The 57671-nt window shown below is 72.4% G+C and carries 46 protein-coding genes and 1 other RNA gene (2 of these 47 cut by a window edge); 39 read left to right on the top strand and 8 right to left on the bottom strand.

Annotated elements, in window-relative coordinates; translation table 11 throughout:
- On the bottom strand, positions 1-1698 hold the beginning of the coding sequence (locus ABZ386_RS29250; protein ID WP_358966620.1) for an FHA domain-containing protein. The gene continues 2940 nt to the left of window position 1, outside the view; 1698 of the gene's 4638 nt are visible here — the first part of the coding sequence; it begins with the start codon at positions 1696-1698; the stop codon falls past the left edge of the window.
- Positions 1699-2070: 372 nt separating this feature from the next.
- On the opposite strand from ABZ386_RS29250, the gene ABZ386_RS29245 reads away from it, so the two are divergent.
- The 4 genes from ABZ386_RS29245 to ABZ386_RS29230 all read left to right on the top strand — a co-directional run bounded on the left by ABZ386_RS29245 (position 2071) and on the right by ABZ386_RS29230 (position 7271).
- Entirely contained in the window at positions 2071-3774 is a 1704-nt protein-coding gene (locus ABZ386_RS29245) for a serine/threonine-protein kinase (RefSeq protein WP_351342092.1), read from the top strand.
- 122 nt (positions 3775-3896) lie between these two features.
- Positions 3897-5144 carry a serine/threonine-protein kinase gene (locus tag ABZ386_RS29240; RefSeq protein ID WP_114253182.1) on the top strand — a complete coding sequence of 416 codons (1248 nt, stop codon included), beginning with the start codon at positions 3897-3899 and terminating at the stop codon, positions 5142-5144.
- A 70-nt stretch (positions 5145-5214) separates the two neighbouring features.
- Entirely contained in the window at positions 5215-6321 is a 1107-nt protein-coding gene (prfB, locus tag ABZ386_RS29235; RefSeq protein WP_351342089.1) for a peptide chain release factor 2, read from the top strand.
- A gap of 302 nt (positions 6322-6623) precedes the next feature.
- On the top strand, positions 6624-7271 hold the full coding sequence (locus ABZ386_RS29230; protein WP_358966534.1) for an LPXTG cell wall anchor domain-containing protein: 648 nt from the start codon (positions 6624-6626) through the stop codon (positions 7269-7271).
- 121 nt (positions 7272-7392) lie between these two features.
- Here the strand turns inward: ABZ386_RS29230 and ABZ386_RS29225 are convergent, their stop codons facing one another.
- Positions 7393-7584 carry a hypothetical protein gene (locus ABZ386_RS29225; protein ID WP_031113103.1) on the bottom strand — a complete coding sequence of 64 codons (192 nt, stop codon included), beginning with the start codon at positions 7582-7584 and terminating at the stop codon, positions 7393-7395.
- 237 nt (positions 7585-7821) lie between these two features.
- Here ABZ386_RS29225 and ftsE point away from each other — a divergent pair, with 237 nt between their 5' ends.
- The 5 genes from ftsE to ssrA all read left to right on the top strand — a co-directional run bounded on the left by ftsE (position 7822) and on the right by ssrA (position 11766).
- Positions 7822-8511: a cell division ATP-binding protein FtsE gene (ftsE, locus tag ABZ386_RS29220; RefSeq protein ID WP_003990615.1), complete on the top strand. Its 690-nt coding sequence runs from the start codon at positions 7822-7824 to the stop codon at positions 8509-8511.
- A 41-nt stretch (positions 8512-8552) separates the two neighbouring features.
- A complete protein-coding gene (gene ftsX / locus ABZ386_RS29215; RefSeq protein ID WP_358966530.1) occupies positions 8553-9470 on the top strand; it encodes a permease-like cell division protein FtsX in 918 nt (305 codons plus the stop codon).
- A gap of 68 nt (positions 9471-9538) precedes the next feature.
- The gene (locus ABZ386_RS29210; protein WP_351342083.1) at positions 9539-10705 is read left to right on the top strand and encodes a S41 family peptidase; all 1167 of its coding nucleotides are present in this window, start codon (positions 9539-9541) and stop codon (positions 10703-10705) included.
- Between the two features lie 46 nt (positions 10706-10751).
- Positions 10752-11231 (top strand): SsrA-binding protein SmpB, encoded by a 480-nt coding sequence (smpB, locus tag ABZ386_RS29205; protein WP_114253174.1) that lies wholly within the window; start codon positions 10752-10754, stop codon positions 11229-11231.
- A gap of 130 nt (positions 11232-11361) precedes the next feature.
- Positions 11362-11766, top strand: a transfer-messenger RNA (tmRNA) gene (gene ssrA, locus ABZ386_RS29200).
- Between the two features lie 48 nt (positions 11767-11814).
- On the opposite strand, the gene ABZ386_RS29195 is transcribed toward ssrA, so the two are convergent.
- The 3 genes from ABZ386_RS29195 to ABZ386_RS29185 all read right to left on the bottom strand — a co-directional run bounded on the left by ABZ386_RS29195 (position 11815) and on the right by ABZ386_RS29185 (position 16321).
- Positions 11815-12786, bottom strand: coding sequence for a LacI family DNA-binding transcriptional regulator (locus ABZ386_RS29195; RefSeq protein WP_351342080.1), 972 nt, complete (start codon positions 12784-12786; stop codon positions 11815-11817).
- Positions 12786-15035: an alpha-xylosidase gene (gene yicI / locus ABZ386_RS29190; protein WP_351342078.1), complete on the bottom strand. Its 2250-nt coding sequence runs from the start codon at positions 15033-15035 to the stop codon at positions 12786-12788. The genes ABZ386_RS29195 and yicI overlap by 1 nt, the downstream gene beginning before the upstream one ends.
- Positions 15036-15112: 77 nt before the next feature.
- On the bottom strand, positions 15113-16321 hold the full coding sequence (locus tag ABZ386_RS29185; RefSeq protein WP_355716666.1) for an MFS transporter: 1209 nt from the start codon (positions 16319-16321) through the stop codon (positions 15113-15115).
- 269 nt (positions 16322-16590) lie between these two features.
- Between ABZ386_RS29185 and ABZ386_RS29180 the strand changes: the two genes are divergently transcribed.
- From ABZ386_RS29180 to ABZ386_RS29110, 15 genes are all read left to right on the top strand, one after another.
- Positions 16591-16836 carry a hypothetical protein gene (locus ABZ386_RS29180; RefSeq protein ID WP_114253166.1) on the top strand — a complete coding sequence of 82 codons (246 nt, stop codon included), beginning with the start codon at positions 16591-16593 and terminating at the stop codon, positions 16834-16836.
- A 13-nt stretch (positions 16837-16849) separates the two neighbouring features.
- Positions 16850-17671 carry a hypothetical protein gene (locus ABZ386_RS29175; RefSeq protein ID WP_356616398.1) on the top strand — a complete coding sequence of 274 codons (822 nt, stop codon included), beginning with the start codon at positions 16850-16852 and terminating at the stop codon, positions 17669-17671.
- Between the two features lie 97 nt (positions 17672-17768).
- Positions 17769-18791, top strand: a complete 1023-nt coding sequence (locus ABZ386_RS29170) for a LysR family transcriptional regulator (RefSeq protein WP_358966527.1) — start codon at positions 17769-17771, stop codon at positions 18789-18791.
- 110 nt (positions 18792-18901) lie between these two features.
- Positions 18902-19930, top strand: coding sequence for a hypothetical protein (locus ABZ386_RS29165; RefSeq protein ID WP_358966524.1), 1029 nt, complete (start codon positions 18902-18904; stop codon positions 19928-19930).
- 304 nt (positions 19931-20234) lie between these two features.
- Positions 20235-22427 carry a glycosyltransferase gene (locus ABZ386_RS29160; RefSeq protein ID WP_351342067.1) on the top strand — a complete coding sequence of 731 codons (2193 nt, stop codon included), beginning with the start codon at positions 20235-20237 and terminating at the stop codon, positions 22425-22427.
- Positions 22424-23629 (top strand): acyltransferase family protein, encoded by a 1206-nt coding sequence (locus tag ABZ386_RS29155; protein WP_351342065.1) that lies wholly within the window; start codon positions 22424-22426, stop codon positions 23627-23629. Before ABZ386_RS29160 ends, ABZ386_RS29155 begins: the two co-directional genes overlap by 4 nt.
- A 96-nt stretch (positions 23630-23725) precedes the next feature.
- Complete coding sequence (locus ABZ386_RS29150; RefSeq protein ID WP_358966522.1) at positions 23726-24736, top strand: hypothetical protein; 1011 nt, start codon at positions 23726-23728, stop codon at positions 24734-24736.
- Positions 24737-24891: 155 nt separating this feature from the next.
- Entirely contained in the window at positions 24892-26277 is a 1386-nt protein-coding gene (locus ABZ386_RS29145; protein WP_351342061.1) for a nitrate/nitrite transporter, read from the top strand.
- 117 nt (positions 26278-26394) lie between these two features.
- Positions 26395-27546: a uroporphyrinogen-III synthase gene (locus tag ABZ386_RS29140; protein ID WP_358966520.1), complete on the top strand. Its 1152-nt coding sequence runs from the start codon at positions 26395-26397 to the stop codon at positions 27544-27546.
- A 561-nt stretch (positions 27547-28107) separates the two neighbouring features.
- Positions 28108-28701, top strand: a complete 594-nt coding sequence (locus ABZ386_RS29135) for an ABATE domain-containing protein (RefSeq protein WP_351342057.1) — start codon at positions 28108-28110, stop codon at positions 28699-28701.
- Between the two features lie 352 nt (positions 28702-29053).
- Entirely contained in the window at positions 29054-29575 is a 522-nt protein-coding gene (locus tag ABZ386_RS29130) for a sigma-70 family RNA polymerase sigma factor (protein WP_010039908.1), read from the top strand.
- 47 nt (positions 29576-29622) lie between these two features.
- Entirely contained in the window at positions 29623-30405 is a 783-nt protein-coding gene (locus ABZ386_RS29125) for a zf-HC2 domain-containing protein (protein ID WP_269803203.1), read from the top strand.
- 60 nt (positions 30406-30465) lie between these two features.
- Positions 30466-32751: a UvrD-helicase domain-containing protein gene (locus ABZ386_RS29120; protein ID WP_356671786.1), complete on the top strand. Its 2286-nt coding sequence runs from the start codon at positions 30466-30468 to the stop codon at positions 32749-32751.
- 331 nt (positions 32752-33082) lie between these two features.
- Complete coding sequence (locus ABZ386_RS29115; protein ID WP_114253149.1) at positions 33083-34516, top strand: NAD-dependent malic enzyme; 1434 nt, start codon at positions 33083-33085, stop codon at positions 34514-34516.
- Positions 34517-34847: 331 nt separating this feature from the next.
- Entirely contained in the window at positions 34848-35129 is a 282-nt protein-coding gene (locus ABZ386_RS29110; protein ID WP_003990598.1) for an HU family DNA-binding protein, read from the top strand.
- Positions 35130-35409: 280 nt separating this feature from the next.
- Here the strand turns inward: ABZ386_RS29110 and murA are convergent, their stop codons facing one another.
- Complete coding sequence (gene murA / locus ABZ386_RS29105) at positions 35410-36750, bottom strand: UDP-N-acetylglucosamine 1-carboxyvinyltransferase (protein WP_094052211.1); 1341 nt, start codon at positions 36748-36750, stop codon at positions 35410-35412.
- A 253-nt stretch (positions 36751-37003) separates the two neighbouring features.
- Here murA and ABZ386_RS29100 point away from each other — a divergent pair, with 253 nt between their 5' ends.
- From ABZ386_RS29100 to ABZ386_RS29050, 11 genes are all read left to right on the top strand, one after another.
- On the top strand, positions 37004-37576 hold the full coding sequence (locus ABZ386_RS29100) for a YqgE/AlgH family protein (RefSeq protein ID WP_351342051.1): 573 nt from the start codon (positions 37004-37006) through the stop codon (positions 37574-37576).
- Between the two features lie 29 nt (positions 37577-37605).
- A complete protein-coding gene (locus tag ABZ386_RS29095) occupies positions 37606-37887 on the top strand; it encodes a DUF3039 domain-containing protein (RefSeq protein WP_031113140.1) in 282 nt (93 codons plus the stop codon).
- 210 nt (positions 37888-38097) lie between these two features.
- On the top strand, positions 38098-39396 hold the full coding sequence (locus ABZ386_RS29090; protein ID WP_358966516.1) for an extracellular solute-binding protein: 1299 nt from the start codon (positions 38098-38100) through the stop codon (positions 39394-39396).
- Positions 39397-39809: 413 nt separating this feature from the next.
- On the top strand, positions 39810-40685 hold the full coding sequence (locus ABZ386_RS29085; protein WP_358966617.1) for a sugar ABC transporter permease: 876 nt from the start codon (positions 39810-39812) through the stop codon (positions 40683-40685).
- A complete protein-coding gene (locus ABZ386_RS29080; protein ID WP_358966513.1) occupies positions 40682-41527 on the top strand; it encodes a carbohydrate ABC transporter permease in 846 nt (281 codons plus the stop codon). The genes ABZ386_RS29085 and ABZ386_RS29080 overlap by 4 nt, the downstream gene beginning before the upstream one ends.
- A gap of 31 nt (positions 41528-41558) precedes the next feature.
- Positions 41559-43193: a beta-N-acetylhexosaminidase gene (locus tag ABZ386_RS29075; protein ID WP_356616390.1), complete on the top strand. Its 1635-nt coding sequence runs from the start codon at positions 41559-41561 to the stop codon at positions 43191-43193.
- 260 nt (positions 43194-43453) lie between these two features.
- Positions 43454-44347, top strand: a complete 894-nt coding sequence (locus ABZ386_RS29070) for an FAD binding domain-containing protein (protein ID WP_351342043.1) — start codon at positions 43454-43456, stop codon at positions 44345-44347.
- Positions 44344-46710, top strand: coding sequence for a 2Fe-2S iron-sulfur cluster-binding protein (locus ABZ386_RS29065; protein ID WP_358966511.1), 2367 nt, complete (start codon positions 44344-44346; stop codon positions 46708-46710). Before ABZ386_RS29070 ends, ABZ386_RS29065 begins: the two co-directional genes overlap by 4 nt.
- Positions 46707-49025 carry a molybdopterin cofactor-binding domain-containing protein gene (locus tag ABZ386_RS29060; RefSeq protein ID WP_351342039.1) on the top strand — a complete coding sequence of 773 codons (2319 nt, stop codon included), beginning with the start codon at positions 46707-46709 and terminating at the stop codon, positions 49023-49025. Before ABZ386_RS29065 ends, ABZ386_RS29060 begins: the two co-directional genes overlap by 4 nt.
- Positions 49025-49573 (top strand): AAA family ATPase, encoded by a 549-nt coding sequence (locus tag ABZ386_RS29055; RefSeq protein ID WP_351342037.1) that lies wholly within the window; start codon positions 49025-49027, stop codon positions 49571-49573. Before ABZ386_RS29060 ends, ABZ386_RS29055 begins: the two co-directional genes overlap by 1 nt.
- Positions 49574-49734: 161 nt before the next feature.
- Positions 49735-50901 (top strand): SUKH-4 family immunity protein, encoded by a 1167-nt coding sequence (locus ABZ386_RS29050; protein ID WP_351342035.1) that lies wholly within the window; start codon positions 49735-49737, stop codon positions 50899-50901.
- 25 nt (positions 50902-50926) lie between these two features.
- Here ABZ386_RS29050 and ABZ386_RS29045 read toward each other — a convergent pair whose 3' ends face one another.
- Together ABZ386_RS29045 and ABZ386_RS29040 are read right to left on the bottom strand one after the other, a co-directional pair.
- The gene (locus ABZ386_RS29045; protein WP_351342033.1) at positions 50927-51700 is read right to left on the bottom strand and encodes a MerR family transcriptional regulator; all 774 of its coding nucleotides are present in this window, start codon (positions 51698-51700) and stop codon (positions 50927-50929) included.
- 23 nt (positions 51701-51723) lie between these two features.
- On the bottom strand, positions 51724-52530 hold the full coding sequence (locus ABZ386_RS29040; RefSeq protein ID WP_358966508.1) for an alpha/beta hydrolase: 807 nt from the start codon (positions 52528-52530) through the stop codon (positions 51724-51726).
- 123 nt (positions 52531-52653) lie between these two features.
- Between ABZ386_RS29040 and ABZ386_RS29035 the strand changes: the two genes are divergently transcribed.
- The 4 genes from ABZ386_RS29035 to ABZ386_RS29020 form a co-directional block, all read left to right on the top strand.
- Positions 52654-53142: a DUF6083 domain-containing protein gene (locus ABZ386_RS29035; protein WP_351342029.1), complete on the top strand. Its 489-nt coding sequence runs from the start codon at positions 52654-52656 to the stop codon at positions 53140-53142.
- A gap of 225 nt (positions 53143-53367) precedes the next feature.
- Positions 53368-54834 (top strand): MFS transporter, encoded by a 1467-nt coding sequence (locus tag ABZ386_RS29030; RefSeq protein ID WP_351342027.1) that lies wholly within the window; start codon positions 53368-53370, stop codon positions 54832-54834.
- A gap of 157 nt (positions 54835-54991) precedes the next feature.
- On the top strand, positions 54992-56791 hold the full coding sequence (locus tag ABZ386_RS29025) for a DEAD/DEAH box helicase (RefSeq protein ID WP_351342025.1): 1800 nt from the start codon (positions 54992-54994) through the stop codon (positions 56789-56791).
- 293 nt (positions 56792-57084) lie between these two features.
- Positions 57085-57671 carry the 5' portion of a helix-turn-helix domain-containing protein gene (locus ABZ386_RS29020; RefSeq protein ID WP_351342023.1) on the top strand. The gene runs 55 nt beyond the window's last position, so only the first 587 of its 642 coding nucleotides appear in the window; the start codon lies at positions 57085-57087; the stop codon falls past the right edge of the window.

Below are 57671 nucleotides of genomic sequence, written 5' to 3'. Positions count from 1 at the left end.
CGGGGACGTATGGCCGGACGCCCCGGCCCCGGAACGTCCCACGTGCGTGTCACCATCACCGCTGCCCGGCCGCGCCGCACCTCGCTGCTGGGGGGCCCGGAGCCAGCGCTCCGGCGAACCCGGGCGCGCTCCCTGCGGCCCGGGCGAGGGGTGCGCAGCGCCGGCCGTCCCCGCCGGCGGCCCATCCCCGGCATCCCTGGCATCCCCGGACGTCCGCGAACGCGCCTCACCGCCGACGCCCTGAGGGGGCACCACGCCCCGGCCGCGCCCTGCGGAGGCTTCGCCTCCGATGCCCTGGGAGGGCACCCCGCCCGGGCCGCCTCCCGCAGGGACATCGCCCCCTGCGCCCCGGCGCGGCACCGCGCTCCAGTCGCTCCCCGGGGTGACACCGCTGCCGCTGCCGCCCGGGCGGCCCGCGCTGTCGTTGCCCTGCGAACGGCCCCGGCTGCCGCTGCCCCCTGGGTGGACACCGCTGCCGCCGCCCCCCGAGCGCACCTCATCGCCGCTACTCCCCGGGTGGGCCCCGCCGCCCATCGAGTGGACCCCGCCATTGCCCGCAGGACGGGCCCCGCTGCCCTGGCTGGGCGCCTGCGGCCCTGCGGAACCAGCGCTCGCCGGACCGCCCTCGATCCGCGGCGCACCGCCCTGCCCCGGCACGACGGCCTGCCCCGACGCCCCGCCCCGCCCCGGCACCGCGGCCTCACCGGAACCCCGGCCCGTGGCACCCGGCGTACCCCAGGCCGCCGAGCCATGGGCGTGATGCGTGGGGCCGGACGGCCCGGGGCCCGCGACACCGGACGGCCCGGGGCCTGCGACACCGGACGGCCCGGAGCCCGCCACACCGGACGTCCCAGCCGACGCAGGGCCCGGGACGCCGGATGTCCCGGCCGAAGCAGGGCCCGCCACACCAGACGGCCCGGCCGACGCAGAGCCCGCCACACCGGACGTCCCAGCCGACGCACGACCCGTCACACCAGACGTCCCAGCCGCCGCAGAGCCCGCCCCGCGCGCGTACGAGGGCGGCGCGCTGTCCGCAGGCCCCGGCACGCGCACGTGCCCCTCCCCGTCCGGAGTCGTCTCCACCCGGCCGCCCCACGGCCCCCCGGCGGGAGCCAGCCGCAGGGCCGACTCGCCGATCCGCAGCAGCGCCCCCGGCGCGAACCGCACCGCACGGCTGCCCACGCGCGTGCCGTCCAGCGTCGTGCCGTTCGTCGAGTCCAGGTCGGCTACCGAGACGCGGCCGTCCGCGCCGACCGTCACCGCGCAGTGCAGCCGGGACACGTCCGGGTCGTCGAGGGGCACGTCCGCGTCGGCGGAGCGGCCGATGCGGATCTCGCCGCCGTGCAGGAGGTGGACGCCGCCCGCGTCGGGCCCGGCGACCACCTGGAGCTGGGCCGGGGCGTCGTCCCACTCGGGATGCGGCTCCGGCTCCCCGGGCGCGCCCACGGACAGCACGGCACCGTCGGTCAGCGGGGGCTCGCCGAGCGTGCAGCGCTGCGCGTCGAGCCGCTGCTCCCCGGCGTACAGCACGGGCGTGCCCGAGCCGTCACCGCCGGACACCACCTGGGCGAGCGCCGAGGCCACCGCCGCGAGCGCCGTACCGGCCGGCGCCGTGACCAGGACGTCGCTGCGCGGGGCGCGGTCCCGCCCCGGCGCCGACGGGCCCAGTGGGTCTACGACGGTCAGCCGGATCTGCATCGCCGTCAGCGGTCCCTTCTGCCCGGGCGCGGAGTCCCCCACCCCGCCCCAGCACGTCGGCCAGTACTGCACGCATCCTCGCACCTGCCACTGACACCGCGCCCCTCGCTCCGGAACAAGTGATCTTGATTGGTCGGCTCTGCCCGCAAAAGTGCCTGAGAGATGACCCACAGGCGACCGGTTGAGATCAGTCACGTTCGTTACCGGCAACCACAAGACCGAGGTGAGCGTCTTTCCTTCGAACGGGTGTGGGAACCGATACGTAAGACCACAGGAGACCCACAGAAAGACGACACTCCGGTCCCCGGCCGCCCGGCACTACAGTGGATCGGACAGGCCAGCAGGCAAGGCAAGCACCAGGGAGCGCATGACGTGCGGCCGGTAGGCAGCAAGTACCTGCTCGAGGAGCCGCTCGGACGCGGCGCCACGGGCACCGTCTGGCGAGCCCGCCAGCGCGAGACCGCGGGCGCCGAGGCGGCCGTGCCGGGCCAGCCCGGCGAGACCGTCGCGATCAAGGTCCTCAAGGAGGAGCTGGCGAGCGACCCGGACATCGTCATGCGGTTCCTCCGGGAGCGCTCCGTCCTGCTCCGGCTGACCCACCCGAACATCGTCCGGGTCCGCGACCTGGTCGTGGAGGGCGAGCTGCTGGCGCTGGTCATGGACCTCGTCGAGGGCCCCGACCTGCACCGCTACCTGCGCGAGAACGGGCCCTTCACGCCCGTCGCCGCGGCGCTGCTCACCGCCCAGATCGCCGACGCCCTCGCCGCCAGCCACGCCGACGGCGTCGTCCACCGCGACCTCAAGCCGGCCAACGTGCTGCTCCAGCAGTACGACGGGCAGATGCACCCGCTGCTGACCGACTTCGGCATCGCCCGCCTCGCCGACTCCCCGGGCCTGACCCGCACCCAGGAGTTCGTCGGCACGCCCGCGTACGTCGCCCCGGAGTCCGCCGAGGGCCGCCCGCAGACCTCCGCGGTCGACATCTACGGCGCCGGCATCCTGCTGTACGAGCTGGTCACCGGCCGCCCGCCGTTCGCCGGCGGCTCCGCCCTGGAGGTGCTGCACCAGCACCTGAGCGCCGAGCCGCGCCGCCCCTCCACCGTTCCCGACCCGCTGTGGACGGTCATCGAGCGCTGCCTGCGCAAGAACCCGGACGAGCGGCCCAGCGCCGAGAACCTCGCCCGGGGCCTGCGCGTCGTCGCCGAGGGCATCGGCGTGCACGCGAACTCCGCGCAGATCGCCGCCGCCGAGGGCGTCGGCGCGCTCCTGGTGCCCGACCCGGCCCCCGCGCCGGTGCCGGACACGCCCGGCGCGGCCGACCCGACCCAGGTCCTGCCGCAGGGCGCGGGCTCCTACGACCCGAACGCCGCGACCAGCGTCATGCCGCACACCGGCGGCCCGGCCGGCGCCGCCGACCCCACCGCCGTGCTCCCCAACCGGGGCGCGGCCGACCCGACCGCCGTCATGCCGCCGGTCCCGCCGGGCACGCCCGGTCACCCCGGCCAGCAGGGCCAGGGCGGTCCCGATGACCCGCACCCCTGGCAGAACCAGCTGCGGGCCGCCCGCGACCGCAACGAGCAGACGCAGGTCCAGTACCTCGACCCGGGCCAGGACCCGCTGCGCCGCCGCCCCCAGCGCCAGGTCGCCCGGCCGCAGCAGCAGCCCCCGCGCCGCCAGGCGCCCCCGCCCGGCCCCGGCTACGGCCACCCGCAACCGCAGCAGCCCCAGCAGTACGCCCCCCAGCCGCCGCAGCCCCAGCGGCCCCAGCCGCCGCAGCGCTACGCCCCGCCGGCGCCCCCGGCCCAGCCCCAGCAGCCGCAGCGGCCCCAGCGCGAGCCCCGGCAGCCGAGGCAGCGCAGCGCCAACCCGATGCGCATCCCCGGCCTCGGGTGCCTGAAGGGCTGCCTGTTCACGATCGTCATCCTGTTCGTCGCCGGCTGGCTGATCTGGGAGCTGAGCCCGCTCCAGGAGTGGATCGGCACCACCAAGGGCTACTGGGACCAGCTCACCGACTGGTTCTCCACGGTGACCGGCTGGTTCGAGAAGCTCGGCGGGAGCGGTTCGGGCACGAACTGACCCGAACCGCCCTGCGGGGTTGGTGATTTGTCGACACCTGGCGGGTGATTTCCGCCCGGGCGGTGAAGGTTGGCTCCTCGGCCGCGTAGTTTTAGCGACAACACGCGTCGGTAGGAGCAGCCTTGGCACGGAAGATCGGCAGCCGGTACACCGCCCACCAGGTCCTGGGGCGGGGCAGCGCCGGCACGGTGTGGCTGGGTGAGGGCCCCGAAGGCCCCGTCGCCATCAAGCTGCTGCGCGAGGACCTCGCGTCCGACCAGGAACTCGTCGGGCGCTTCGTCCAGGAGCGCACGGCCCTGCTCGGTCTGGAGCATCCGCACGTGGTGTCCGTGCGCGACCTGGTCGTCGACGGCAACGACCTGGCCCTCGTCATGGACCTCGTCCGCGGCACGGACCTGCGCACCCGCCTGGACCGGGACCGGCGCCTCGCCCCCGAGGCGGCCGTGGCGATCGCGGCCGACATCGCCGACGGGCTGGCGGCCGCGCACGCCGCCGGTGTCGTGCACCGGGACGTCAAGCCTGAGAACGTCCTGCTGGACATGCAGGGCCCGCTCGGCCCCGGCGGCTCCCACCGCGCGCTGCTCACCGACTTCGGCGTCGCGAAGCTCATCGACACCCCGCGCCGCACCAAGGCCACGAAGATCATCGGCACGCCGGACTACCTCGCCCCGGAGATCGTCGAGGGCCTGCCCCCGCGCGCCTCCGTCGACATCTACGCGCTCGCCACGGTCCTCTACGAGCTGCTCGCGGGCTTCACGCCGTTCGGCGGCGGCCACCCGGGCGCGGTCCTGCGCCGGCACGTCACGGAGACGGTCGTCCCGCTGCCCGGCATCCCCGACGAGCTGTGGCAACTGCTCGTGCAGTGCCTCGCCAAGGCCCCGGCCTCCCGGCTGCGGGCCTCCGAGCTAGGGGCGCGCCTGCGGGAGCTGCTGCCGATGCTGGCGGGCATGCCGCCGCTGGAGGTCGACGAGCCGGACACCGAGCAGGCCGAGGAGGCCGACCGGGAGGAGCAGCCGGCCGGACCGGCACCGGCCGGCAAGCAGGTCCGGCGGCGGGGCGCGGTCCCCCTGGTGCCGGGCGCGAAGCCGGCCGACTCCAACCGGGACACCCACACCTCGATGCGCGTCCCGGCCCCCGACGAGCTGGCCGGCGGCGCCCACGGCACGGCCCGGGCCCCTCGCGCGGCGGGCGCCCCCCGCCCCGGCTCGGCCCGCAACCGCGCCGCGACCCGGCGCCGCCGGGTGGCCCTGGGCGCCGGCGCGGTCGCCCTGGCCGCGGCGGTCGGCGTCGGGGCCTGGCTCTCCTCGTCGGACGACGGCGGGGGGACGCCTCCCCAGGACACGAAGAACTCGGCGCCCCAGTCCCCCTGACCCCGGGCGGCGCCTGCCCGCACCGGCCGCCCGGCGCTGCCCGCCGGGCGGAGCCGTTACGCTGGAGGGCGTGGCAGTCGTCGACGTATCCGAAGAGCTCAAGTCCCTCTCCTCGACCATGGAGTCGATCGAGGCCGTTCTGGACCTCGACAAGATGAGGGCAGACATCGCCGTGCTCGAGGAGCAGGCGGCCGCGCCGTCCCTCTGGGACAACCCCGATGAGGCGCAGAAGATCACCAGCAAGCTGTCCCACCTCCAGGCCGAGGTGCGGAAGGCCGAGGCCCTGCGCGGTCGTATCGACGACCTCGGCGTCCTCTTCGAGATGGCCGAGGAGGAGGACGACCCGGACACCCGCGCCGAGGCCGAGTCCGAGCTCACCGCCGTGAAGAAGGCGCTCGACGAGATGGAGGTCCGCACCCTCCTGTCCGGCGAGTACGACTCCCGTGAGGCCCTGGTGAACATCCGCGCCGAGGCCGGTGGCGTCGACGCCGCCGACTTCGCCGAGAAGCTCCAGCGCATGTACCTGCGGTGGGCGGAGCAGCGCGGCTACAAGACCGAGATCTACGAGACGTCGTACGCGGAAGAGGCCGGCATCAAGTCGACCACCTTCGCCGTCCAGGCGCCCTACGCGTACGGCACGCTCTCCGTCGAGCAGGGCACGCACCGCCTCGTGCGCATCTCGCCCTTCGACAACCAGGGCCGGCGGCAGACGTCGTTCGCCGGCGTCGAGGTCCTGCCCGTGGTCGAGCAGTCCGACCACGTCGACATCGACGAGAGCGAGCTGCGGATCGACGTGTACCGCTCCTCGGGCCCCGGCGGCCAGGGCGTGAACACCACGGACTCCGCGGTGCGCATCACCCACCTCCCCACCGGCATCGTCGTCTCCTGCCAGAACGAGCGCTCGCAGATCCAGAACAAGGCCACGGCGATGAACGTCCTCCAGGCCAAGCTGCTGGAGCGGCGCCGCCAGGAGGAGCAGGCCAAGATGGACGCCCTCAAGGGCGACGGCGGCAACTCCTGGGGCAACCAGATGCGTTCCTACGTGCTGCACCCGTACCAGATGGTCAAGGACCTGCGCACCGAATTCGAGGTCGGCAACCCCGAGGCCGTGTTCAACGGCGAGATCCAGGGGTTCCTCGAAGCCGGAATTCGCTGGCGCAAGCAGCAGGAGAAGTAAGTTTGTCGACAAGGCAACTGCCGACGTCAGAGCGGCAGTTGCCTTTTCTGTGCCCGCTTCTGTGCCGGCATGTCTGGGTTTTACATCACACTCACAGGCTCAGAGTCCCGGCATAGCCCCCGTAGTTGGACATGGTGCACGCAAACGCCCTTGACGTGTCTTTGAAAAATGGGAAGGGTAAAGCGCGGCATGCGTGTCTCTGGGGCGCATGTGAACCGGGGGGCTTTTCACCGCAGCTGTCCCCGTCGAGCACAGCCCCGAGCGCTGCCTAATGACGATGAGCTACTGGGGGTAGCAACCACATGACGAAGAAGACGCGGATCCGTGTCGCGCGGATAGCGGCCGGCGCCGTGATCGCCGCCGGTGCCTCGCTGACCGCCGCCGGCGCCGCATCCGCCGCGGAGACCGACGACTGCCTGCTCGGCATCCTGTGCGCCGACGAGTCGCCCGTCCCGACTCCGCCCACCACTCCGCCGGTTCCGACCGAGCTTCCGACGGACCCGCCGACCGGCCTCCCGACCGACCCGCCGGTGACCGACCAGCCCACCGACCCCACGGACGAGCCCACCGAGCCGACCGAGGACCCGACGAGCCAGCCCACCAACCCGGGCAACGGCAACGGCGGCGGCACCGGCGGCGACAACGGCAACGGTGGCGGCAACGGCAACGGCAACGGCAACGCCAACGGCGGCAACAACGGCGGCGGCAACAACGCCGACCCCGACGGCGGGACCTCCCCGCAGCAGGAGGGCTCCTCGTCCCTCACCGACATCGGCTCGGACAACACCCCGGCCCCGCAGCAGGCCCAGGCCGGCGGCCCGGAGCTCGCCGAGACGGGTGCCGCGCAGACCACCTTCCTGGTGCTCGGCGCCGCCACGATGATCGCCGGCGGTGTCGGCTTCCGCGTCCTGCCGCGCCTCATGGGCGGCCGGGGCGGCGCCGCCGCCTGACGGTAGGCACGCCCCTACGGACCGTAGGCGCAGTACGAGGTCGAGGGCCCGGAGTGCAACGCTCCGGGCCCTCGGCCGTGTCTTCGGGGGCGCGTACGCCCTTGCGTGCTCCGGTGCGCCCTCAGGCGGTCTGGTGCGCCAGCAGGGCCACCGCCGCGATCAGCACCGTCAGCAGGGCGATCAGCGCCATCGGGTTCAGATTCGCGAGGAAGTTCTCCTGCTGCAGCCGCTCGCGGTTCGCGCGGCACACGGGGCAGCGGCCCTCGCTCACGGGGGCCGCGCAGTTCGCGCACACCAGCCGGTCGTACGTCATGCGCTTGCCCTCCTTGCGCCGGTTCCACGTACCCAACGTTCGTGGGGACGGGAATGTTCCCCTCTCCACTGTGCCAGGTTCCTCCGGAGGCCGCGCGGTTCAGTGCCACAGGAGTGGTGGCGCGGGGGTCGGTACAAAACGGCACATCCATGGCGCAACCACGGTCGGTGACTGCGGTGCCCTACCCGGTTCGCGTATGGTCACGCTCATCTACCCCCGGCGACCCGTGGTGCATCCGTGATCCGATTCGACAATGTCTCCAAGGTCTACCCCAAGCAGACCCGCCCCGCCCTCAGGGATGTCTCCCTGGAGGTCGAGAAGGGCGAGTTCGTCTTCCTCGTGGGGTCCTCCGGCTCCGGAAAGTCCACCTTCCTGCGGCTGATCCTCCGCGAGGAGCGGTGCAGCCACGGACAGGTGCACGTGCTGGGCAAGGACCTCGCCCGCCTCTCCAACTGGAAGGTGCCGCAGATGCGGCGCCAGCTGGGGACGGTCTTCCAGGACTTCCGCCTGCTGCCGAACAAGACGGTCGGCGAGAACGTCGCCTTCGCGCAGGAGGTCATCGGCAAGTCGCGCGGCGAGATCCGCAAGTCCGTGCCGCAGGTGCTCGACCTCGTCGGGCTCGGCGGCAAGGAGGACCGGATGCCCGGCGAGCTGTCCGGTGGTGAGCAGCAGCGCGTCGCCATCGCGCGGGCCTTCGTCAACCGGCCGAAGCTGCTCATCGCCGACGAGCCCACCGGCAACCTCGACCCGCAGACCTCCGTCGGCATCATGAAGCTGCTCGACCGCATCAACCGGACGGGCACGACCGTGGTGATGGCCACGCACGACCAGAACATCGTGGACCAGATGCGCAAGCGCGTCATCGAGCTGGAGAAGGGCCGCCTCGTCCGCGACCAGGCCCGCGGTGTCTACGGCTACCAGCACTGAGACCGCTTCCCGAGATCCACGGAAAGGCATAACCAGCCGCCATGCGCGCCCAGTTCGTCCTGTCGGAGATCGGCGTCGGTCTCCGCCGCAACCTGACGATGACCTTCGCCGTCATCGTCTCCGTCGCCCTGTCGCTCGCCCTGTTCGGCGGGTCGCTCCTGATGAGCGACCAGGTCAACACCATGAAGGGCTACTGGTACGACAAGGTCAACGTCTCGATCTTCCTCTGCAACAAGTCCGACGCCGAGTCCGACCCCAACTGTGCCAAGGGCGCGGTCACGGACGACCAGAAGAAGCAGATCAAGGCCGACCTCGAGAAGATGAACGTCGTCCAGACGGTCACGTACGAGTCGCAGGACCAGGCGTACAAGCACTACAAGGAGCAGTTCGGCGACTCCCCGCTGGCCAGCTCCCTCACGCCGGACCAGATGCAGGAGTCGTACCGCATCAAGCTGAAGGACCCGCAGAAGTACCAGGTCATCGCGACCGCCTTCGACGGGCGGGACGGCGTGCAGTCCGTGCAGGACCAAAAGGGCATTCTGGATAATCTGTTCGGGCTTCTCAACGGCATGAACTGGGCCGCGCGCGCGGTGATGGCGCTCATGCTCGTCGTCGCGCTGATGCTGATCGTCAACACCGTGCGCGTCTCGGCGTTCAGCCGGCGGCGCGAGACCGGCATCATGCGCCTGGTCGGCGCCTCGGGCTTCTACATCCAGGCGCCGTTCATCATGGAGGCCGCGGTCGCCGGACTCACCGGCGGCACACTCGCGTGCGCCTTCCTGCTGATCGCCCGGTACTTCATCATCGACCACGGCCTGGCGCTGTCCGAGAAGCTGAACCTGATCAACTTCATCGGCTGGGACGCCGTCCTGACGAAGCTGCCGCTCATCCTCGCCACGAGCCTGCTGATGCCCGCGTTGGCCGCGTTCTTCGCGCTGCGCAAGTACTTGAAGGTGTGACGCATACCAAGAAGGGCCGTGCGGTCAACCGACCGTACGGCCCTTCCCCTTGTCCTAGACTCACCGGCATGTCAGGTCGTGACCCGTTTCGTCAGCCCCGCCGCATCCGCCGCGGAGCCGCCCTGACCTTGCTGTTCACGAGCGTGCTCGTCGCCGGCGCGGCCACCGGCGCGTTGCCGCAGGCCGACCGGAAGTCCCCGCCGGACGAGGCCGGTTCGGCCGCCTCGGCCGGGCATCACGCGGCGGTCACCAGGGCGGCCGAAGAGGCCCTGGCCGACGGCAAGTCCCCGATGGAGGCCGCGAAGCGCGCCGTCAGCCGCAGCGGGGACCGCTGGAGCGCCGTCTACTCCGAGGGCGAGTACGAGGAGTTCGAGGACGCCCTCGACGGCCAGTACACCGGCGTCGGCCTGTGGGCCCGCAGCGAGCGGAACGGCCGTATCGCGGTGACGAAGGTGCGCGCCGGGTCGCCCGCGGCCGCCGCCGGGATCCGCCCCGGCGACCTGCTGCGCAGCGTCGACGGCCGGCCGGCCGACGGGCGGCCCGTCACGGAGGTCGTCTCCTTACTCCGCGGGGACGCCATCGACGCCCCCGCCGGCACCACCGTCCGCCTCGGCCTGGAGCGCGGCACGCGCGCGTGGACCGAGACCCTGCGCCGCACCCAGCTGTCCACCGACTCGGTCACCGTCCGGCAGGTCGCCGGCCCGGTCACCGTCATCCGGGTCGCCACCTTCACCAAGGGCTCCGGCGACCAGGTCCGTAAGGCCCTCCGGCAGGCCCCGCCCGGTGGCGTCGTCCTCGACCTGCGCGGCAACTCCGGCGGCCTGGTCACCGAGGCCGTCACCGCCGCCTCCGCCTTCCTCGACGGCGGCCTCGTCGCCACGTACGGCGTCGACGGCGAGCAGCGCGTGCTGCACGCCGAGCCCGGCGGCGACACGACGAGACCCCTGGTCGTGCTCGTCGACGGCGGGACGATGAGCGCGGCCGAACTCCTCACCGGCGCCCTGCAGGACCGCGGACGCGCGCTGGTCGTGGGCTCCCGCACCTTCGGCAAGGGCTCGGTCCAGATGCCGAGCCGGCTGCCCGACGGCTCCGTCGCGGAGCTGACCGTCGGGCACTACCGCACCCCCTCGGGCCGCGGGGTCGACGGCCGGGGCATCACGCCCGACCTGGAGGCCGACGAAGGGGCCCTGCAGCGGGCGGAGAGCGTACTGCGCGGCCTGGCGACCCCCTCGTAATCGACTTCCCGCGACCCCCCTCCGTAGTGCGAAAATGGTCGGCACTATGGCTAAGGAAAAAGGGCGCAAGCTGATCGCGCAGAACAAGAAGGCGCGGCACGACTACCACATCATCGACACCTACGAGGCCGGTCTGGTCCTCACCGGGACCGAGGTGAAGTCGCTGCGCCAGGGACGGGCGTCGCTGGTCGACGGCTTCGTGCAGATGGACGGGCACGAGGCGTGGCTGCACAACGTGCACGTGCCGGAGTACAGCCAGGGCACGTGGACCAACCACAGCGCCCGCCGCAAGCGGAAGCTGCTGCTGCACCGCGCCGAGATCGACAAGCTGGAGTCGAAGTCGGGCGAGACGGGTCACACCATCGTGCCGCTCGCGCTGTACTTCAAGGACGGCCGGGCCAAGGTCGAGATCGCGCTGGCGAAGGGCAAGAAGGAGTACGACAAGCGGCAGACGCTCCGCGAGAAGCAGGACCGCCGCGAGGCGGAGCGGGTGATCTCGGCGGTGCGCCGGAAGGAACGGGCCTAGGAACCCGTCCCGTCCGGTCCGGTCCGTCGCCGGGAATACGCTGGCATCGTCCGGCGTTGGTCACGTACGATGGCACCTGCACCTCACAGCGGGTGCGGGCCCCTCGCGGGGCGGTTTGAAAAAACAACATGGGGATGATCGGTTTCGACAGCGGCTGTCGAAGCAGGGGAAGCGTGTCGAGGAAGCGGCCATGATCTCGTAAACCACAGGCCGAGAAAAATAATCGCCAATTCCAAGCGATCCATCTCCCAGGGCGAGCTCGCCCTCGCTGCCTGATCTTCAGGTAGCGAGCAGCGGCTCCCCTACTTAAAGGGAGTGTCAGCCCGGGGGTGTTCCCGACCCGGATCCTGGCATCATCTAGGGAACTAAACCTCGATCCCGGTCACGGGGTGAAGAGGGAAACCAAACAGTGACTGGGCCCGTCGGAGACTTGTCGGCGTGATCTCCGGGGCCGAGAAAAGCACAGCCGACTGCACACGGAGAAGCCCTGGTTCCGCACCGTTGGACGCGGGTTCGATTCCCGCCATCTCCACTCATCCCATGTGGGCAAAGGCCCCGCCGCTTTCCAGCGGCGGGGCCTTTGTCATGTGTGGCACGTACTGGCCCGTTCCGTCAGGCGCGGGGGCAGCAGGGTCGTCTGTGGTGCGGGGGTGCCGGAGTGGTTTCGCATCAGTAGGTCCACCGCGTGGGTGCCCAGCTCCGCGGACGGCACGGTGACCGACGTGATCGTCGGAGGGGTGTCGGTGCCGACGGCCATGAGCGACAGGTCCTCGGGGATGCGCACGCCGAGTTGCCGGAGGGCCGTGAGCAGGGGGTCCAGGAGGGGGTCGTTCTGGACGATCACGGCCGTCGGGGCGGGGTGGGCGCGCAGCAGGCGGTCCGCGAGGGTGCGGGCCGCGGGCGGGGACGGCTCGGTGGGGTGCACCGAGGAAGCCAGGCCGTGCCGGTGGGCCGCGGCCGTGAAGCCCTCGACCAGGCGGCGGGCCGAGGCGGTCTCGCGGAGGTAGACCTCCGGCGGCGAGCCGGCCAGGGCCACCGATCGGTGGCCGAGGCCGGCCAGGTGGTCCACGCACGCCTCGCCCGCCGCGCGGTAGTCCAGGTCGACGCAGGCCAGACCCCGCGGGTCGGCGGGGAGGCCGAGCAGCACGACGGGGGGAGCCAAGGAGCGGAGCAGGGGCAGGCGCGGGTCGTGGAGGGCGATGTCCGTCACGAGTAACGCGTCCACCAGCGCCGATCCCCGGACGCGCGCCAGGCCCTCCTCGTGGGTGAGGAGCAGGACGTCGTGGTCGTACTCGCGTGCCGCCGTCACCACCGACTGCGTCAGCCGCATCATCGCCGGTACGTCGGTGCCGCCGCGCAGCGGAGCCGCCACGGCCAGGACCTTCGACGCGCCGTGCGGCGGCGCGTCCGACCGCGGCCGGTAGCCCAGCTCCCGGGCCGCCGCCTCCACCCGGCGCCGGGTCTCCGGCGAGATCGGACGCTTGCCGCTCAGCGCGTAGGAGACGGTGCTGGGGGAGACCCCGGCCCGGCGTGCCACGTCCGTGATCCTGACCATCAGGCCGGCTCCAGCGTCAGGGTGCCGGTTCCGGCCGCCGCCCGCACCTCGCGGTCGCCGCAGGCCAGCGCCCAGGGGGCCGACGGGTCGCTGCACGACGCCCGCAGGGTGCCCCCGTCGCATACGACCGTGAAGGTCACCTCCCCGACCCGTACGGTCGTCTCGTCGCCCGGCCGCAGGCCGTACGCCCGGAGCGTCACCCCGTCGGCGTGGTCGTAGTCCGGGCGGTCGTCCCGCGCGCCCACCGGGAGCACCGCGCCCGGCCGCACCAGCAGCGGCACGCTCAGGAAGTCGTGCCGCTCGCGCACCCAGCGCGGGCCCGTCACCGTCTCCCCGGTGACGAAGTGCGTCCAGGTGCCCTCGGGGACGTAGTACGAGACGTCGCCCTCGTCGTTGAAGACCGGTGCGACCAGCAGGTCCGGGCCGAGCATGTACTGCCGCTCCAGGTGCGCGCAGCCCGGGTCGTCCGGGAACTCCAGCACCATCGCCCGCATCATGGGCACGCCGTCGGTGTGGGCCGTGCGGGCCGCCTCGTACAGGTACGGCATGAGGCGCAGCTTCAGCCGGGTGAAGTGCCGGGCCACCTCGACCGACTCCTCGTCGAAGAGCCAGGGGACCCGGTAGGAGCTGCTGCCGTGCAGACGGCTGTGGGAGGAGAGCAGGCCGAAGGCCAGCCAGCGCTTGAACAGGGCCGGGGTGGGGGTGCCTTCGAAGCCGCCGATGTCGTGGCTCCAGAAGCCGAAGCCCGACAGGCCGAGGGAGAGGCCGCCGCGCAGCGACTCCGCCATCGACTCGTACGTGGCCTCGCAGTCGCCGCCCCAGTGCACCGGGAACTGCTGGCTCCCCGCCGTCGCCGAGCGGGCGAAGAGGACGGCCTCCGCCTCGCCGCGGTGCTTGCGCAGCACTTCGAAGACCGTGCGGTTGTACAGGTACGTGTAGTAGTTGTGCATCCGCTCCGGGTCGGAGCCGTCGGACCAGACCACGTCGAGCGGCACCCGTTCGCCGAAGTCGGTCTTGAAGCAGTCCACGCCCTGCGCGAGCAGCGCCTGGAGCTTCGAGGCGTACCAGTCGCGGGCGGCCGGCGAGGTGAAGTCGACCAGGGCCATGCCCGGCTGCCACATGTCCCACTGCCAGACGCTGCCGTCCGGGCGGTGCAGCAGGTGCCCGAGCGCCTTCCCCTCGGCGAACAGCGGGGAGCGCTGGGCGATGTACGGGTTGATCCAGACGGAGACGCGCAGGTCGCGAGCCTTCAGGCGGGCGAGCATGCCCTCCGGGTCGGGGAAGACCCGCTCGTCCCACCGGAAGTCGCACCAGTGGTACTCGCGCATCCAGAAGCAGTCGAAGTGGAAGACCGACAGGGGGAGTTCGCGTTCCCGCATGCCCTCGATGAAGGACGTCACCGTCTTCTCGTCGTACGAGGTGGTGAAGGACGTCGACAGCCACAGGCCGAACGACCAGGCGGGCGGCAGGGCCGGGCGGCCGGTCAGGGCCGTGTACTTGCGCAGGATGTCCTTCGGGGTGGGGCCGTAGATGACGTAGTACGTCAGTTCCTGGGTCTCGGCGCTGAACTGAACCCGGGACACGACCTCCGAGGCGACCTCGAAGGACACCTTGCCGGGGTGGTCGACGAAGACGCCGTAGCCCGCGTCCGTGAGGTAGAAGGGCACGTTCTTGTAGGCCTGTTCGCTGCACGTGCCGCCGTCGGCCTGCCAGATGTCGACGACCTGCCCGTTCTTCACCAGCGGGCCGAAGCGCTCGCCGAGGCCGTAGACGGACGTGCCGACCTTCAACACCAGCTGTTCGCGCAGGTGGTGGGCGCCGTCCGGATCCCGCATGATGCCCGTGCTCTTGTGGCCGCTGCCGGTGAGCGTGCGGCCGTGGGCGAGGAACTCGACCTGCCAGGGGCCGCCGCGGGCGAGCCGGACGGTCAGGTCGCCCGAGGTCAGCGTCGCGTGCTCGTCGTCGTACGAGAGCTGCGGGGCGGTCTCCGACGCCGAGATCCCGAACGCGGGGCCCTGGGGCCGGCCGCCCGTGAGATGCGTCAGCGTCAGGCCGATGACGTCGGGCATGGGGGTATGGGCATTGACCGTGAGGACGGGGCCCGTCATCAGGTCGCCGCGGGAGCGGATGGGCCGGGTCGGCGCGTGCATCTCCAGCGTGCCGTCCGACTCGACGACGTCGAGCACTTCGGCCGGGTAGGCCGCGGTGACGCCCTCGCGCAGGAGCCAGTAGCCGTCGGTGAACTTCATGTAGGGGGTCCCTCACTTCACGGCGCGTGATGTCGAAGCGCTTCGACAGCTGAACGTATGTGGGGTGCGGGAGGGCGTCAATGGGTTGTGCGCGTTAGGGTGAAGCGATTCGACGCCACGGTCAGGGACAACGCCAGGGCCAGGGCCGCCGCCGTCACCGGGACGCCGTATCCGGCCGTCGCCGACACGTGCTCCACCATCCAGCCGCCGAGCGCGCTGCCACCGGCGATACCGCCGAGCAGGCCGGTCACCGCGAGGGTCATGCCCTCGTTCAGCCGGCCCTCGGGGGTGCGCTGCTGGACCAGCGTCATGGTGGTGACCATCGTCGGGGCCGTCGCCATCCCGGCGACCAGCAGGGCGCCCGCCAGGAGCGGGAGCGAACCGGTGAGCGCGGCGGCGAGCAGCGGGAGGGTCAGCAGTGCGGCCATCGTGGCCACGCACCACGACAGGCGGGCCGCGGCCGGCCCCGCCGGCTTCACGGCGCCGTACACCAGGCCCGCCGCGCAGGAACCCGCCGCCTGGAGCGCGAGCACGGCACCCGCCGCCGAGGAGTGGCCCCGCGCGTCAGCGAAGGCGAGCGTGACGACCTCCGTCGAGCCGAAGATCCCGCCCATCGCCAGGCAGACCGTGAGCAGCGGGGGCATACCGGGGGCGCGCAGCGGCGCCTTCGCGGGTATCCGCTCCCGGACCGGCGGTTCCGTCGCGCGCCGGGACGTGAACAGGAGCATGCCGGTCAGCAGCAGCACCGCGCCGGCCAGCGTGCCCGCCTCCGGGAAGAACGCCCCGCACAGGAAGGCCGCGAGCACCGGGCCCAGCATGAAGCACAGTTCGTCCACGGACTGCTCGAAGGAGTTGGCGGTGTGCAGGGCCTTGGCGTCGCCGGCCAGCAGATGGGCCCAGCGGGCCCGGGACATGCCGCCGGTGTTGGGGGTCGTGGCGGTGGCGGCGTAGGAGGCGAACAGGGTCCAGTCCGGGGCGTCGTGGCGGACGCAGAGCAGCAGGGCGAGGGAGCCGAGGACGGCGATCACCGTGGCGGGCAGGGCCACCCGGGCCTGGCCGTACCGGTCGACGAGGCGCGCGGTCCAGGGCGCGACGACCGCGGTCGCCGCGAGGCCCGTCGCCGTGACGGCGCCGGCCAGGGCGTACGAGCCCCGCGTCCCGGCGATCATGACGACGGCGCTGACGCTGAACATGCCCATCGGCAGCCGGGCGATCAGGTTCCCGGCGGTGAAGGCACGGGCGCCCGGCAGCCGGAACAGGCGGCGGTACGGGGAGAGTGGCGGCATGCGTCCACCGTCGCCCGGGGGTGATCAAGCGGTCCAACACCTGTTCCGCGCGGAATCACGCACCTGGGTTGTCAACGGCCGGAAGCCCATGGCGAGAAACTCCCTGGCGAGAAACATTCGCTCCCTGTTCTCCCATTTCTCCCTGTTTTCATACAGGGATATGGAGATTACTGATGCTCCTCATGGTGCATGGAAAAGATGCTCATTGGGGAAAATCCTTCACTCGTTTGCCGCGCATCCGGCGAAGTGGGGAGGCGGTTAGTCGGTACATGACCGAGGCGACCAGGAAAGACGGTTGGGCGGTAACGCTCGGCCCATACACCTACATTCCGGCTCCAGCGCACTCGTCGGCCACCGTCAACGGCACGCTCACCAAGGCCGGTTGCCCGGTCACGCTGCAGGTGACCGAGCCGGTGCTGCGCGATTTCATCGACGCCATGAGCACGCTGGAAAAGGATCTCGCCCGACGGTGGATCAGTGCAACGGAATGGCCCGCCTTCGCGCTTGCGGAATAGTCGGGCCGCCGGCATGTACGACAAAGGAATCGAGGGCACCGGACGGCACCGGGCTCCGGCCCGGGATTTCATCACCCCCCTGACACCGCCGGATCCGACCTGGGACCCGGCCGAGGAACTGGCGTTCATCCTCGAGGAGGCCCTCGGGGAACAGGCGGCGCGGATTCCCGGCCCGCGGGACGAGGAACCGGCCGAGGCCGCGGAGCCGGCCCCGGCGCCGGGCGCGCACATGAGGCGGCTCCAGGACATCACCGAGGAACTGCCGCCCGTACGGGAGGTCCCCCGCCGTCACCGCAAGGTCCGCACCCGCAGGGCCCCGGGTCTGCTGCGCACCACCAGCTTCCTCGTCGCCGCCCTGGCGGCCGTCATCGCCTCCGCCGTGAGTCTCCTGAGCGGCATGGTCGCCTACGACCCCCTGCGCCTGGTCGCCGTGTCCCCCGCGGAGCGGAACCTCCGCACCTGGTGGCCCCTCCTCGTCTACGGGCCCTGGCTGGTGGCCTCCCTGTCCGTCCTGCGGGCCGCGCTGCACCAGCGCCGTGCCGCGCACTCCTGGTGTGTGGTCCTGGTCTTCTCCTGCGTGGCCGTTCTGCTGTGCGTCGCCCAGGCGCCCCGGACCGTCCTCGGCACGGCGGCGGCCGCGCTGCCCGGGCTCGCCGCGCTGGCGTGCTTCCAGCAGGTCGTCCGGCAGATCACGCTGACGCGCCCGCCGCTGCGGTCGGTGCCCCGCCACCGAGTGGGGCAGGGGGCGCCGAAGGAGGTTCCCGGGGCGGAGGCAGTGACTGACAGCGAGGTGACGGGTGTGGGCGAGGCTCCCGGGCAGGGCGCCGAGTCCTGAGGTGCAGGTGGGGGTGGGGGTGGGGTTCGTCGGCGGGGCGCCCGGCAAGGCGCCGGCCCCCGAGCCCCCGGGCCGTCGTCCGCTGTAGTTTCACCCCATGCCCGCCCACCTCGACCCCCGTCTCCTGCGTGCCTTCGTCACCGTCGCCGAGGAGTTGCACTTCACCCGCGCCGCGGTGCGGCTCCACCTGGCGCAGCAGGCGCTCAGCAGAGACGTGCGGCGGCTGGAGCGGGAGCTGGGGGCCGAGTTGTTCGTGCGGACCACCCGGCAGGTGACGCTCACGCCCGACGGGGAGCGGCTGCTGCCGTACGCCCGGCGGGTGCTCCGGGCGCAGGACGAGCTGCTCGCCGCCTTCGACCAGGCCCGGCCCCTGCTGGTGGACCTCAACTCCCCGGGCCTGGCCACGCCGCGCCACGTCCTGCACCGGGCCCGTGAACTCGCCCCGGAGCACGAGCTGATGGCCCGCTACGAGAGCGGTCTGACCGGAGCCGCCGGTGAGCTGCTCGCGGGCCGGCTGGACGCGTCGTTCGGACGCTTCGCCGGGCTGGACCCGGCGCTGCGGGCCGGGCTCGACCACCAGCCCGTGCGGTACGAGCCGATGGCGATCGTCCTGCCCGAGGACCACCGGCTGGCCGCGCTGGCGGAGGTGCCGCTCGCCGAACTGGCCGGCGAGACCGTCTACGCGGGCGCCGGCAACGCGCGCACGCCGGAGTGGACCGGCCTCGCGCGGTTGCTGTTCGAGGGACGCGGCATCGAGATCGCGCCACCCGCGCCGCTGGCCGTGGGGGAGGAGGAGTTCCAGCGGGTCATGGCCAGAACGCGCCATCCGGTCCTGGCCGTCGTGGGATTTCCGGCCATGCCGTCGACGGTGTCACGGCCCCTGGTCGACCCCGTGCCGCTGTCCCCCGTCTCGCTGGTGTGGCGCAGGGGCCTGACCCACCCCGCGTTCGACGCGCTGCGCCGGGCCGCGGCCCTGCTCGCGGCGGAGGAGGGCTGGCTGCGGCGGCCCGCCGGGACGTGGGTTCCCGCTGGTGACGATGTCCTCATGAGGTCTCGCGACCGAAACGATTCGACACGTCGTCCACACATAACCTCCGCGTGCGCTACATTCGACGCCTGAGCACGGTGTGGTAATAGGGGGGCGCTCGGACGGGTTGGGGGCCCGGTCCGACGACGGGTGCTCAGGTCGTACGCGCACCTGAACCATCCCGTGGGGGGAAGTGCGTACGCGTGACACAGTGGCGAGAAGACGCCCAACCCGAGTGGCCCGAGGCCGCGTCGGCCACCGGTGAAGTCCCCGCGGACGGCATGGGCCGGGACCGCAGAGTCACCCAGGTCTTCGCCGGCGACGTCCGGCTGACCGAGCGACGGCGGCCCGGCGCGACGGAGATACTGCGCGGGATTCCGCGGCAGAGCGAGGGCGAGGCGGACTCGCTCGCCCCGGGCACCGGGTCCCGGCCCGCCGTCCGCGACCCCTGGCGGGAACCGGAGGAAGCGAGCCTGCCCGGGCCCGGCCACGATCCTGCCGGGCACACCAACGACCCTGCCGGACGTACCCAGGGCCCTGCCGGGCACACCCACGATCCGCACGAGGTCACGGTCCAGCTCGACGCCGTCCAGCTCGGGGACGGTTTCCTGCGGCAGGTCAAGGAAGGCACCGGTGTCGGTCCGGCCCCGGCCGACCGGCCCGTCTTCGTCGACGAGTCCGGCCGTCGCAGCCGCCGCTTCCGGCGGATCGGCATGGTCATCGCCCTGGCGTGCGGCGTCTACGCCGTCGTCATCGTCGCCACGCTGCTGTCGGGCAACTCCAACGCGCCCTGGCTGCCGGTGCCGAGCAAGAAGGAGGGCCCGCCGGCCGGGCAGGTCGAGACTCCGCCGCTGCCCGCCGAGTCGGCCCCGGCCGGCGGCAGTGGCGCCACCGCCCCGGGCAGCACGCCGACGACCGACGAGGTCACCGCCCCCTCGCCCGGTCCCAGTGCCCTCGAACCCGAGGCCCCCGCCGGACCCGGCCGCACCGGCACGACCGCCGACCCCACGCCGACTGCGACCCGGACCACCCCGGCCCCGGGCACCGGCGTGACCGACCCGGGCCCGAGCAAGCCGGCGAACCCGCCGAGCACGCCCGTGTCCTCCCCGACACCGACCGGCGGCACCACGCCCGAGCCGCCGACCGAGACCACGGGCACCGGCGGGGACGGCGGCACCGTCGCGGACGGCCCGGCCGCAACCCAGCCCATCGCCCGGACACCCGCCGCCTAGGGGAAGTCCGCGCAGTCGCGCCTGCCCGCGACGCCTGGCAGGACGCCGCAGGCCCCGCCCGCCGGGCGAACGACGCGACTTCGCGGCCCCCTGGCCATCCGTACCGACCTCTGGCCACCCGCACCGACGCCTGGTCACCCGTCCCGACCCTGGCCACCCGTCCCGGCCCCTGGTCACCAGTACCGACCCTGGTCACCCGTACCGACCCTGGTCACCCGTACCGACCACCTGCCCGGGCGGGCCCGGCCCGCCGCGTGACCGTCCCCGCACCACCCTCCCCGCACCACCCGGAGTACCACCACCCATGGCATCCCGTACCAGCCGTCCCGGGCCCGCGCCCCGAGCCCGTGGCGGCTCCAGGCGGCGCCGCCTGCCCCTGCGCCTGCTGCTGCCCCTGCTCGTCCTCGTCGCGCTGATGGCGATGCTCATGCTGCGCGGCTACGTGCACAGCGAGATCCTCGCCGACCACCGCGTCGGACCGCCCGCGGCCAACGACCGCGTACCGAAGGACATCCTCAAGGGCGGGCCCGTCATCGACACCCGGGACGGGAAGCCCGCCGGCCTGGAGCTGCCGGACCACGAACTGGTCCTGACCTTCGACGACGGCCCGGACCCGATGTGGACGCCCAAGGTCCTCGACGTGCTGAAGAAGCACGAGGCCCACGCCGTCTTCTTCATCACCGGCACGATGGCCTCCCGCCACCCGGACCTCGTGCAGCGCATGGTCGACGAGGGCCACGAGATCGGGCTGCACACCTTCAACCACCCGGACCTGTCGCTGCAGAGCAAGAGCCGCATCGACTGGGAGCTGTCCCAGAACCAGCTCGCGCTCGCCGGGGCGGCCGGCATCCGCACCTCGCTGTTCCGCCCGCCCTACTCGTCGTTCGCGCACGTCATGGACAACAAGTCCTGGCCGGTGACCGAGTACATCGGCAGCAAGGGCTACATCACCATCGTCAACGACACCGACAGCGAGGACTGGCGCCGGCCCGGCGTCGAGAAGATCATCAGCAACGCCACGCCGAAGAACGGCGAGGGCGCCATCGTGCTCATGCACGACTCCGGCGGCGACCGCTCCCAGACCGTGGCCGCACTCGACCGGTTCATCACCGGGCTCAAGGACCAGGGCTACCGCTTCGACACCCTCACCGCCGCCCTGGACGCCCCCAGCGCGCACACCCCGGTCGCCGGGCTGGAGGCGGTCAAGGGCGAGGCGTGGGTCTTCCTGGTGCAGGCCTCCGAGAAGATCACCGGCGTTCTGGTCGCGGGCCTCGCCGTCGTCGGCGTGCTCGTCTTCGGGCGTCTTGGTCTGATGCTGATCCTGTCCGTCGCGCACGCCCGCCGGGTGCGGCGGCGGAACTTCAGCTGGGGCACGCCCGTCACCGAACCGGTGTCGGTGCTGGTGCCCGCCTACAACGAGGCCAAGTGCATCGAGCAGACGGTCCGTTCCCTGGTCGCCAGCGACCACCCCATCGAGGTGCTGGTCATCGACGACGGCTCCAGCGACGGCACGGCCCGTATCGTCGAGAACCTCGGCCTGCCCGGCGTACGGGTCGTCCGCCAGCTCAACGCGGGCAAGCCCGCCGCGCTCAACCGCGGGATCGCCAACGCCCGCCACGACATCATCGTGATGATGGACGGCGACACCGTCTTCGAGCCGACCACCGTGCGCGAACTCGTGCAGCCCTTCGGCGACCCGCGCGTCGGCGCCGTCGCCGGCAACGCCAAGGTCGGCAACCGCGACTCGCTCATCGGCGCCTGGCAGCACATCGAGTACGTGATGGGCTTCAACCTCGACCGCCGCATGTACGACGTGCTGCGCTGCATGCCCACCATCCCCGGCGCGGTCGGCGCGTTCCGGCGCAGCGCACTGGAACGGGTCGGCGGCATGAGCGACGACACGCTCGCCGAGGACACCGACATCACCATGGCCCTGCACCGCGACGGCTGGCACGTCGTCTACGCGGAGAAGGCCATCGCCTGGACCGAGGCCCCCGAGTCCGTGCAGCAGCTGTGGTCCCAGCGCTACCGCTGGTCGTACGGCACGATGCAGGCCATCTGGAAGCACCGCCGGGCCCTCGTCGACCGCGGGCCCTCGGGCCGCTTCGGCCGGGTCGGACTTCCGCTGGTCTCCATGTTCATGGTCGTGGCGCCGCTGCTCGCCCCGCTGATCGACGTGTTCCTGCTGTACGGGCTGGTGTTCGGCCCGACCGAGAAGACCATCGGAGCCTGGCTGGGCGTCCTCGCCGTGCAAGGGGTGTGCGCGGCCTACGCGTTCCACCTCGACAAGGAACGCATGACCCACCTCATCTCCCTGCCGCTCCAGCAACTCCTCTATCGGCAGCTCATGTACGTCGTCCTGCTCCAGTCCTGGATCACCGCGCTCACCGGCGGCCGGCTGCGCTGGCAGAAGCTGCGCCGCACGGGGGCGGTGGGGCTGCCCGGGGGCGGAAGCGCCACGCCCCAGCGGCAGATGGACGGGAGGCCGGTCGCATGACCACGGCTCCCGTGACCACGGCTCCCCGGCAGGAGCAGACCCCTTCCGCACCCCCCGGACGCGACCGCTACTTCGATCTGCTGCGTGCCCTCGCGCTGTTCCGTGTCGTGCTGTACCACCTGACCGGCTGGGCCTGGCTGCCGCTGGTGTTCCCGTCCATGGGCGTGATGTTCGCGCTCGCCGGCAACCTCATGGCCCGCTCGCTGAAGCGCCCGCCGGTGCAGGTGATCCGCGGCCGGATGCGGCGGCTGCTGCCCCCGCTGTGGCTGCTGGGCGTCGTCGGCGTCACCGGCATGGTCCTGCAGGGCTGGGGGCCGGACGCGGACGGGCACCCCGGCTGGTGGTGGCTCCACCTCACCTTCTGGATCGTGCCGTTCAGCGACCCGCCGTACGCCGAGGGCCTGCCCGGCGTGCACGGCGTCATCGGCGAGAACTGGGCGGCGGACCTCGCCGGGCCGCTCTGGTACATCCGCGCCTACCTCTGGTACGTGCTGCTGTCCCCGCTGCTGCTGAAGGCCCTGCGCGCCCTGCCGGTCGTCACGCTGTCCGCGCCGATCGTGCTGGCCGTCGCCTTCGAGCAGGGCTGGCTCACGCTCCCCGGCGAGCGGATCCCCTCGGCGCTCACGGACTTCTCCACGTTCGGCGCCTGCTGGATCCTCGGCATGGCCCACCAGGAGGGCATCCTGCGGCGGCTGCCGCGCTACATCGTCCCGTCCGTGGCGCCCGTCATCGCCCTGGCCGGCCTCTGGTACGCCCTGCGCCACGACTTCGGCACCGGCAACGACCTGGACAGCATGCCCCTCGCCCAGGCCCTGTGGTCCTTCGGCACGGTCCTGCTGCTGCTCCACGTCAGCCCGTCCTGGTCCGAGTGGCCGGGCAGGCTCCGCCGCTGGGCCGGGGCGATCGGCCTGCTCAACTCCCGGGCCGTGACCATCTACCTGTGGCACAACATCTGCATCCTGGTCGCCGCCACGCTCTGGGACCGGCTGTGGGGCTTCCCCGTACTGGAGCAGAACGTCCCCGGACTGCTGGAGAGCCCCTGGCCGGTGCTGGCCCTGGTCTGGGCACTCATCGGCGCCTGCGTCCTGGCGTTCGGCTGGATGGAGGACCTGGCGGCGAAGCAGAAACCCCGATGGTGGCCGACGAGTGAGCCTCGGGTGAGGGTCCGCCGGAGCGGGAGGCGTCCGTCACCCGACGGCTGAGACAGAAGACGACGGGGCCCGTTCCCCCGGCTTTCCCGGTGTGGAAAACTGCCCCGGTTGCGCTTGTGAACAAAGCGGTCGGTGGGAGCGGTGGGGATGAGTAAGCGGCAGACACAGAAGATGCTGCGGCTGATGGCGAGCGGGGAGCCGGTCGAGCTGACCAGTCCGATGGCGTCCGTGAAGAAGCTCGCCCGGCTGGCCTTCGTCGCCCAGCAGTTCGGCTACGAGTACGCGGACGTCCGGCAGAGCAGCGGCCGCAACGGCGCGCTCACCATGCTGATCGTGCCCGATCCCGGCCCGCAGGCCAGGGCGCGGGCCGCGCAGAACTGGGCGCGGTACCCCGACGCGGCGGACGGCGTCTCCCTCCCGCCGCTGGTGCCCGACGAGTTCGAACTCCTCAAGGCCCGCATCAACTTCGACCTCACCGGCCGGCACGCCGAGAAGCGCATGTGGTACGGCGCCCTCGGTGCCACTGTCGGAAGTGTGATCCTCGGGTTCCGCTTCGGGGGCGGGTCCTTCGACTTCCTCGTGGCCGGGGTGCTGTGGCTGCTGTTCATGGGCATCTTCGGCATCGGGCTGGTGGTCACGCGCAAGCGCAACGCCAAGTTCGCCGCCCGGTTGCAGGCGTCCGGCTTCCTGCCGGTGACGGACCAGAACGGCCGGACGCGGTACCTGCCGCCCGGGGCGCAGCTCCCCGGGCAGGGGAACCCGTTCGCGGGCGGACCGTACGGCGGTGCCCCGGGCGGGCCTGCCGGTGTGCCAGGTCCGTACGCCCAGCCGACGCCGTATCCCGGCCAGCCCGCCCCGGGCCCGTACGGTGCTCAGCCCGCGCCAGGTCCGTACGGTGACCAGCCCGCCCCGGGGCCGTACCCGGGTCAGCCCGCCCCGGGGCCGTACCCGGGTCAGCCCGCCCCGGGTCCGTACGGTGCTCAGCCCGCGCCAGGTCCGTACGGTGACCAGCCCGCCCCGGGGCCGTACCCGGGTCAGCCCGCCCCCGGCCCGTACCCCGGTCAGCCCGCCCCCAGCCCGTACGGTGCCCAGCCCCCCGCCCCCCACAACCCGCCGTATCCTCAGCAGAACCCTCACTGGCAGCCCCCGCGGCCGTGACCGAAACCGTCGGAACCTCTCATCCCGCCCGGACGCGGGGTGAGAGCAAAGTTCCCTCGCGGTCACTCGCTGGCACAGGCAGGAAACGCGCCCTCCCTACCTTCGGGATCAGTCACTCGAGGTACGACCGAGTCCTGGAGCACAGTGGAGGCGTCATGACAGGCCCTGGCACGGCACCCGCACCCCCGAGCAGGGGCGGACGCTGGATCCAGCACTGGGATCCGGAGAACGAGACCTTCTGGCAGGAGACGGGAGAGAAGATCGCCCGCCGGAACCTCTTCTTCTCCGTGCTGTCCGAGCACATCGGCTTCTCGATCTGGACCCTGTGGTCCGTGCTGGTGCTCTTCATGGGCCCGGAGTACGGGCTGACCCCGGCCGACAAGTTCATGCTGACCTCGATGGTCACGCTGGTCGGCGCGGTCGTCCGCGTCCCCTACACCTTCGCCGTCGCCATCTTCGGCGGACGCAACTGGACGATCATCTCGGCCGCCATGCTGCTGATCCCCACCGTCGCCGCGTTCATGGTGATGGAGCCGGGCACCAGCTTCTCCACGTTCCTCCTCGTCGGCCTCCTCGCCGGCGTCGGCGGCGGCAACTTCGCCTCCTCCATGACCAACATCAACGCCTTCTTCCCGCTGCGGAAGAAGGGCTGGGCCCTCGGCCTGAACGCCGGCGGCGGCAACATCGGCGTGCCGGTGATCCAGCTGGCCGCGCTCGCGATCATCGGCGCCGGCGGCGGCCCGCGGGTGCTGCTCGGCGTCTACATCCCGCTGATCGTCGTCGCCGCCGTGATGGCCGCGCTCTTCATGGACAACCTGGAGAACGTCAAGAACGACACCGGTGCCGCCAAGGACGCCGCGCGGGACGCCCACACGTGGATCATGTCCGTCCTCTACATCGGCACCTTCGGCTCCTTCATCGGCTACAGCTTCGCCTTCGGCCAGGTCCTGCAGAACCAGTTCGGCCGTACGCCGCTGCAGGCCGCCTACGTCACCTTCCTCGGCCCGCTGCTCGGCTCCCTGATCCGGCCCGTCGGCGGCTGGCTCGCCGACCGGTACGGCGGCGCGAAGATCAGCCTGTGGAACTACGTGGCGATGGGCGCCGCGACGGCCGTCCTGATCGGCGCCTCCATGGAGAAGTCGCTGGCGCTGTTCACCGCCGCCTTCGTGGTGCTGTTCGTGCTCAGCGGGCTCGGCAACGGCTCGACGTTCAAGATGATCCCGGGCATCTTCCAGAACAAGGCCCTCGCCAAGGGACTGAAGGGCGAGGAGGCCGCGGCCTACGGGCGCCGGCTCTCCGGAGCCTCCATGGGCCTGATCGGCGCGGTGGGCGCGCTCGGCGGTGTCGGCATCAACCTCGCCTTCCGCCAGTCCTTCCTCTCCTACGGCTCCGGCACCGGCGCGTTCGTCGCCTTCCTCGCCTTCTACGCGGTGTGCTTCACGGTCACCTGGGCCGTATACCTTCGCCGTACGGCTCCCCGGGTACCCGAAACGTCGGCGGCCTCGGAGACGAAGCCGCAGCTCAGCTACGCGAAGGTGTGACGTAACACCGCCGACATCACGCCGATCCGGGCCTGTCACGAGCCGTTGACAGGCTCGATCGGCATGTAGGTACGCCGTACCCATGAAGTACGACGACTCGAGTGCGGGACGAGAGCCATGTACGAGGAAGAACAGCGACCGGACCACGGACCCCTGGCGGGTTTCACCGTGGGTGTGACGGCCGCGCGCCGGGCCGACGAGCTGGGGGCGCTGCTGCAGCGACGCGGTGCCGCCGTCCTGCACGCCCCCGCCCTGCGGATCGTGCCGCTCGCCGACGACAGTGAACTGCTGGCCGCGACCAAGGAGATCATCGAGCAGGTTCCGGAAATCGTCGTGGCCACGACCGCGATCGGGTTCCGGGGCTGGGTCGAGGCCGCCGACGGCTGGGGCCTGGGCGAGGAGCTGCTGTCGCGGCTGGCCGGCGTGCGGATCCTGGCGCGCGGGCCGAAGGTGAAGGGCGCGGTCCGGGCCGCCGGGCTGACCGAGGAGTGGTCGCCGTCGTCGGAGTCCATGGCCGAGGTGCTCGACCGGCTGCTGGAGGAGGGCGTCGAGGACCTGCGCATCGCGATCCAGTTGCACGGCGAGCCGCTGCCGGGCTTCGTGGAGGCGCTGCGGGAGGGTGGCGCCGAGGTCGTCGGCGTGCCCGTCTACCGGTGGATGCCGCCGGAGGACCTCGGTCCGGTCGACCGGCTCCTGGACGCGACCGTGTCCCGGGGGGTGGACGCGCTGACGTTCACCAGCGCCCCGGCCGCGGCCTCCTTCCTCTCCCGGGCGGAGGAACGCGGGCTGCTGCCCGAGGTGCTGGCCGCCCTGAACCACGACGTCCTGCCCGCCTGTGTCGGCCCGGTCACCGCCCTGCCCCTGCAGTCCCGCGGCATTGACACGATCCAGCCCGAGCGCTTCCGGCTCGGGCCGCTCGTCCAGCTGCTCTGCCAGGAACTGCCCGCGCGGGCGCGCTCGCTGCCCATCGCCGGGCACCGGGTGGAGATCCGCGGCCACGCCGTCCTGGTCGACGGCGACCTCAAGCCGGTGCCGCCCGCGGGCATGTCCCTCCTGCGCGCCCTGTCCCGCCGCCCCGGCTGGGTCGTCTCCCGCGCCGACCTGCTGCGCGCCCTGCCCGGTTCCGGCCGCGACGAGCACGCCGTCGAGACGGCGATGGCCCGCCTGCGCACGGCCCTCGGCACACCGAAGCTGATCCAGACGGTGGTCAAGCGCGGCTACCGCCTGGCCCTGGACCCGGCGGCGGAGACGAAGTACGCGGACGCGTAGGCGGAGACGAAGTAAGAGGGCGAGCACGCGGACGCGCAGGCACGCGCCGGGGTTGAGCGGGATCGCGCCGAAGCCCGGACGGGGCCGCTTCGTGGTGGGGTCGCGCCGGGGCTTGGGCGGGGTCGTCTCGTGGTGGGGTCGCGCCGGGGCTTGGGCGGGGTCGTCTCGTGGTGGGGTCGCGCCGAAGTCCGGGCGGGGCCGTCTCGTGGTGGGGTCGCGCTGGGGTCTGGGCGGGGTCGTCTCGTGGTGGGGTCGCGCTGGGGTCTGGGCGGGGTCGTCTCGTGGTGGGGTTGCGCCGGGGCTTGGGCGGGGTCGTCTCGTGGTGGGGTTGCGCCGGGGTCTGGGCGGGGTCGTCTCGTGGTGGGGTCGCGCTGGGGTCTGGGCGGGGCCGTCTCGTGGTGGGGTCGCGCCGGGGTCCGGACGGGGCCGCCCCCCCCGCGCGCGCCCTGACCGCCCGTCGCGCGGGGGGTTTCCCGCGCGCCGCCGGGCAGGCACTGTAAGAGGGAACGGTTTCCCAGCCCTCTCACAGGCGTCTCACCGACCCTAGGCGGTGACAGGCACATGGCACTGGGTACGGCCACGGCCCCCTACGAGCTGCGGTTCGACGCCGGGCGGATCTGCCTGGATCTGCTCTCCACCACGCACCCGGAGGAGCGGCTGGACTCCGTGGACGTGCTGCGCGCCTGGATCACCGGCTCCGGTCTCGTCCCGGCGGGCACCTCCCTCGCCCACACCGACGCCGGCTGGCTCGTCGCCTTCCGCGAACTGCGCGGGCAGATCGACCGGTTGGTGCGCGGCCGGCCCAGGCCCGGTGTCCCGGCGTACGACCTCGCCCTCGCGCGCGTCAACGACCTGGCCCGGACCGCGCCCCCGGCCCCGCGCGCGGTTCGCGGCGAAGACGGCGACCTCGTACGGCGGTTGGACGGCCCGCCCGGCCGCGCCGCCCTGCTCGCGGCCGTCGCCCGGGACGCCGTCGACCTCCTCACCGACCCCGTGGCCCGCGCGGCCCTGCGCGAGTGCGCGGGCGACAACTGCCCGATCGTGTACCTCGACACCTCGCGGGGGCGCAGGAGGCGCTGGTGCTCCAGCGAGGTCTGCGGAAACCGCGAAAGGGTCGCCCGGCACCGCCGCCGCGCGGCACTCGCCCGCGCCTGAAACGCAGTTGGGTGCCCGCTGCACTCAATTTCCCTGTCCTAAATGCGACTTCTGCGACCGCACTGTCGAAGTGATTTCGATTACATGCCGTTTACCTACGGCCCCGTAGGGAAGGCGTGGCTTGAAGTTGCCGATGTGGCGGAAATGTAAAGAACGAGGGGTGGGAATGTGACCGCATGTCCCCCTCGTCACGTCACTTCGAAGAAATCTGTCACGTCTCTTTGAACGCCCAACGGCTCGCGTCCGTACGGCTTGTCGAGCGACCGACTGGGGGAACCCCCGGACATCGGAGGTGGGCGTGCGCAAGGATTCCGTCGTGGCCAATGAACGTGCACCGAGGGCCCGACATCGCATGTCCCAGCCCTCGGAACCCGACGAGGAGCTGATGCGTGCGCTCTACCGCGAACACGCCGGACCCCTGCTGGCATATGTCCTGCGCCTGGTCGCCGGAGACCGGCAGCGCGCCGAGGACGTCGTGCAGGAGACGCTCATCCGTGCCTGGAAGAACGCCGGTCAGCTCAATCGTGCGACCGGATCGGTACGCCCCTGGCTGGTGACGGTCGCCCGGCGCATCGTCATCGACGGCCACCGCAGCCGGCAGGCCCGGCCGCAGGAGGTCGACCCGTCGCCGCTGGAGGTCATCCCCGCGGAGGACGAGATCGACAAGGCGCTGTGGCTGATGACTCTCTCGGACGCACTCGACGACCTGACCCCCGCTCACCGGGAGGTGCTCGTCGAGACGTACTTCAAGGGGCGTACCGTCAATGAGGCGGCCGAGACCCTGGGCATACCCAGCGGAACCGTCCGCTCCAGGGTGTTCTACGCCCTGCGTTCGATGAAGCTCGCACTGGAGGAGCGGGGGGTGACGGCGTGATGAGTGTTTACGGGGGTAACCAGGGGTTCGGTACGGGAGGCATGGGTATGTCTGGACCCATGCAGGAATCTCCGGTGCCGAACGAGCACGAGACCGTCGGCGCCTACGCCCTCGGCATCCTCGACGACGCCGAAGCGACCGCCTTCGAAGCCCACCTCGCGACCTGCGAGTGGTGCGCCCAGCAGCTCGACGAGCTGGCCGGCATGGAGCCGATGCTCGCCGCCCTCGCCGACCTGCCCGGCTCCGGCAGTACCCCCGCGATCGGCGAGTCGCTGTCCGCGAAGCCCAGGCCGCGCATGGTGGAGAAGCTGGTCGACGAGGTCGCGGAACGGCGCGCCCAGAAGCGCCGCCGCAGCTTCTACATGGTGGCCGCGGCCGGCGCGCTGATCATCGGCGGCCCCTTCGTCGCGGTCGCGACGAACGGCGGCGGTGACGGCGGCGGCGCGGAGAACCGCCCGCTCGCGGCGAGCCCCGCCAAGGAGGCCTTCGACGGCATCTCCGACAAGATCTCCGCCACCGACCCGAACACCAAGGTCACCGCGACCGTCGCAGTCCAGAAGAAGGACTGGGGGACGGGCGTGGTCACCGAACTGAAGAACGTCAAGGGCCCGCTCAAGTGCGCCCTCGTCGCGGTCGGCAAGAACGGCGAGCGGGAGACCCTGTCCTCCTGGTCCGTCCCGGAGTGGGGCTACGGCCTCCCCGACGCCAGGACCGAGAAGGCCAAGCAGCCGCTGTACGTCCAGGGCGGCGCCGCCTTCGAGCCGAACGAGATCGACCACTTCGAGGTCGTGACCTTCGACGGCAAGCGGCTGGTCGAGGTCGACGCGTAGCCTTACCGGGTCCCCTTCGCGTACGGTGGACGGCTGCCCAGCACGTCAGAAGGGGGCCCGGTGGCCGCTCAGGCACCTCAGGAAACCGCGCTCGACTCCCTGAGAGACAGAGAGATCGGCGTCGAACAGGAACACCTGGACCGGGTGTACCAGCGCCTCGAGGAGAAGATCCACGAGGCGGAGTTCCTCATGAACGACGCCGCCCAGCGCGGCCAGGTCGGCACGCCCGGCGCGCTCGCCGAGCGGGACGCGCAGGTCTTCCGGGCCGGCATCCACCTGAACCGGCTCAACAACGAGTTCGAGGACTTCCTCTTCGGCCGCATCGACCTGCTGCTCGGCAAGGACGGCAAGAAGGGCCCCGACGGCGCCTACACCGCCGTCGAGCCCGCCGAGGGCGCCGTCCGCGAGGACAACACCGCCGACATCGCCGAGACCCTGCACATCGGCCGCATCGGCGTCCTCGACCAGGACTACGCCCCGCTGGTCATCGACTGGCGCGCCCCGGCCGCCGCCCCCTTCTACCGCTCGACGCCCGTCGACCCCGGCCGGGTCGTCCGCCGTCGGGTCATCCGCTCCAAGGGCCGCAAGGTGCTCGGCGTCGAGGACGACCTGATGCGCCCCGAGCTGAAGGCCTTCCTCGACGGCCACGAACTGCCCGTCATCGGCGACGGCGCCCTGATGGCCGCCCTCGGCCAGGCCCGCAGCCACACGATGCGCGACATCGTCGCCTCCATCCAGGCCGAGCAGGACCTGGTCATCCGCGCCCCCGCCGCCTCCGTCACCTACGTCGAGGGCGGCCCCGGCACCGGCAAGACCGCCGTCGCCCTGCACCGCGCGGCCTACCTCCTCTACCAGGACCGGCGCCGGTACGCGGGCGGCATCCTGATCGTCTCCCCGACCCCGCTGCTCGTCGCCTACACCGAGGGCGTGCTGCCCTCCCTCGGCGAGGAGGGCCAGGTCGCCATCCGCGCCATCGGCTCCCTCGTCGACGGCGCCGAGGCCACGCTCTACGACTCCCCGGCGGTGGCCCGCGCCAAGGGCTCCTCCCGCATGCTCAAGGTGCTGCGCAAGGCCGCGCGCGGAGCCCTGGAGCTGAACGATTCACCGGCCCGGCTGCGCGTGGTCGCCTTCGGCCGCCGCCTGGAGCTGGAGGCCGACGAACTGGCGGGCATCCGCCGCGCCGCCCTCGGCGGCACCGCCCCCGTGAACCTGCTGCGCCCCCGCGCCCGCAAGCTCCTCCTGGACGCCCTGTGGGAGCAGTCCGGCGCGGCCGGCCGGCACACCGACCCGGAGCTGGCCGCCGAGCTGCGCTCCTCCTTCGACGAGGACATCACCTCCGAGGACGCCTTCACCGCCTTCCTCGACGCCTGGTGGCCGGAGCTGACCCCGGCGGCCGTCCTGGACGCCATGGCCGACGAGCGGCGCCTCGGCCGCTGGGCCCGGCGGATCCTCAACCCCGGCGAGATCCGCAAGGTCGCCCGCTCCCTCAGGCGCGACGGCTACTCCGTGCACGACATCGCGATGCTCGACGAGCTCCAGGCCGTCCTCGGCGCCCCCGCCCGGCCCCGCAAGAAGCGCGAGCTGGACCCGCTCGACCAGCTCACCGGCCTGGAGGAGCTGATGCCGGTGCGCGAGGAGTCCCAGCGCGAGCGCGCCGAACGCCTGGCGGCCGAGCGCACCGAGTACGCCCACGTCATCGTCGACGAGGCCCAGGACCTCACCCCGATGCAGTGGCGCATGGTCGGCCGCCGCGGCCGGCACGCCACCTGGACGGTCGTCGGCGACCCGGCGCAGTCCTCCTGGTCCGACCCGGACGAGGCCGCCGAGGCCCGCGACGAGGCCCTCGGCACCCGCCCGCGCCGCCGCTTCGAGCTCACCGTGAACTACCGCAACCCGGCGGAGATCGCCGAGCTGGCCGCGAGGGTGCTCGCCCTCGCCATGCCCGGCTCGGTGTCGCCGAAGGCGGTCCGCTCCACCGGCGTCGAGCCGCGCTTCACCGTTGTGGAGGACACGCTGGGCGACACCGTCCGCCACGAGGCGGCCCGGCTGCTGGAGCGGGTCGACGGCACGGTCGGCGTGGTCGTCGCCATGCAGCGCCGCGAGGAGGCCCGCCGCTGGCTCGCCGGACTCGGCGACCGGGTCGTGGCGCTCGGCAGCCTGGAGGCGAAGGGCCTGGAGTACGACGCGACGGTCGTGGTCTCCCCGGCGGAGATCGCCGACGAGTCCCCGGCCGGCCTGCGTGTGCTCTACGTCGCACTGACCCGGGCCACCCAGCAGCTGACGGTCGTCTCGGCCGAACGGGACGAGCCCGACGGGGCGGGAATCCCGGACCTGCTCAGGGACTGAGCCGGGTTACCCACTTGCCGGCGAAATGAACTCCCGGTACGGGAATGGCCTTACGGGATCTGTTTGTTAGCCTGGATGTGGCACCGGCCCGATCCAAGCCCCCGGGCCCAACCTTCGTCGCTACGAGCGACCACTTGCCGCGAGGCGAGCATGGCGGGTCGGTGCCACTTGACTGCGAAGAGACCCACGTCCACGTGACGTGGGTCTCTTTTTGCTGACCCTTTCCGCGAACAAAACGTTCGCAATCGAGGGCGGCTACCCGCTACCGAGCGGTAGGTGCGACGATCGGACGGCACAACTCAGCGTCAGGTGAAAGCAGAGGAAGTCGGCCATGGCAACGGCGCCCAGCGTCTCCTACTCGATGACGGTCCGGCTGGAGGTGCCCGCGAGCGGAACCGCCGTCTCGCAGCTCACCACCGCCGTGGAGTCCTCCGGAGGCTCGGTGACCGGCCTCGACGTCACGGCGTCCGGTCACGAGAAGCTCCGTATCGACGTCACCATCGCGGCGACGTCGACCGCGCACGCGGACGAGATCGTCGAGAAGCTCCGCGGCATCGAGGGCGTCACGCTGGGCAAGGTCTCGGACCGGACCTTCCTCATGCACCTCGGCGGCAAGATCGAGATGGCGTCGAAGCACCCCATCCGCAACCGTGACGACCTCTCCATGGTCTACACGCCCGGTGTCGCCCGCGTCTGCATGGCGATCGCCGAGAACCCCGAGGACGCCCGCCGCCTCACCATCAAGCGCAACTCCGTTGCGGTCGTGACGGACGGCTCCGCCGTGCTGGGCCTGGGCAACATCGGCCCCAAGGCCGCGCTGCCCGTCATGGAGGGCAAGGCGGCCCTCTTCAAGCGGTTTGCCGGCATCGACGCCTGGCCGATCTGCCTCGACACGCAGGACACCGACGCGATCGTCGAGATCGTCAAGGCCATCGCCCCGGGCTTCGCCGGCATCAACCTCGAGGACATCTCCGCCCCCCGCTGCTTCGAGATCGAGGCACGGCTGCGCGAGGCCCTCGACATCCCCGTCTTCCACGACGACCAGCACGGCACCGCGATCGTCGTCCTCGCCGCGCTCACCAACGCGCTGCGCGTCGCCGGCAAGGCCATCGAGAACATCCGGGTCGTCATGTCCGGCGCCGGCGCGGCCGGTACGGCCATCCTCAAGCTGCTGATCGCCGCGGGCGTCAAGAACGCCGTCGTCGCCGACATCCACGGCGTCGTGCACGCGGGCCGCGAGGACCTGGTGGACGCCGCCCCGGACTCGGCGCTGCGCTGGATCGCCGACAACACCAACCCCGAGGGCCTCACCGGCACGCTCAAGGAGGCCGTGCGCGGCGCCGACGTCTTCATCGGCGTCTCCGCCCCGAACGTCCTCGACGGCGACGACGTGGCCGCCATGGCCGACGGCGCCATCGTGTTCGCGCTTGCGAACCCGGACCCCGAGGTCGACCCGGCAATCGCCCGCCAGACCGCGGCCGTTGTCGCCACGGGCCGCTCGGACTTCCCGAACCAGATCAACAACGTGCTGGTCTTCCCGGGTGTCTTCCGCGGCCTGCTGGACGCCCAGTCCCGCACGGTCAACACCGAGATGATGCTGGCCGCCGCGACCGCCCTCGCGGACGTGGTGACCGAGGACGAGCTGAACCCGAACTACATCATCCCGAGCGTCTTCAACGACAAGGTCGCGGGCGCGGTGGCCGGGGCCGTGCGGGAGGCCGCCAAGGCCGTGGGCGCGACGGCCGGCAGCCCGTCCGCGGTCTGAGGACGAGGCCCGCGCCGGGGTCCGGGGGCGGCCGCCCCCGGACTGTGAGCATCCCCACGGCGGCCCGGGGCCCGGCGCGTCGCGGAACCCCTGTCAGCAGGGGGCTCTATCGTGTCGGCCAGGCTCAGGCCCTCTTTTCGTGTGACTCCCCAAGGGTGTTCCCACGACTCCTGCGGGTGCCGGATTGGCTTTCCCGCCGCAGGTAGAGGCAGGATGCGTCCCTGGGCGCGAGGGTCTGACGACGGACCCGGTCCGGGGACTCATGGAGGACCCTGGCAGCATCGGCTTCGATCTGACGCCTCAACGGCAAGATGAACACGGGAGTAACAACATGAACCGCAGTGAGCTGGTGGCCGCGCTGGCCGACCGCGCCGAGGTGACCCGCAAGGACGCCGACGCCGTGCTGGCCGCGTTCGCCGACGTCGTCGGCGACATCGTCTCCAAGGGCGACGAGAAGGTCACCATCCCCGGCTTCCTGACCTTCGAGCGCACCCACCGTGCCGCTCGCACCGCCCGCAACCCGCAGACCGGCGAGCCGATCCAGATCCCGGCCGGCTACAGCGTGAAGGTCTCCGCGGGCTCGAAGCTCAAGGAAGCGGCCAAGGGCAAGTAAGCGTTCCCTTGCGCGCGCCGTGGGCAACTGCGGGCCGGCTGCGGCTGGTCGCGCAGTTCCCCGCGCCCCCAGGGGGCGCGAGCCCACCGAGAGCCGCATGAAACGCCGAGGGGCGGCCACCTGTCCAGGTGGCCGCCCCTCGGCGTGTACGGGGACTACCCGAGCGCCTTGCCCGGCAGCTCGACCTTCGCGCCCAGTTCCACGAGCTTCTCCATGCTGTGCTTGCCCGGGGGATGACCCCCGGACCCCCAGCCGGGCGGGCGTGGCCGCAGGGCCGGGACTAGCCCAGTGCCTTGCCCGGCAGTTCGACCTTCGCGCCCAGTTCCACGAGCTTCTCCATGAAGTTCTCGTAGCCGCGGTTGATCAGGCCGATGCCGTGGACCCGGGACGTGCCCTGGGCCGCGAGGGCCGCGATGAGGTACGAGAAGCCGCCGCGGAGGTCGGGGATGACCAGGTCGGCGCCCTGGAGCTTGGTGGGGCCGGAGACGACCGCGGAGTGCAGGAAGTTGCGCTGGCCGAAGCGGCAGTCGGAGCCGCCCAGGCACTCGCGGTAGAGCTGGATGTGCGCGCCCATCTGGTTCAGCGCGGACGTGAAGCCGAGGCGGGACTCGTAGACCGTCTCGTGGATGATGGACAGGCCCGTGGCCTGGGTGAGGGCCACCACCAGGGGCTGCTGCCAGTCGGTCTGGAAACCGGGGTGGACGTCCGTCTCCAGCGCGATGGACTTCAGCTGCCCGCCGGGGTGCCAGAAGCGGATGCCCTCGTCGTCGATCTCGAAGGCACCGCCCACCTTCCGGTAGGTGTTCAGGAACGTCATCATCGAGCGCTGCTGCGCCCCGCGGACGTAGATGTTGCCCTCGGTCGCCAGCGCCGCCGACGCCCAGGACGCGGCCTCCAGCCGGTCCGGCAGGGCGCGGTGGTTGTAGCCGCCGAGCTGGTCCACACCCGTGATGCGGATCGTCCGGTCGGTGTCCATCGCGATGATCGCGCCCATCTTCTGCAGCACGCAGATGAGGTCCTCGATCTCCGGCTCGACGGCCGCGTTGGACAGCTCCGTGACGCCCTCGGCGAGGACGGCCGTCAGCAGCACCTGCTCGGTCGCGCCGACGGACGGGTACGGCAGCCGGATCTTCGTGCCGCGCAGCCGCCGCGGCGCCTCCAGGTACTGGCCGTCCGCCCGCTTCTCGATCTTCGCGCCGAACTGCCGCAGCACCTCGAAGTGGAAGTCGATGGGCCGGCCGCCGATGTCACAGCCGCCGAGACCGGGGATGAACGCGTGGCCGAGGCGGTGCAGCAGCGGTCCGCAGAACAGGATCGGGATACGGCTGGAACCCGCGTGGGCATCGATGTCGGCGACGTTCGCGCTCTCCACGCGCGTCGGGTCCATCACCAGTTCGCCGGGCTCGTCACCCGGACGGACCGTCACACCGTGCAGCTGCAGCAGACCCCGTACGACCCGAACGTCGCGGATGTCCGGAACATTGCGCAGTCGGCTCGGAGCGCTGCCGAGCAGCGCCGCCACCATGGCCTTCGGTACGAGGTTCTTCGCACCGCGGACACGGATCTCGCCCTCCAGCGGGGTTCCGCCGTGGACAAGCAGGACATCGTCGTTGACGGTCATGAATCTCGCGTTCCGTGGAGTCGGGCAGGGGCCAGGAGGGAAAGGGTAATCGCCCTCCACCCCCCTTCTGTAAGCCTGAGTCGGACCCAGCCACGTCATAGCTCTGTCACAACACGAACCGTTCCGTGCCGGGCACATGGGGTCACGGTCACACCCGTGCGCGTGGGACGCATCGGTGCGCCCCTGAGCTGCGCGCACTCCGGTCGCCCGCATTGCTCCCCACGGAAAGGGAAGATGCGGGATCATGTCTGGCATGACCGAGGTGTCCTCGCTCACAGGGCGGTTGCTCGTGGCCACGCCCGCCCTGGCGGACCCCAACTTCGACCGTGCGGTGGTGCTGCTCCTCGACCACGACGAGGAGGGCTCCCTCGGTGTCGTCCTCAACCGCCCCACCCCGGTGGACGTGGGCGACATCCTGGAGGGCTGGGGGGATCTCGCCGTCGAGCCCGGTGTGGTCTTCCAGGGCGGCCCGGTGTCGCTGGACTCGGCCCTCGGGGTCGCCGTCGTCCCCGGCGGCGGGTCCGGGGAGGCGGCGCCGCTGGGCTGGCGCCGGGTGCACGGCGCGATCGGCCTGGTCGACCTGGAGGCCCCGCCGGAGCTGCTGGCCTCGGCCCTCGGCTCCCTGCGGATCTTCGCCGGGTACGCCGGCTGGGGCCCGGGCCAGCTGGAGGACGAGCTGGTGGACGGCGCCTGGTACGTCGTCGAGTCGGAGCCCGGCGACGTGTCGTCCCCGTCCCCGGAGCGGCTGTGGCGCGAGGTTCTGCGCCGCCAGCGCAACGAGCTGGCGATGGTGGCGACGTACCCCGACGACCCTTCGCTCAACTGATGTCTGTGAGCTTCAGTACCCTTGGGCCTATGAGCACTCTCGAGCCCGAGCGCGGGACTGGTACGGGGACCCTCGTAGAGCCGACGCCGCAGACCTCCCACGGTGACGGTGACCACGAGCGCTTCGCCCACTACGTCCAGAAGGACAAGATCATGGCGAGCGCCCTCGACGGCACCCCCGTCGTGGCGCTGTGCGGCAAGGTCTGGGTGCCGGGCCGCGACCCGAAGAAGTACCCCGTGTGCCCCATGTGCAAGGAGATCTACGAGTCCATGGGCTCCGGCGGCGACGACAAGGGCAAGGGCGACAAGTAGGCCCGTCCGCGTGGCGTAAAGCCTCCAGGGTGCGTTTTGCGCGCCCTGGAGGCTTTTGTGCTGTCCGGGCGTTGCGCGGGGTGCGTCTGCCGGTCACAGAGTGGTTGAGACCTCTTGTGGGCGTGTTCATGCAGTCCCTAGCCTCCGGTGTGTTGTGCACAGCGAAACCTTCATTGCGCATGTTGCAACACTTCTCCGGAGGAGCACTCCATGAAGCTGTCCGTCCGTCTCGTCGGCCTCAGCGCGCTCGCCGCCCTCCTGGCCACCTCCTGCACCCCCCAGACCTCCGGCGACACCTCCTCCGACAAGGACGAGAAGACCGGCACGCTGCGCGTGTGGCTCTTCCAGGAGGTCGGCAACGGACCCAAGGAGAAGGTCGTCGACTCCGTCGTCTCCGCCTTCGAGAAGGCCCACAAGGGCACCGAGGTCGACGTCGAGTACATCCCCGTCGACACCCGCGCCCAGCGCGTCAAAGCCGCCTTCAACGACCCCGCCTCCGCTCCGGACGTCATGGAGTACGGCAACACCGACACGGCCGGCTATGTGAAGGACGGCGGACTCCTCGACGTCACGAAGGAGTTCGGCGACTGGAGCGAGGCGAAGGACACCGACCCGACGGCCAGACAGTCGGTGACGGTGGACGGCAAGGTCTACGGCGCGCCCTTCTACGTCGGCGTGCGCGCCCTGTACTACCGCACGGACGTGTTCAAGGAACTCGGCCTGTCCGTCCCGAGGACGATGGCCGAACTCGCCTCCACCGCCCGCGAGATCCGCGCGGCCCGGCCTGAGCTGTACGGCCTGGTTGTCGGCGGTGCCTACACCTACGGCGCGATGCCGTTCGTGTGGGCCAACGGTGGTGAACTCGCGACGGGCAAGGGCGGCTCGTACGCCTCCGGCATCGACAGCCCCGAGGCCCGCAAGGGCATCAAGGCGTACACGTCCCTGTTCGGCGACGACAACTGCCCGGCCGCCAAGTGCGCGGGCATGGGCGGCAACGACACGATCTCCGCGTTCGCCGCGGGCAAGGCCGGCATGGCCATCGGCGGCGACTTCAGCCACACCGCCGTCGAGGCCGGGAAGGTCAAGGGCAAGTACGCCGTCGTCCCGCTGCCGGGGGTGAAGCCCGGCTCGATCGCGCCGGCCTTCGCCGGCGGCAACAACATCGGCGTCCTGAAGAGCACCTCGCACCGGACGCTCGCCGTCCAGTTGATGGAGCAGCTCGCCTCGAAGAAGACCCAGGCCGAACTCTTCGACGCGATGGGCTTCCTGCCGACCTTCACGGACGTCCGCCGGCAGGTCGCGCAGGAGGAGCCGTTCGTGAAGCCCTTCGTCCAGACCCTCTCGGCCGGCACGAAGTTCGTCCCCGCGTCCCCGGCCTGGGCCCAGATCGACTCCCAGCTCGTCCTGCCGACCATGTTCCAGGAGGTCATCAGCGGCAAGAAGGACGTCGCACAGGCATCCGAGGACGCCGCGAAGAAGATGAACACGGCGTTCGGCTCGGCGGGGTGAGCGGGATGAACGACCCTACGGAACCGGCGGCGGCAGGCCCGGCCGGGACCGCCTCGGCGGGGGCCGAGCGGGCGGGTCCGGCCCGGGCGGAAGCCGGCCGGCCGGGGCGCGCGGCGGCCACCACGGCCGGTGGTCGGCCCGGGGCGGGAGCCGGTTCGGGCGGTCGTGCGGGGACGGGCGGCACGGGAGCCGTTCCGGCGGGAGGCCCGCGGGACACGGGCGCCGGCCGCTCCCCGGCGTCCCCGGTGGCCGTCGCCGCTGCGGCCGAACCTTCCCCGGGCGGCTCTCCGGATCCCGCCACGGGCGGGGCCGACGAGCCCCGCGCGACGGCGGTGCGGCCGCCGGGCGGCAAGGCCCGCGGCGGGCGGCAGGCCCGCGGGCGGCGCCGTGGACCGGTCGGCACATCCCCGCTCGTGTCCGGCGGCTGGACGCCCTGGCTGTACCTCGCGCCCGGGCTCGTCGTGCTCGGCGGGCTGCTCGTCTACCCCACCTACCAGCTCGGCCTGATCTCCTTCTTCCAGTACACGCAGGCGCAGGTGAGCGGCGGGGAGCCGGCCACCTTCGAGGGGTTCGGGAACTACGCCGAGCTGTTCGGAGACCCGCAGTTCTGGCAGGTGCTGCTCGCCACCGTGCTGTTCGCGGCGGCCTGTGTCGTGTGCACGCTGGTGGTCGGATGTGCCCTGGCCGTGCTGCTCACCCGCGTGCGTGCCGTGCCGCGCCTCGCGCTGATGCTGGCCGCCCTGGGCGCGTGGGCGACCCCGGCCGTGACCGGATCCACGGTGTGGCTGTTCCTCTTCGACCCGGACTTCGGCCCGGTCAACCGGATGCTGGGCCTCGGCGACCACTCCTGGACGTACGGCCGGATCAGCGCCTTCTTCCTCGTCCTGCTCGAAGTGGTGTGGTGCTCCTTCCCGTTCGTGATGGTCACCGTGTACGCCGGCATCCGCGCCGTACCGACGGAGGTCCTGGAGGCCGCCTCCCTCGACGGTGCCTCCCAGTGGCGGATCTGGCGCTCCGTCCTCGCCCCGATGCTCCGGCCGATCCTGGTCGTCGTCACGATCCAGTCGGTCATCTGGGACTTCAAGGTCTTCACGCAGATCTACGTCATGACGAACGGCGGCGGTATCGCCGGCCAGAACCTGGTCCTCAACGTCTACGCCTACCAGCAGGCCTTCGCGTCCTCGCAGTACGGCCTCGGCTCCGCGATCGGCGTCGTGATGCTGCTGATCCTGCTCGCCGTCACCCTGGTGTACCTGCGGCTGCTGCGCCGGCAGGGGGAGGAACTGTGAATCTTCTTCGCGCCCGTGTGCGCCGCCCGGGCCGGTCGGCCGCCGAGGCGTCCGCCCTGCTGATCGCGCTCGTCGTCGCCTTCCCCCTCTACTGGATGGTGCTCAGCGCCTTCAAACCGGCCGGGGAGATCGAGTCGAGCGAGCCCAGGCCGTGGACGCTCGTGCCCTCCCTGGATTCCTTCCGACGCGTCTTCGGGCAACAGGAATTCGGCCGCTACTTCCTCAACAGCCTCATCGTCGCGGGCAGTGTCGTGATCGCCTCCGCGCTGATCGCGTTTCTCGCCGCGACCGCCGTGACACGATTCCGCTTCCGCCTGCGGACCACCCTGTTGATCCTGTTTCTGGTGGCCCAGATGGTGCCCGTGGAAGCCCTCACGATCCCCCTGTTCTTCCTCATGCGGGACGCCGGTCAGCTGAACACGCTGGGTTCGCTGATCCTGCCCCACATCGCCTTCTCGCTGCCCTTCGCGATCTGGATGCTGCGGGGGTTCGTGAAAGCCGTTCCGGAGGCGCTGGAGGAGGCCGCGTACATCGACGGGGCGAGCCGGGCGCGATTCCTGTGGCAGATCCTTTTCCCCCTCGTCCTGCCGGGTCTCGTGGCCACCAGCGTGTTCTCCTTCATCTCCGCCTGGAACGACTTCCTGTTCGCCAAGTCGTTCATCATCAGCGACACCTCGCAGTCGACGCTGCCGATGGCCCTGCTGGTCTTCTACAAGCCCGACGACCCGGACTGGGGCGGCGTCATGGCCGCTTCCACGGTGATGACGATTCCGGTCCTGGTCTTCTTCGTACTCGTACAGCGGCGCCTGGTCTCCGGACTGGGCGGAGCGGTGAAGGACTGATGTGACTCCGCCTGATGTGACTCCGCCTGATGTGACTCCTCCTGCGACGGGCCTGATTCCGGCGCCCCTGCGCATCGAGACCGGGAACGGGCCGGGGTTCGTGCTCGACGCGGACACCGGCGTCGAGGCGGGCCCCGGTGCCGAGCGGGCCGCGCGGTGGCTGCGGGCGACCGTCGGCGCGGCGACCGGACTGCCGCTGGACCCGCGCACCGGCGGCGCGGGCGAGGGTCTCCGCCTGCGCGTCCGGCCGGACCTGGGCGGGCCCGAGGCGTACCGGTTGACCGTCGGCGCCGGCGGAGCCCTCATCGAAGGGGCGAGCGCCACCGGCCTGTTCTGGGGCGCCCAGACCTTCCGTCAGCTCCTGGGCCCCGAGGCCTTCCGCCGGGCGCCGGTGTCCGGGAAACGGGCGTGGGACGTACCCGCCGTCACCGTCGAGGACGCGCCCCGATTCCGCTGGCGCGGCCTGATGCTCGACGTCGCCCGGCACTTCATGCCCAAGGAAGGCGTGCTGCGTTACCTCGACCTGATGGCGGCGCACAAACTCAACGTCTTCCACTTCCATCTGACGGACGACCAGGGCTGGCGCATCGAGATCGAGCGGCACCCGCGGCTGACCGAGATCGGCTCCTGGCGTGCCCGTACGAAAACCGGCCACCGCGCTTCTCCCTTGTGGGACGAGAAGCCGCACGGCGGCTACTACACCCAGGACGACATCCGCGAGATCGTCGCGTACGCCGCCGAGCGGCATATCACCGTCGTCCCCGAAATCGACGTACCCGGACACTCGCAGGCTGCCATCGCCGCGTACCCGGAACTCGGCAACACCGACGTCATCGACACCTCCGCGCTCTCCGTCTGGGACACCTGGGGAATCAACCCGAACGTACTCGCCCCCACTGACAACACCCTGCGCTTCTACGAGGGCGTCCTCGAGGAAGTGCTGGAGCTGTTCCCCTCGGAGTTCGTCCACATCGGCGGCGACGAATGCCCCAAGGAGCAGTGGCGGCGGTCGGAGACGGCCCGGGCGCGCATCCGGGAACTCGGGCTCGCGGACGAGGACGAGCTCCAGTCCTGGTTCGTCCGGCACTTCGACACCTGGCTCACCGCGCGCGGGCGCCGGCTCATCGGCTGGGACGAGATCCTGGAGGGCGGCCTGGCCGAGGGCGCGGCCGTGTCCTCCTGGCGCGGCTACGCCGGGGGCATCGCCGCCGCCCGGGCCGGCCACGACGTCGTCATGTGCCCCGAGCAGCAGGTGTACCTGGACCACCGTCAGGCCCCGGGCCCCGACGAGCCGGTACCGATCGGGTGGGTGCGCACCCTGGAGGACGTCTACCGGTTCGAGCCCGTTCCCCCGGAGTTGACGCCCGAGGAGGCCCGGCACGTGCTGGGCACCCAGGCCAACCTGTGGACCGAGGTGATGGAGGACCACGCGCGCGTGGACTACCAGGCGTTCCCCCGGCTCGCCGCCTTCGCCGAGGTCGCCTGGAGCGCCCTGCCCGCCCCGGCGGAACGGGACTTCGCCGGCTTCGAGCGCCGTATGGCCGCCCACTACCGGCGGCTCGACGCCCTGGGCGTCGCTTACCGGCCACCCGCCGGCCCGCTGCCCTGGCAGCGGCGACCCGGGGTGTTGGGCCGCCCGATCGACGGCCCGCCTCCGCGGCGGTAGCACCCGGCTGTTGCGACCGAACAGCTCGAACAGGCCACGGAAAAAGCGCACAAGGGTCACCGAAAGTGCCAATCACCACGCACTGGCGAACCTGTGCGAAAACGGACCATCTCGCCGGTGAGGTGGGCGAATGCCTCCTAGCGGACCCGTGTCTTCGGCTCTCGCCAAGATGTGCCAGAGTTGCCACGTCCGCCCTGTCAGCACGTACCGTACGGCAGCACAGGTGGGACCAGGTGGGGCAGCGGGAAGGGGCAGCCGGTTTGACCACGCACGCACCGCAGGCGGCGCAGGCCGTCACGCTGCCCACGACGCTGGACGAGGCCGTCGCGGCACTCACCGCCGTGCCCGCCGCCGTGCCCGTCGCGGGCGGCACCGACCTGATGGCCGCCGTCAACTCCGGGCAGCTCAGGCCCGCCGCGCTGGTGGGACTCGGCCGGATCAGCGAGATCCGCGGCTGGCAGTACCAGGACGGCCACGCACTGCTCGGCGCGGGCCTCACGCACGCGCGCATGGGCCGCCCCGACTTCGCGGCCCTCATCCCGGCGCTCGCCGCCGCCGCGCGCGCCGCCGGGCCGCCGCACATCCGCAACGCGGGCACCCTGGGCGGCAACATCGCCTCGGCGGCCCCCACCGGCGACGCGCTGCCGGTCCTGGCCGCCCTGGAGGCGACCCTGATCATCGCGGGCCCGGGCGGAGCCCGCCGGGAGATCCCGGTGTCGCACCTGCTCGCCGGGATGGACATGCTGCGCGCCGGGGAACTCATCGGCTACGTGCGCGTGCCGCTGCTGCATGCCCCGCAGGTCTTCCTGAAGGCGACCGGCCGCACCGGCCCGGGCCGCGCGGTCGCCTCCGTGGCGCTGGTCCTGGACCCCGCGCGCCGGGGCGTGCGCTGCGCGGTGGGCGCCATAGCGCCGATGCCGCTGCGGCCCCTGGAGGCCGAGCAGTGGGTCGGCCGGCTCATCGACTGGGACAACAACCGCGCGCTCGTCCCCGAGGCCCTGAGCGCCTTCGGGGAGTACGTCGCCGCGGCCTGCATCCCCGACGCTGCCCCGGGCGAGGACGGCTCCGTACCGCAGCTCCCGCCCGCCGTACTGCACCTGCGGCGCACCGTCGCCGCGCTGGCCCGACGAGCACTGGGGAGGGCGCTGTCGTGACCGACGACCAGCACGGAGAGGGCACGCCCCGGGGCGGGAGCCGCTGGGACCCGCTGCCCCAGGGCGAGTACGACGACGGCGCCACCGCCTTCGTCGAGCTGCCCGAGGGGGGCGTCGACGCCCTGCTGGCCGCCGACAGCCCCCTCGCCGCGCCCGGCCACGGCTACGTACCGCCGCAGATAACGGTCAATCCCGCGACGACGGCCGGCGCCGACCCCGCCGCCACGGGCGCGTGGCCGACGCCCGGCGCGCCCGTCGACGGCGCCCAGTGGCACGACCCGCACGACCCGCACGACCCGCACGCGTTGCACCAGCAGGGGCAGGACGTGGGGGAGCAGTCCTACGGCTCGGAGGCTGCTTACGGCCCCGGCGCGCCCTACGGTTCCGGCGCACCCTACGGCTCCGGTACGCCGTACGGCTCCGACGCGGGGGCGCGGCCGCACGGCGGGGACGACCGCTTCACGTACAACCCGGGCGCCACCGGGCAGTGGAACTTCGAGGAGGCCGCGGCGGCCGAGGCCGCGCCCGGCCATGACGTGACCGGGCAGTGGTCCATCCCCGTCGCCGGGGGAGACCTTCCGGACGAGTCGGGCGAGTTCACCACGTCCGCCCTGGTCGAGCAGTGGGGCGGCACCCCACCGGCCACGCTCCCGGGCGGCGCGCCCGCCCCGTGGGCCACCCAGGCGGCCGGGCAGCCGTGGGGCCAGCCCGCTCCGCAGGAGCCCGCCGGCCAGGACCCGTCCGGCACGGGTCACCCGCACGGCGCTGAGCAGGGCCAGGGGTACGAGCAGGAGCAGGGGTACGGGCACGGCCAGGACCATGGGTATGGTGCGGGGGTTCCCGGGCCGGCCTCCGGATACGCCGCCCCGGAGCAGCCGCCTGCCGCATCCCTGCACCAGGAGACAGACCCGACGCACGGCGGCCACGTGCCGTCCCCCGAGTCGGACCCCACCCACGGTGGCCACCTGCCCGAGGCGGGCCCGGGCGAGCCCGCGGAACCCGGTCACGCGGGCGAACCGTCGGCGGCCGGCCACGCGCCGGAGCCGTCCGGCTTCGCCGACCCCGGGGCCGAATCCCAGGGCTTCACCGACCACACCCCGGAGAACCCCGGCTTCGCCGACCACCCTGCCGACCCCTCCCACTTCACCGGCCACGATCCGGAACAGGCGGGCGTACACACCCCGGAGGACTACCCCGGCCCCGACGCGCACGCCCCCGAGCAGCCGTACGCCGAGCACCCCGGGGAGTTCCCCGAGGAGCCCGCGCCCGCGCCCTCGTCCGAGGCGGACGCGGTGGACGTGGCGGACGCGGCGGAGCCGGAAGGCGTCGGGCCCGCCCAGGGCGCTCAGGAGGCCTCACAAACCGCTCCCGGGCCCGGTGAGCCCGCCGAGGGCGCCCCAGGGGCCACGGAGGGCGCTGACGCCCCCGACGAGCCGCCCGCCCAGTCGTCGGCCGAGTCGTCCGCCGAGCCCCTCCCGGCCATGGCGGACGCGGAGGCCGGACCGGAGAGCCCCGACGCCCCGGGCGCCGACGCCGAGACGCCAGACGACCCGGCGCCGGAGGACTCCGCGGAGTCCCACGACGCGGCGGACACCCCGGACGACCCGTCCGCCGCCCCCCAGGACGCATCGCCCACGGCCCCGCAGGAGGAGCACCCCCTCGCCTCCTACGTCCTGCGCGTCAACGGCACCGACCGCCCCGTCACCGACGCGTGGATCGGCGAGTCGCTGCTGTACGTGCTGCGTGAGCGGCTCGGGCTCGCCGGTGCCAAGGACGGTTGCTCGCAGGGCGAGTGCGGGGCGTGCAACGTCCAGGTCGACGGGCGGCTCGTCGCCTCCTGCCTGGTCCCGGCCGTGACCGCCGCCGGCAGCGAGGTCCGTACCGTGGAGGGCCTGGCCGAGGACGGGCAGCCCTCGGACGTGCAGCGGGCGCTCGCGCGCTGCGGCGCCGTGCAGTGCGGCTTCTGCGTCCCGGGCATGGCGATGACCGTGCACGACCTGCTGGAGGGCAACCCGGCCCCCACCGAGCTGGAGACCCGCCAGGCGCTGTGCGGCAACCTGTGCCGCTGCTCCGGCTACCGGGGCGTGGTGGACGCCGTCAAGGAGGTCGTCGCCGAGCGCGAGGCACACGCCGCGCCCGCCGACGGCGACGCCGACGAGGCCCGCATCCCGCACCAGGCGGCCCCGGGCGCCGGCGGCGTACACCCGTCGGCCTTCGGCGCGCCCCCCGAACGCCACCCGCAGGAACCGCACGGGCAAGAACTGCACGCGCAGGACTCGTACGCGCAGGACCCGCACGCGCGGGACCCGCACTCCCCGGACCCGCATGACCAGCCCTACGGCCAGGACGGAGGCCAGGCGTGAGCAACGAAGCAGCCACCGCGCAGGCTGCACAGGCCGCGGAGGCCGCCCCCGCCCCCGAACCACTGCCGCACGGCCTCGGCGCCTCCCTCCCGGCCGCCGACGCCCGCGCCAAGACGGAGGGCACCTTCCCGTACGCCGCCGACCTGTGGGCCGAGGGCCTGCTGTGGGCGGCCGTGCTGCGCTCACCGCACCCGCACGCGCGCATCGTGTCCATCGACACCACCCACGCGCGCGAGATGCCCGGCGTCCGCGCCGTCGTCACCCACGAGGACGTCCCCGGCAGCCCGCTGCACGGCCGCGGCAAGGCCGACCGCCCGGTCTTCGCCTCCGAGGTCGTGCGCCACCACGGCGAGCCCATCGCCGCCGTCGCCGCCGACCACCCGGACACCGCGCGCATGGCGGCGGCCGCCGTCATCGTCGAGTACGAGGTGCTCGACCCGGTGACCGACCCCGAGCAGGCCTTCGAGGCCGAGCCGCTGCACCCCGACGGCAACCTGATCCGGCACATCCCGCTGCGCCACGGCGACCCGGAGGCGGCCGGCGAGATCGTCGTCGAGGGGCTGTACCGCATCGGCCGCCAGGACCCCGCGCCCATCGGCGCCGAGGCGGGCCTCGCCGTACCGCGCCCGGACGGCGGCGTGGAGCTGTACCTCGCCTCCACCGACCCGCACGCCGACCGCGACACGGCCGCCGCCGCCTTCGGCCTGGAACCCGAGCGCGTCAAGGTCGTCGTCACCGGCGTCCCCGGCGCCACCGCCGACCGCGAGGACCAGGGCTTCCAGCTCCCGCTCGGCCTGCTGGCGCTGCGCACCGGCTGCCCGGTGAAGCTCACCGCCACGCGCGAGGAGTCCTTCCTCGGCCACGCCCACCGCCACCCCACCCTGCTGCGCTACCGGCACCACGCCGACGGCGAGGGCAGACTCGTCAAGGTCGAGGCGCAGATCCTGCTCGACGCGGGCGCCTACGCCGACACCTCCGCCGACGCCCTGGCCGCCGCCGTCGCCTTCGCCTGCGGCCCGTACGTCGTCCCGAACGCCTTCATCGAGGGCTGGGCCGTCCGCACCAACAACCCCCCGTCCGGCCATGTGCGCGGCGAGGGCGCCATGCAGGTCTGCGCCGCCTACGAGGCGCAGATGGACAAGATCGCCAAGAAGCTCGGCCTCGACCCGGCCGAGGTGCGGCTGCGCAACGCCATGGCGACCGGCGACGTGCTGCCGACCGGCCAGACCGTGACCTGCCCGGCCCCGGTCGCCGAACTGCTCCAGGCCGTCCGGGACTTCCCCCTGCCGCCCCTCCCGAAGGACACCCCCGAGGACGAGTGGCTGCTGCCCGGCGGCCCCGAGGGCGCGGGTGAACCGGGCGCGGTGCGCCGGGGCGTGGGCTACGGCGTGGGCATGGTGCACATGCTCGGCGCGGAGGGCGCGGACGAGGTGTCCACGGCGACCGTGAAGGTCCACGACGGCGTCGCGACGGTGCTGTGCGCGGCCGTCGAGACCGGCCAGGGCTTCACGACGCTGGCCCGGCAGATCGTCCAGGAGACCCTCGGCATCGACGAGGTGCACGTGGCGCCCGTCGACACCGACCAGCCCCCAGCGGGCGCGGGCTGCCGCGGCCGGCACACGTGGGTGTCGGGCGGTGCGGTGGAGCGCGCGGCCAAGATGGTCCGTACGCAGCTCCTCCAGCCGCTCGCGCACAAGTTCGGCATGTCCACGGAGCTGCTCCAGATCACCGACGGCAAGATCACGTCGTACGACGGGGTCCTCTCGACGACCGTCAGCGAGGCGATGGACGGCAAGGAGCTGTGGGCCACCGCCCAGTGCCGCCCGCACCCCACCGAGCCGCTGAACGAGGCCGGCCAGGGCGACGCCTTCGTGGGCATGGCCTTCTGCGCGATCCGCGCGGTGGTGGACGTCGACATCGAGCTCGGTTCCGTACGGGTCGTGGAACTGGCCGTCGCCCAGGACGTGGGCCGGGTCCTGAACCCGACCCAGCTGGCCGCCCGGATCGAGGGGGGCGTGACCCAGGGCCTGGGCATCGCGCTCACGGAGAACCTCCGCACGCCGCGCGGCCTGATCCGCCACCCGGACCTCACCGGATACGCCCTCCCGACCGCCCTCGACGCGCCCGACATCCGCATCGTCCGGCTGGTCGAGGAACGGGACGTGGTCGCGCCGTTCGGGGCGAAGGCGGTCAGCGCCGTGCCGGTCGTGACGTCCCCGGCGGCCATCGCGTCCGCCGTACGTGCCGCGACGGGCCGCCCCGTGAACCGGCTGCCGATCCGCCCGCAGGCCGCGGTGGTCACGGCCCGCTCCTGATGCCCCTCGCGGGCGCGGTCGTCCTGGTCACCGGCGTCATGGCGGCCGGCAAGTCCACGGTCGCGCAGGCGCTGGCCCAGACGCTGCCGAGGGCCGCGCACGTCCGCGGGGACGCGTTCCGGCGCATGATCGTCACGGGCCGGGAGGAGTACGTCCCCGGCGCGGACGGCGAGGCGCGGGCCCAACTCCTCCTGCGCTACCGGCTGTCGGCGAAGACGGCCGACGCGTACGCCGAGGCCGGTTTCACGGCGGTCGTCCAGGATGTGGTGCTCGGCGAGGACTTGAGGGCGTACACCGGCCTGGTGCGCACCCGCCCGCTGTACGTCGTCGTCCTCGCGCCGCGTCCCGAGGCGGTCGCCGCGCGGGAGGCGGCGCGTCCGAAGACGGGATACGGCGGCGGCTGGACGGTCGCGGCCCTGGACGAGGAACTGCGCACCCGGACCCCGCGGATCGGGCTGTGGCTCGACACCTCGGAGCTGACGGTGGGGCAGACGGTCGAGGAGATTCTGGCGGGACGGGAACGCGCCAGGGTCGTCCGAGCGTCATGAGAGACGGACGCGTTGTGGTCGCTGGGCACGCGTCGCTGTTCCGGGGCGTTGTCAGTGGTGGGGCGTAGTGTTCTGGGCAGTGGGGGACGGCTGCCGGGCCTGGCCGGGCGGTCTGCCGTGCTCCGCCAGGGGATGGTGAGCAAGCACATGCGGGGGAGCCCATGAGTACGACCGACGCCGGTGCCGCGGTGATCACCCTGACCGAGTCCGAACTGGACCCGTGGGTGACGCACGCGTCGACGCGGCACTGGCTGACCGGACCCGGCCTGCCGTCCGACAGCGGCGTGCTGAGCTTCGACGGGCTGCGCCGGGACGGCCTGCGCACGCTGGCGGACTCGACGGGCGAGGCGGACGACCGGCTGTCGGCCGAGCTGCGCGAGCAGCTGGTGATAGGCGGACTCCTGGGCCCGGCGGGCCTGGAGACGGAATCGGTCCTGCTGGACGGCGCGACGGGCGAGGTCTCGACGACGCACCTCCTGCACGACCGGCCCGACCTCATGGACCGCCGCCCCCTGGCCCCCTCCCTGCGGACGCTGGTCCGCTTCGCGGAGGCGACGGACGAACTGGCGGGGCTGCGCGGCCAGTTCGCCTCCTACGCCGGCCGCTACGGCCCGAAGGCGGTGGCGGAGGCGTCCCAGCACCTCCTGGCGGTCTTCCGGGACGGCGCGGACGGCGAACCGGCCCCGTTCTGGAAGATGGCGGCGCTGATCCGCCCCCTGTCCCTGGTCGCCGGCCGCGGCGGCGCCTCCGGCCTCTCCCTGGACCTCCCGCACCGCCTGCTGGACCAGGAGTTCGGCCCCGGCAAGGTGGCGCGCTTCGAGGACGTCGACTTCCCGGCCACGCTCACGCACGAGCCGACCCGCCGCTTCCTGCGCGAGGTGGGCCTCCCGGAGGACGCCCACGTCTTCTCCCTGGACACGGACGTCCCGCTGGCCACACTGACCGAGTACCACGCCGACGCGGACACCCCGGCGCGCCTCCCCGCCGGAGCCGACCGCCTGATACGCCTCGGCCACCTGGTGGAGGACAACAGCCTGGTCGTCGACGGCGCGACGGGCGCGGTCCTGAACTGGAGCGAGCCCGAGGCGACGCTGTACCCCCTGAACACGGACGTGTCGACGCTCGCCTTCACCCTCTGGCTCCTGCACCGCGAGCGGGCGATCGACGAGCAGTCGGCCCACGAGCTGACGACCGACACCTACGACCAGCTGGCCATGACGATGCTCCAGGTCCTGTCGGCGGTCGACCCGACGGGTGTCACGGCGGGCGGCTCGGGCCGCCACTACTGGACGGACGCGTTCCAGGACGAGGCGGGCGGGGTGCTGTGAGACACCCCGGGCCCCGGCCCCCGGGTCACGTCGGTTCCACCCGCTCGAGCCGGGTCCATCCCGCCCAGCCGCGCTGTGCGAGCAGCTCGATGAGCCGACGGGCGGAGGACACGGTGTCGAACGCCAGCGTGTCCATCAGCGCGGCGAGCGCCGGTTCGACGCCGGCATCGCCGACGTACTCCTCACCCCGCTCCTCGGCCAGCCTGGTGATGTAGGCGGCCACCCTGTCGGCCAGTTCGACCAGCCGCGGGTCGTCGTCGCCCCGGTCGAGAGCCTCGCCCAGGGTCAGATAGAAGTCGACGAACTCGGGGTCGGCGAGCTGCTCCTGCTTGCGGACGATCCACTCCCCGACGCGCTCGGGGAAGCGCGCGGCGAGCGGGATCCACCCGTCGCGTTCGGCCCGGACGATCCGCTCGTCGACCCCGAGCGCCCGCAGCCGCTCCAGGAACCCGACCACCTCCGGGGGCAGCGCCAGACCGTCCCCCGAGGTGAGGCGGGCGATCCGCGCGCGGTGCCGCTGCCGCTCGCGGATCTCCGCCGCCAGCCGTCTGTCGATGTCCGCGACCGCCGCGGCGAACTCCTCCTCACCGGCCCGGAGCAACTCCCGCACCCGCGCCAGCGGGACCCCGGCCTCCGCGAGCATCCGGATCCTGATCAGCTCGACGACGGCATCGGCGCCGTACCGCCGGTAGCCGGAGTGGTCCCGCTCGGGCTCCGGCAGCAGTCCCTTGGCGTGGTAGTGCCGCACCGCGCGCACGGTCACTCCGGCGTACGAGGCCAGCTCGCCGATGGTCAGCATGGGGCGAGTCTCCCGCAGCCGCTTCAGGAGGCCGGCCCGCCGTCCGGCCGGTGTCCGTCGCGGATGATCCCGGCGATGTCCGGGGCGTGGGTGAAGACCAGCCGGTGGTCGGCCTCGACCCAGGAGGCGGCGATGTCCGGCCGCGCGCGGACGAGCCGCTCGACACCGGCGCGCCAGAGCCGGTTGTGCCGCGTGGCCCGGCCCGTGCCGCTGCCGCCGGCGATCGTCCTGGACATGATCATGTGCACGGGCTGCTCGATCTTCGCGTACTGGTCGAGGATCCCGGCCCGCACCACGTCCGTCTCCAGCCCCAGAGCGAGGATGTCCTCGGCGCTGAGCGACACCTGGCGCCCGCTGTTCTCCTGCCGTTCGGCCTCGTCCCGTGCCATCGCGCGGAACTCCGCCAGGTCGGCGTCGGTGAGGAACGGCTCGGGCAACGGGTTCGCGCCGTCGATGAGCACCAGCCCCGCGACGGCGTCGGGACACGCGGCCGCGTGGTGCACGGCCAGGTCGGCGCCGAGCGAATACCCCACGAGCAGGGGCGCCGACGGCAACCGGACCTCCGCCAGCACGGCGGCGAGGTCGCCCAGGAACGCGTCGAAGGAGTACCGCTCGGCGGCCGAGGAGAGGCCGTGGCCCCGGAGATCGAAGGTCACCACGTCGTGGTCCCGCCGCAACAGCCCGATGAACTCCGACAGATCGGCCTGCGTGCAGTTCAGCCCCGGGCGCAGCACCAGAGGCCGCCCCCGGCCCGCGCGGGACACCGGGATGGTGACACCGTCGTGCCGCACGGTGAACCGGGTCGGGGCGTTGTCGCTTCGCACAGTCATGCCGACCATGCTCAGAGGCTGCCCCTGCGTCAGGGTCAAGCGCGGGAACGGCCCGATCGAGCCCCCGTTGCGCCCGGCACGCGCCCTCCCCTCCTCCTGGGCGCCTCCCCCATGCTCACCACCATGGGGGACACAGGAGAGTCGACCATCATCCCGTTACCCGACCCCGACGGACACCGCCAGCGGCCGCCCGACGCACCGCAGCCGTGGGAGAAGACCGACCGCGCCCAGGCGGCACTGGAAGGCGCCACCGGGCCGGAGCCACCCGCCCCGCCCGTCTGCCCCAACTGCGGACTCGTGGGCGACCGGTGTGTCACCTACTACGGCTGGCACGTCCTCCTCGAACCGGACCTGCCCGTGCCCGCGCACATGGTGCCCGCGTGGCACCGCTGGTACGTGGACGCCAACGGCACGGCCTGGAACAGCCGCGAGGACGAGCCCGCACCCGGCGCGGTGTGCCGCGTACCGCACCGGATCGCCTGCCCCGGACTGAGACTGGAGGAGATCGGCCTCTGGCGGTGGCTGGACGCGGTACGCGCGGAGAACGCCCGCCGGGCCCGGCGACAGTCCGACCGGGACACCGACCCGGGAGCGCTCCCGAACGCCGGCTAGGCGAGCCCCTCAACCACTCGGGCACACGGCCTTGTCGAACTCGATGCAGTGACCGTACGGCGCCGTGGAAGTGGGGCTCAAGGGCATCCGGTCGGCTGCAACGCGACTGCCATGCGCCGTTCATGGAACCGGCTGTCCGAAAGAAGGGGCGTACGACCAAGGTCTCAGGAGGGGCCCGTCTCGCGACAGGGGTCAAAGTGGTGCGCGGACCTTACGCTGGCGGGCATGACCGTCCCGAAGCCGCGTGACACCGATGCCGTGGAAGCCGTGGATGCCGCCGGACCGTCCTCGCTCTCCGAGGGGGACGAGGGCGTGCTGGGGCGGGCGTACCGGGCGTTGAGCGTGGGGATCGTCTCCGTCGTGCTGCTCATCGCCTTCGAGGCGACCGCCGTCGGTACGGCGATGCCCGTCGCGGCGCGGGAGTTGGACGGGGTGTCGCTGTACGCCTTCGCGTTCTCCGGGTACTTCACGACCAGCCTGTTCGGGATGGTCCTCGCGGGGCAGTGGTCGGACCGGCGCGGGCCGCTCGGTCCGTTGTCGGCGGGCATCGCCTCCTTCGGGGCCGGGCTGCTGCTGTCGGGGACGGCCGGGGCGATGTGGGTGTTCATCCTGGGGCGGGCCGTGCAGGGGCTCGGCGGCGGACTGGTGATCGTCGCGCTGTACGTCGTCGTCGGGCGGGCCTATCCGGAGCGGTTGCGGCCGGCCATCATGGCCGCGTTCGCCGCGAGCTGGATCCTGCCGTCGATCGTCGGCCCCCTCGCCGCGGGCACGGTGACCGAGCGGCTCGGCTGGCGGTGGGTGTTCCTGGGGATACCCGTCCTGGTCGTGTTTCCGCTCGCGCTCGCCCTGCCGCAGATACGGCGCCGGGCCGCGGGGCCGGTGGGGGAGCAGGCCGACGCCGGCGCGAAGGCCTCCCTCGACCGCCGCCGCATCCGCCTCGCCCTGGCCATCTCCCTCGGCGCCGGCCTGCTCCAGTACGCCGCCCAGGACCTGCGCCCGCTCTCCCTCCTGCCCGGGGCGGTGGGCATCGCCCTGCTCGTCCCGGCCGTGCTCGGGCTGCTCCCGCGCGGCACCTACCGGGCCGCCCGCGGGCTGCCGTCGGTCGTGCTGCTGCGCGGCGTCGCCGCGGGGTCGTTCGTCGCCGCGGAGTCGTTCGTGCCGCTGATGCTGGTCACCCAGCGCGGGCTCAGTCCGACGCTGGCCGGGTTCTCCCTCGCGGCGGGCGGCGGGACGTGGGCGCTGGGCTCGTGGGCGCAGTCGCGGTCGCGGCTCGAACCGTACCGGGAGCGGCTGACGACCGTCGGGATGCTGCTGGTGGCGGCGGCCGTCGCCACGGCACCGAGTGTGCTGATCGACGCCGTGCCCGTGTGGACCCTCGCCGTCGCCTGGGCCTTCGGCTGCTTCGGCATGGGGCTCGTCATCTCCGCCACGAGCGTGCTCCTGCTGAAGCTCTCCGCCCCCGAGGAGGCCGGCACCAACTCGGCCGCCCTCCAGATCTCCGACGGCCTCTCCAACGTCCTCCTCCTCTCCGCCGGCGGCGCCGCCTTCGCCGCCCTGGGCGGTGGCACCGTCACCCACACCACCGCCCACGCCTCCGGCTCCCACCCGGCTGCCTTCACCGCGGTGTTCCTGCCGATGGCGGCGGTCGCGCTGGTGGGGGCCTGGGTGACCACCCGGCTGCGGGAGCGGTGAGGAGCCCTTCCGGGCTGTGACGTGGATCCCACCCTGGCGTGACCCGGCCTTGTCCGCGCATGGGCAGCGCCGGGGCGCCGGTAGGGTGGCCCGGTTGTCATACGTAGCCGAGCCGTCAGGCTCCCCCGAGCGAGCCGCCCGACCCCCAACGGAGACCGTGACTACCACCGCCGGCACCAGCACTGCCTCGCACCACCTCTCCCCGGCGTTCCCCGGCCGTGCCCCCTGGGGTACCGCCAGCAAGCTGCGCGCCTGGCAGCAGGGCGCGATGGAGAAGTACATCCAGGAGCAGCCGCGGGACTTCCTGGCGGTCGCCACCCCCGGCGCCGGCAAGACGACCTTCGCCCTGACGCTGGCGTCCTGGCTGCTGCACCACCACGTCGTGCAGCAGGTGACCGTCGTCGCCCCCACCGAGCACCTGAAGAAGCAGTGGGCCGAGGCCGCGGCCCGGATAGGCATCAAGCTCGACCCGGAGTACAGCGCCGGGCCGCTCGGCCGGGAGTACCACGGCGTCGCCGTGACGTACGCGGGCGTCGGTGTCCGGCCCATGCTGCACCGCAACCGCGTCGAGCAGCGCAAGACCCTCGTCATCCTCGACGAGATCCACCACGCCGGTGACAGCAAGTCCTGGGGCGAGGCCTGCCTGGAGGCCTTCGAGCCCGCGACGCGGCGGCTGGCCCTGACCGGTACGCCCTTCCGGTCCGACACCAACCCCATCCCCTTCGTCACGTACGAGGAGGGCGACGACGGCATCCGGCGCTCCGCCGCCGACTACACCTACGGCTACGGCAACGCCCTCGCCGACAACGTCGTCCGGCCCGTCATCTTCCTCTCCTACAGCGGCAACATGCGCTGGCGCACCAAGGCCGGTGACGAGATCGAAGCCCGGCTCGGCGAGCCCATGACGAAGGACGCCATCAGCCAGGCCTGGCGGACCGCGCTCGATCCGCGCGGCGAGTGGATGCCGGCCGTGCTGCGCGCCGCCGACCAGCGGCTGACCGAGGTCAGGAAGGCCATCCCGGACGCCGGGGCGCTCGTCATCGCCTCCGACCAGGACTCGGCCCGCGCCTACGCCAAGCTCATCCGGGAGATCACCGGCAGCAAGGCGACCCTCGTGCTGTCCGACGACTCCGGCGCCTCCGAGCGGATCGACGAGTTCAGCAACAACACCGACCGGTGGATGGTCGCCGTGCGGATGGTGTCCGAGGGCGTCGACGTGCCGCGCCTCGCGGTCGGCGTGTACGCCACCACCATCTCCACACCCCTGTTCTTCGCGCAGGCCGTCGGCCGTTTCGTACGGTCCCGGCGGCGCGGCGAGACCGCGTCCGTGTTCCTGCCGACCGTGCCCGACCTGCTCTCCTTCGCCAACGAGATGGAGCGCGAGCGCGACCACGTCCTCGACAAGCCCAAGAAGGAGGGCGAGGAGGACCCCTACGCCGAGTCCGAGAAGGAGATGGACGAGGCGAACAAGGAGCAGGACGAGGACACCGGCGAGCAGGACATGCTGCCCTTCGAGGCGCTGGAGTCCGACGCCGTCTTCGACCGGGTCATGTACAACGGCGCCGAGTTCGGCATGCAGGCCCACCCGGGCAGCGAGGAGGAGCAGGACTACCTCGGCATCCCCGGGCTGCTCGAACCCGACCAGGTCCAGCTGCTGCTGCAGAAGCGGCAGGCCCGGCAGATCGCGCACAGCCGCAAGAAGCCGGACGAGGAGGCCGACCTGCTCGAACTGCCCGCCGAGAGGCGGCCGGTGGTCTCCCACAAGGAGATGATGGAGCTGCGCCGGCAGCTCAACACGATGGTCGGCGCGTACGTCCACCAGAGCGGCAAGCCGCACGGGGTGATCCACACGGAGCTGCGGCGCGTGTGCGGAGGGCCTCCGGCGGCCGAGGCGACGGCGGGGCAGCTGCGGCAGCGGATCGCCAAGGTGCAGGAGTGGGCCACGCGGATGAAGTGACGCCGCCCGCCCGGCGCCCGGTGGGCGCATACCACCGCAAACAGCGCCGACGCACGACGATCACTGCCCGGATTCTGGACGGAGCCTTCCGCTCAGCGAACCCCCTTCGCTACTGTCCCGCTACGCACACGCCCCGTGGCAGCGCCGCCGCGGAGCGCAGCCGTGAAGCGACGCGGTCCGGACAGTCCGGGCCGCCGGCCGATCGGCGGCCTCTGAAACGCGTTGCCGACGGGACTCGGTGACGCATCCGCCGACCTGGGGGCCGCCGACCTCACCACTAAGGAGTGGGCGTCGTGACCGCGGAGACCTCCCAGACGCTCGACAGGGGACTGCGCGTCCTCAAGCTGCTCGCCGACACGGACCACGGGCTGACCGTGACCGAGCTCTCCCTCCGGCTGGGCGTGAACCGGACCGTGGTGTACCGGTTGCTCGCCACGCTGGAACAGCACGCGCTCATACGCCGTGACCTGGGCGGCCGTGCCCGGGTCGGCCTCGGTGTGCTGCGTCTGGGACGGCAGGTCCACCCGCTGGTGCGGGAGGCCGCGATGCCGGCGCTGCGGTCACTGGCCGAGGACATCGGGGCCACGGCGCATCTGACCCTGGTGGACGGGGCGGACGCGCTCGCCGTGGCCGTCGTCGAGCCGACCTGGACGGACTACCACGTCGCCTACCGGGCCGGATTCCGGCACCCCCTGGACCGCGGCGCCGCCGGCAAGGCGATCCTCGCCGCCCGGCAGCACCCGGTGGCGGAACCCGGCTACATCCTGACCCACGGCGAGCTGGAGGCCGGGGCGTGCGGGGCCGCGGCACCGCTGCTGGGCGTCACGGGCGTCGAGGGCAGCGTCGGCGTGGTGATGCTGGCCGACGTGGTGCCGGAGCG

The sequence above is a fragment of the Streptomyces sp. NPDC006140 genome (genome assembly GCF_040628815.1).
Classification (GTDB): Bacteria; Actinomycetota; Actinomycetes; order Streptomycetales; family Streptomycetaceae; genus Streptomyces.
The sequence above is the reverse complement of the archived record's forward strand: the minus strand, read 5'-3'. Positions and strand labels throughout refer to the sequence as shown.

Coding starts and splice junctions, on each gene's coding strand:
- ABZ386_RS29110 (WP_003990598.1), top strand. CDS start 34,848: ATGAACCGCAGTGAGCTGGTGGCCGCGCTGGCCGACCGCGCCGAGGTG.
- ftsX (WP_358966530.1), top strand. CDS start 8,553: ATGCGCGCCCAGTTCGTCCTGTCGGAGATCGGCGTCGGTCTCCGCCGC.
- ABZ386_RS29170 (WP_358966527.1), top strand. CDS start 17,769: ATGCCCGCCCACCTCGACCCCCGTCTCCTGCGTGCCTTCGTCACCGTC.
- ABZ386_RS29040 (WP_358966508.1), bottom strand. CDS start 52,530: ATGACTGTGCGAAGCGACAACGCCCCGACCCGGTTCACCGTGCGGCAC.
- ABZ386_RS29115 (WP_114253149.1), top strand. CDS start 33,083: ATGGCAACGGCGCCCAGCGTCTCCTACTCGATGACGGTCCGGCTGGAG.
- ABZ386_RS29055 (WP_351342037.1), top strand. CDS start 49,025: ATGCCCCTCGCGGGCGCGGTCGTCCTGGTCACCGGCGTCATGGCGGCC.
- ABZ386_RS29140 (WP_358966520.1), top strand. CDS start 26,395: ATGTACGAGGAAGAACAGCGACCGGACCACGGACCCCTGGCGGGTTTC.
- ABZ386_RS29150 (WP_358966522.1), top strand. CDS start 23,726: ATGAGTAAGCGGCAGACACAGAAGATGCTGCGGCTGATGGCGAGCGGG.
- ABZ386_RS29125 (WP_269803203.1), top strand. CDS start 29,623: ATGTCTGGACCCATGCAGGAATCTCCGGTGCCGAACGAGCACGAGACC.
- ABZ386_RS29045 (WP_351342033.1), bottom strand. CDS start 51,700: ATGCTGACCATCGGCGAGCTGGCCTCGTACGCCGGAGTGACCGTGCGC.
- ABZ386_RS29145 (WP_351342061.1), top strand. CDS start 24,892: ATGACAGGCCCTGGCACGGCACCCGCACCCCCGAGCAGGGGCGGACGC.
- ABZ386_RS29030 (WP_351342027.1), top strand. CDS start 53,368: ATGACCGTCCCGAAGCCGCGTGACACCGATGCCGTGGAAGCCGTGGAT.
- ABZ386_RS29160 (WP_351342067.1), top strand. CDS start 20,235: ATGGCATCCCGTACCAGCCGTCCCGGGCCCGCGCCCCGAGCCCGTGGC.
- ABZ386_RS29195 (WP_351342080.1), bottom strand. CDS start 12,786: ATGGTCAGGATCACGGACGTGGCACGCCGGGCCGGGGTCTCCCCCAGC.
- ABZ386_RS29090 (WP_358966516.1), top strand. CDS start 38,098: ATGAAGCTGTCCGTCCGTCTCGTCGGCCTCAGCGCGCTCGCCGCCCTC.
- ABZ386_RS29035 (WP_351342029.1), top strand. CDS start 52,654: ATGGGGGACACAGGAGAGTCGACCATCATCCCGTTACCCGACCCCGAC.
- ABZ386_RS29185 (WP_355716666.1), bottom strand. CDS start 16,321: ATGCCGCCACTCTCCCCGTACCGCCGCCTGTTCCGGCTGCCGGGCGCC.
- ABZ386_RS29050 (WP_351342035.1), top strand. CDS start 49,735: ATGAGTACGACCGACGCCGGTGCCGCGGTGATCACCCTGACCGAGTCC.
- yicI (WP_351342078.1), bottom strand. CDS start 15,035: ATGAAGTTCACCGACGGCTACTGGCTCCTGCGCGAGGGCGTCACCGCG.
- ABZ386_RS29135 (WP_351342057.1), top strand. CDS start 28,108: ATGGCACTGGGTACGGCCACGGCCCCCTACGAGCTGCGGTTCGACGCC.
- ABZ386_RS29100 (WP_351342051.1), top strand. CDS start 37,004: ATGACCGAGGTGTCCTCGCTCACAGGGCGGTTGCTCGTGGCCACGCCC.
- ABZ386_RS29155 (WP_351342065.1), top strand. CDS start 22,424: ATGACCACGGCTCCCGTGACCACGGCTCCCCGGCAGGAGCAGACCCCT.
- ABZ386_RS29180 (WP_114253166.1), top strand. CDS start 16,591: ATGACCGAGGCGACCAGGAAAGACGGTTGGGCGGTAACGCTCGGCCCA.
- ABZ386_RS29175 (WP_356616398.1), top strand. CDS start 16,850: ATGTACGACAAAGGAATCGAGGGCACCGGACGGCACCGGGCTCCGGCC.
- murA (WP_094052211.1), bottom strand. CDS start 36,750: ATGACCGTCAACGACGATGTCCTGCTTGTCCACGGCGGAACCCCGCTG.
- ABZ386_RS29230 (WP_358966534.1), top strand. CDS start 6,624: ATGACGAAGAAGACGCGGATCCGTGTCGCGCGGATAGCGGCCGGCGCC.
- ABZ386_RS29225 (WP_031113103.1), bottom strand. CDS start 7,584: ATGACGTACGACCGGCTGGTGTGCGCGAACTGCGCGGCCCCCGTGAGC.
- smpB (WP_114253174.1), top strand. CDS start 10,752: ATGGCTAAGGAAAAAGGGCGCAAGCTGATCGCGCAGAACAAGAAGGCG.
- ABZ386_RS29210 (WP_351342083.1), top strand. CDS start 9,539: ATGTCAGGTCGTGACCCGTTTCGTCAGCCCCGCCGCATCCGCCGCGGA.
- ABZ386_RS29130 (WP_010039908.1), top strand. CDS start 29,054: ATGTCCCAGCCCTCGGAACCCGACGAGGAGCTGATGCGTGCGCTCTAC.
- ABZ386_RS29095 (WP_031113140.1), top strand. CDS start 37,606: ATGAGCACTCTCGAGCCCGAGCGCGGGACTGGTACGGGGACCCTCGTA.